Annotated in this window: 51 protein-coding genes (1 of these 51 running past the window's edge); 23 read left to right on the top strand and 28 right to left on the bottom strand. The window is 64.6% G+C overall.

The window, feature by feature from the left end; all coding sequences use genetic code 11:
* The 7 genes from U1R88_RS32025 to U1R88_RS31995 all read right to left on the bottom strand — a co-directional run.
* Nucleotides 1-1708 carry the 5' portion of a CocE/NonD family hydrolase gene (locus U1R88_RS32025; RefSeq protein WP_322434952.1) on the bottom strand. It extends 293 nt beyond the left edge of the window, so 1708 of the gene's 2001 nt are visible here — the first part of the coding sequence; it begins with the start codon at nucleotides 1706-1708; its stop codon lies off the left edge, out of view.
* 70 nt (nucleotides 1709-1778) lie between these two features.
* Nucleotides 1779-3404, bottom strand: coding sequence for an ABC transporter ATP-binding protein (locus U1R88_RS32020; RefSeq protein ID WP_322434951.1), 1626 nt, complete (start codon nucleotides 3402-3404; stop codon nucleotides 1779-1781).
* 10 nt (nucleotides 3405-3414) lie between these two features.
* The gene (locus tag U1R88_RS32015) at nucleotides 3415-4248 is read right to left on the bottom strand and encodes an ABC transporter permease (RefSeq protein WP_322434950.1); all 834 of its coding nucleotides are present in this window, start codon (nucleotides 4246-4248) and stop codon (nucleotides 3415-3417) included.
* A 10-nt stretch (nucleotides 4249-4258) separates the two neighbouring features.
* Nucleotides 4259-5209: an ABC transporter permease gene (locus U1R88_RS32010; protein ID WP_311937427.1), complete on the bottom strand. Its 951-nt coding sequence runs from the start codon at nucleotides 5207-5209 to the stop codon at nucleotides 4259-4261.
* Between the two features lie 227 nt (nucleotides 5210-5436).
* Entirely contained in the window at nucleotides 5437-7008 is a 1572-nt protein-coding gene (locus U1R88_RS32005) for an ABC transporter substrate-binding protein (protein WP_322434949.1), read from the bottom strand.
* Nucleotides 7009-7357: 349 nt separating this feature from the next.
* A complete protein-coding gene (locus tag U1R88_RS32000) occupies nucleotides 7358-8671 on the bottom strand; it encodes an ammonium transporter (protein WP_322434948.1) in 1314 nt (437 codons plus the stop codon).
* 47 nt (nucleotides 8672-8718) lie between these two features.
* Nucleotides 8719-9057, bottom strand: coding sequence for a P-II family nitrogen regulator (locus U1R88_RS31995; protein WP_068293571.1), 339 nt, complete (start codon nucleotides 9055-9057; stop codon nucleotides 8719-8721).
* Between the two features lie 255 nt (nucleotides 9058-9312).
* Between U1R88_RS31995 and U1R88_RS31990 the strand changes: the two genes are divergently transcribed.
* Complete coding sequence (locus U1R88_RS31990; RefSeq protein ID WP_322434947.1) at nucleotides 9313-9957, top strand: thermonuclease family protein; 645 nt, start codon at nucleotides 9313-9315, stop codon at nucleotides 9955-9957.
* Between the two features lie 22 nt (nucleotides 9958-9979).
* Nucleotides 9980-11434, top strand: coding sequence for a M48 family metalloprotease (locus U1R88_RS31985; protein WP_322434946.1), 1455 nt, complete (start codon nucleotides 9980-9982; stop codon nucleotides 11432-11434).
* Between the two features lie 197 nt (nucleotides 11435-11631).
* Here U1R88_RS31985 and U1R88_RS31980 read toward each other — a convergent pair whose 3' ends face one another.
* Both U1R88_RS31980 and U1R88_RS31975 read right to left on the bottom strand, forming a co-directional pair.
* Nucleotides 11632-12486: an amidohydrolase family protein gene (locus tag U1R88_RS31980; protein ID WP_322434945.1), complete on the bottom strand. Its 855-nt coding sequence runs from the start codon at nucleotides 12484-12486 to the stop codon at nucleotides 11632-11634.
* Between the two features lie 87 nt (nucleotides 12487-12573).
* Nucleotides 12574-14067, bottom strand: a complete 1494-nt coding sequence (locus U1R88_RS31975) for an HAL/PAL/TAL family ammonia-lyase (protein ID WP_322434944.1) — start codon at nucleotides 14065-14067, stop codon at nucleotides 12574-12576.
* Nucleotides 14068-14181: 114 nt separating this feature from the next.
* Between U1R88_RS31975 and gloB the strand changes: the two genes are divergently transcribed.
* The 9 genes from gloB (at nucleotide 14182) to U1R88_RS31930 (ending at nucleotide 24452) form a co-directional block, all read left to right on the top strand.
* Nucleotides 14182-14949, top strand: coding sequence for a hydroxyacylglutathione hydrolase (gene gloB, locus U1R88_RS31970; protein ID WP_322434943.1), 768 nt, complete (start codon nucleotides 14182-14184; stop codon nucleotides 14947-14949).
* A 74-nt stretch (nucleotides 14950-15023) separates the two neighbouring features.
* Nucleotides 15024-15449 (top strand): cupin domain-containing protein, encoded by a 426-nt coding sequence (locus U1R88_RS31965; RefSeq protein ID WP_322434942.1) that lies wholly within the window; start codon nucleotides 15024-15026, stop codon nucleotides 15447-15449.
* The gene (locus U1R88_RS31960; RefSeq protein WP_322434941.1) at nucleotides 15446-15880 is read left to right on the top strand and encodes a hypothetical protein; all 435 of its coding nucleotides are present in this window, start codon (nucleotides 15446-15448) and stop codon (nucleotides 15878-15880) included. The genes U1R88_RS31965 and U1R88_RS31960 overlap by 4 nt, the downstream gene beginning before the upstream one ends.
* Before the next feature lie 201 nt (nucleotides 15881-16081).
* Nucleotides 16082-16180, top strand: a complete 99-nt coding sequence (gene kdpF / locus U1R88_RS31955) for a K(+)-transporting ATPase subunit F (protein ID WP_202908516.1) — start codon at nucleotides 16082-16084, stop codon at nucleotides 16178-16180.
* A 196-nt stretch (nucleotides 16181-16376) separates the two neighbouring features.
* Nucleotides 16377-18086 carry a potassium-transporting ATPase subunit KdpA gene (gene kdpA / locus U1R88_RS31950; protein ID WP_322434939.1) on the top strand — a complete coding sequence of 570 codons (1710 nt, stop codon included), beginning with the start codon at nucleotides 16377-16379 and terminating at the stop codon, nucleotides 18084-18086.
* Between the two features lie 12 nt (nucleotides 18087-18098).
* Nucleotides 18099-20150, top strand: coding sequence for a potassium-transporting ATPase subunit KdpB (gene kdpB / locus U1R88_RS31945; RefSeq protein WP_322434938.1), 2052 nt, complete (start codon nucleotides 18099-18101; stop codon nucleotides 20148-20150).
* Nucleotides 20151-20305: 155 nt separating this feature from the next.
* Nucleotides 20306-20908 (top strand): potassium-transporting ATPase subunit KdpC, encoded by a 603-nt coding sequence (gene kdpC / locus U1R88_RS31940; RefSeq protein ID WP_322434937.1) that lies wholly within the window; start codon nucleotides 20306-20308, stop codon nucleotides 20906-20908.
* 79 nt (nucleotides 20909-20987) lie between these two features.
* Nucleotides 20988-23654, top strand: coding sequence for a sensor histidine kinase KdpD (locus tag U1R88_RS31935; protein ID WP_322434936.1), 2667 nt, complete (start codon nucleotides 20988-20990; stop codon nucleotides 23652-23654).
* A 117-nt stretch (nucleotides 23655-23771) separates the two neighbouring features.
* Entirely contained in the window at nucleotides 23772-24452 is a 681-nt protein-coding gene (locus tag U1R88_RS31930; protein ID WP_068293612.1) for a response regulator, read from the top strand.
* 34 nt (nucleotides 24453-24486) lie between these two features.
* Here the strand turns inward: U1R88_RS31930 and U1R88_RS31925 are convergent, their stop codons facing one another.
* Nucleotides 24487-25086 carry a LysE/ArgO family amino acid transporter gene (locus U1R88_RS31925; RefSeq protein ID WP_322434935.1) on the bottom strand — a complete coding sequence of 200 codons (600 nt, stop codon included), beginning with the start codon at nucleotides 25084-25086 and terminating at the stop codon, nucleotides 24487-24489.
* A gap of 118 nt (nucleotides 25087-25204) precedes the next feature.
* On the opposite strand from U1R88_RS31925, the gene U1R88_RS31920 reads away from it, so the two are divergent.
* The 3 genes from U1R88_RS31920 (at nucleotide 25205) to U1R88_RS31910 (ending at nucleotide 28048) form a co-directional block, all read left to right on the top strand.
* A complete protein-coding gene (locus U1R88_RS31920) occupies nucleotides 25205-26089 on the top strand; it encodes a LysR family transcriptional regulator ArgP (protein ID WP_322434934.1) in 885 nt (294 codons plus the stop codon).
* A gap of 92 nt (nucleotides 26090-26181) precedes the next feature.
* Nucleotides 26182-27219: an aldo/keto reductase gene (locus tag U1R88_RS31915; protein ID WP_322434933.1), complete on the top strand. Its 1038-nt coding sequence runs from the start codon at nucleotides 26182-26184 to the stop codon at nucleotides 27217-27219.
* Between the two features lie 220 nt (nucleotides 27220-27439).
* A complete protein-coding gene (locus U1R88_RS31910; protein ID WP_322434931.1) occupies nucleotides 27440-28048 on the top strand; it encodes a SagB/ThcOx family dehydrogenase in 609 nt (202 codons plus the stop codon).
* 83 nt (nucleotides 28049-28131) lie between these two features.
* On the opposite strand, the gene U1R88_RS31905 is transcribed toward U1R88_RS31910, so the two are convergent.
* The 3 genes from U1R88_RS31905 to U1R88_RS31895 all read right to left on the bottom strand — a co-directional run bounded on the left by U1R88_RS31905 (nucleotide 28132) and on the right by U1R88_RS31895 (nucleotide 29964).
* Nucleotides 28132-28857: a haloacid dehalogenase type II gene (locus tag U1R88_RS31905; RefSeq protein ID WP_322434930.1), complete on the bottom strand. Its 726-nt coding sequence runs from the start codon at nucleotides 28855-28857 to the stop codon at nucleotides 28132-28134.
* Nucleotides 28858-28960: 103 nt separating this feature from the next.
* Nucleotides 28961-29497 (bottom strand): HNH endonuclease, encoded by a 537-nt coding sequence (locus U1R88_RS31900; protein ID WP_068293627.1) that lies wholly within the window; start codon nucleotides 29495-29497, stop codon nucleotides 28961-28963.
* Nucleotides 29498-29784: 287 nt separating this feature from the next.
* Nucleotides 29785-29964, bottom strand: coding sequence for a hypothetical protein (locus U1R88_RS31895; protein WP_322434929.1), 180 nt, complete (start codon nucleotides 29962-29964; stop codon nucleotides 29785-29787).
* 406 nt (nucleotides 29965-30370) lie between these two features.
* Here U1R88_RS31895 and U1R88_RS31890 point away from each other — a divergent pair, with 406 nt between their 5' ends.
* Nucleotides 30371-31828, top strand: a complete 1458-nt coding sequence (locus U1R88_RS31890; protein WP_322434928.1) for a DHA2 family efflux MFS transporter permease subunit — start codon at nucleotides 30371-30373, stop codon at nucleotides 31826-31828.
* A gap of 22 nt (nucleotides 31829-31850) precedes the next feature.
* Here the strand turns inward: U1R88_RS31890 and U1R88_RS31885 are convergent, their stop codons facing one another.
* On the bottom strand, nucleotides 31851-32759 hold the full coding sequence (locus U1R88_RS31885) for a hypothetical protein (RefSeq protein ID WP_322434927.1): 909 nt from the start codon (nucleotides 32757-32759) through the stop codon (nucleotides 31851-31853).
* A gap of 230 nt (nucleotides 32760-32989) precedes the next feature.
* Nucleotides 32990-33409 (bottom strand): DUF983 domain-containing protein, encoded by a 420-nt coding sequence (locus tag U1R88_RS31880; RefSeq protein WP_322434926.1) that lies wholly within the window; start codon nucleotides 33407-33409, stop codon nucleotides 32990-32992.
* 156 nt (nucleotides 33410-33565) lie between these two features.
* Between U1R88_RS31880 and U1R88_RS31875 the strand changes: the two genes are divergently transcribed.
* The 3 genes from U1R88_RS31875 (at nucleotide 33566) to U1R88_RS31865 (ending at nucleotide 38568) form a co-directional block, all read left to right on the top strand.
* On the top strand, nucleotides 33566-34987 hold the full coding sequence (locus U1R88_RS31875; RefSeq protein WP_322434925.1) for an aminotransferase-like domain-containing protein: 1422 nt from the start codon (nucleotides 33566-33568) through the stop codon (nucleotides 34985-34987).
* Nucleotides 34988-35329: 342 nt separating this feature from the next.
* Nucleotides 35330-36487 carry a DUF2778 domain-containing protein gene (locus U1R88_RS31870; protein ID WP_322434924.1) on the top strand — a complete coding sequence of 386 codons (1158 nt, stop codon included), beginning with the start codon at nucleotides 35330-35332 and terminating at the stop codon, nucleotides 36485-36487.
* A 593-nt stretch (nucleotides 36488-37080) separates the two neighbouring features.
* Complete coding sequence (locus tag U1R88_RS31865; RefSeq protein ID WP_322434923.1) at nucleotides 37081-38568, top strand: nucleobase:cation symporter-2 family protein; 1488 nt, start codon at nucleotides 37081-37083, stop codon at nucleotides 38566-38568.
* A 56-nt stretch (nucleotides 38569-38624) separates the two neighbouring features.
* On the opposite strand, the gene U1R88_RS31860 is transcribed toward U1R88_RS31865, so the two are convergent.
* From U1R88_RS31860 to U1R88_RS31830, 7 genes are all read right to left on the bottom strand, one after another.
* Nucleotides 38625-39536 carry an aminoglycoside phosphotransferase family protein gene (locus U1R88_RS31860; RefSeq protein WP_322434922.1) on the bottom strand — a complete coding sequence of 304 codons (912 nt, stop codon included), beginning with the start codon at nucleotides 39534-39536 and terminating at the stop codon, nucleotides 38625-38627.
* Nucleotides 39537-39836: 300 nt separating this feature from the next.
* Nucleotides 39837-41216, bottom strand: a complete 1380-nt coding sequence (locus tag U1R88_RS31855; RefSeq protein ID WP_322434921.1) for a porin — start codon at nucleotides 41214-41216, stop codon at nucleotides 39837-39839.
* Between the two features lie 364 nt (nucleotides 41217-41580).
* The gene (gene arsK / locus U1R88_RS31850) at nucleotides 41581-42771 is read right to left on the bottom strand and encodes an arsenite efflux MFS transporter ArsK (RefSeq protein ID WP_322434920.1); all 1191 of its coding nucleotides are present in this window, start codon (nucleotides 42769-42771) and stop codon (nucleotides 41581-41583) included.
* A gap of 17 nt (nucleotides 42772-42788) precedes the next feature.
* Nucleotides 42789-43196 (bottom strand): arsenate reductase (glutaredoxin), encoded by a 408-nt coding sequence (gene arsC, locus U1R88_RS31845; protein ID WP_322434919.1) that lies wholly within the window; start codon nucleotides 43194-43196, stop codon nucleotides 42789-42791.
* Nucleotides 43197-43281: 85 nt separating this feature from the next.
* A complete protein-coding gene (locus tag U1R88_RS31840; RefSeq protein WP_322434918.1) occupies nucleotides 43282-44319 on the bottom strand; it encodes an alpha/beta hydrolase family protein in 1038 nt (345 codons plus the stop codon).
* A 135-nt stretch (nucleotides 44320-44454) separates the two neighbouring features.
* Nucleotides 44455-44943, bottom strand: coding sequence for a heme-degrading domain-containing protein (locus U1R88_RS31835; RefSeq protein WP_322434917.1), 489 nt, complete (start codon nucleotides 44941-44943; stop codon nucleotides 44455-44457).
* A gap of 128 nt (nucleotides 44944-45071) precedes the next feature.
* Nucleotides 45072-45842, bottom strand: a complete 771-nt coding sequence (locus U1R88_RS31830; protein ID WP_322434916.1) for a DUF899 domain-containing protein — start codon at nucleotides 45840-45842, stop codon at nucleotides 45072-45074.
* A 393-nt stretch (nucleotides 45843-46235) separates the two neighbouring features.
* On the opposite strand from U1R88_RS31830, the gene U1R88_RS31825 reads away from it, so the two are divergent.
* Entirely contained in the window at nucleotides 46236-47657 is a 1422-nt protein-coding gene (locus U1R88_RS31825; protein WP_322434915.1) for a M20/M25/M40 family metallo-hydrolase, read from the top strand.
* Nucleotides 47658-47730: 73 nt separating this feature from the next.
* Here the strand turns inward: U1R88_RS31825 and U1R88_RS31820 are convergent, their stop codons facing one another.
* Both U1R88_RS31820 and U1R88_RS31815 read right to left on the bottom strand, forming a co-directional pair.
* Nucleotides 47731-48378 carry a cysteine hydrolase family protein gene (locus U1R88_RS31820; RefSeq protein ID WP_322434914.1) on the bottom strand — a complete coding sequence of 216 codons (648 nt, stop codon included), beginning with the start codon at nucleotides 48376-48378 and terminating at the stop codon, nucleotides 47731-47733.
* A 158-nt stretch (nucleotides 48379-48536) separates the two neighbouring features.
* Nucleotides 48537-50072, bottom strand: a complete 1536-nt coding sequence (locus U1R88_RS31815) for a BCCT family transporter (RefSeq protein WP_322434959.1) — start codon at nucleotides 50070-50072, stop codon at nucleotides 48537-48539.
* A gap of 447 nt (nucleotides 50073-50519) precedes the next feature.
* Between U1R88_RS31815 and U1R88_RS31810 the strand changes: the two genes are divergently transcribed.
* Nucleotides 50520-51149, top strand: a complete 630-nt coding sequence (locus tag U1R88_RS31810) for a DsbA family protein (RefSeq protein WP_322434913.1) — start codon at nucleotides 50520-50522, stop codon at nucleotides 51147-51149.
* 33 nt (nucleotides 51150-51182) lie between these two features.
* Here U1R88_RS31810 and U1R88_RS31805 read toward each other — a convergent pair whose 3' ends face one another.
* From U1R88_RS31805 to U1R88_RS31795, 3 genes are read right to left on the bottom strand one after another with little or no spacing between them, the layout of a single operon-like run.
* The gene (locus U1R88_RS31805; protein WP_322434912.1) at nucleotides 51183-51917 is read right to left on the bottom strand and encodes an SDR family oxidoreductase; all 735 of its coding nucleotides are present in this window, start codon (nucleotides 51915-51917) and stop codon (nucleotides 51183-51185) included.
* 39 nt (nucleotides 51918-51956) lie between these two features.
* Complete coding sequence (locus tag U1R88_RS31800) at nucleotides 51957-52811, bottom strand: oxidoreductase (RefSeq protein WP_322434911.1); 855 nt, start codon at nucleotides 52809-52811, stop codon at nucleotides 51957-51959.
* 51 nt (nucleotides 52812-52862) lie between these two features.
* Nucleotides 52863-53237 carry an Atu4866 domain-containing protein gene (locus U1R88_RS31795; RefSeq protein WP_322434910.1) on the bottom strand — a complete coding sequence of 125 codons (375 nt, stop codon included), beginning with the start codon at nucleotides 53235-53237 and terminating at the stop codon, nucleotides 52863-52865.
* Nucleotides 53238-53368: 131 nt separating this feature from the next.
* Between U1R88_RS31795 and U1R88_RS31790 the strand changes: the two genes are divergently transcribed.
* The 3 genes from U1R88_RS31790 (at nucleotide 53369) to U1R88_RS31780 (ending at nucleotide 56365) form a co-directional block, all read left to right on the top strand.
* On the top strand, nucleotides 53369-54277 hold the full coding sequence (locus tag U1R88_RS31790) for a LysR family transcriptional regulator (RefSeq protein WP_322434909.1): 909 nt from the start codon (nucleotides 53369-53371) through the stop codon (nucleotides 54275-54277).
* A gap of 159 nt (nucleotides 54278-54436) precedes the next feature.
* Nucleotides 54437-55321, top strand: a complete 885-nt coding sequence (locus U1R88_RS31785; protein WP_322434908.1) for a class I SAM-dependent methyltransferase — start codon at nucleotides 54437-54439, stop codon at nucleotides 55319-55321.
* 87 nt (nucleotides 55322-55408) lie between these two features.
* On the top strand, nucleotides 55409-56365 hold the full coding sequence (locus tag U1R88_RS31780) for a phytanoyl-CoA dioxygenase family protein (protein WP_322434907.1): 957 nt from the start codon (nucleotides 55409-55411) through the stop codon (nucleotides 56363-56365).
* Between the two features lie 53 nt (nucleotides 56366-56418).
* Here U1R88_RS31780 and U1R88_RS31775 read toward each other — a convergent pair whose 3' ends face one another.
* Complete coding sequence (locus U1R88_RS31775; protein WP_322434906.1) at nucleotides 56419-57408, bottom strand: DUF808 domain-containing protein; 990 nt, start codon at nucleotides 57406-57408, stop codon at nucleotides 56419-56421.
* Nucleotides 57409-57671 lie beyond the last annotated feature (263 nt).

The following is a 57671-nucleotide window of genomic DNA, read 5'->3' as shown; positions in this document are numbered from 1 at the left end:
CCTCCCCCTCCGTGACATAGGTAGCCGTATCGGTCAGCAGGTCGAGCGAGGTGGTGCGCGCCATGCGTCCCTCGGCAACCTTGGTCGTCGGGGTGCGGGCAGCGCTCAGCGCTGGCTCGAAGGCGATGACGGGCTCGTCGGCGCCGGCCTGGCGCAGCGGCAGGGTCAACCGACCCGGGCAGCGCAGGGTCAGCGTCACCGGTTCGGGCGCCGGCCAGATCAGCGGCCAGTAGGCCGTCGACAAGGCCAGCCTGAGGCGATGGCCCGGCGCGAGGGCATAGCCGCAATCGCTGAGCTTGAGGCGGATGGGATAGAAGCGGCCGGGCACCAACGCCTCGGGCTCGGCATGGCTGTCGCGGTGGGTCAGGTTGAACAGCGCATAGGCGATACGGCGCGAGGAGCCGTCCGGCGCGACGTCGCAAAGCCGGGCGCAGAGCTGGGCCAGGGGCTTGTCGGCGGCAATCTCGACCTCGATCTCCGGGGCCCCGAGCAGTTCGAGCCGTTCGGCCAGGACCTCACCGTCGAAGCAGCAGGAGAAGGCATCGTCATGGCGCTGGTCGGCCGGCTCCTCGCCGTTGACGCCGGTGCCCATCCATTCCCCGGCCGCCGCGCCCGTCCAGGCCGGCGAGGTGAAGGCGATCTCGTTGGCCGGGCCGGCTTCAGCCGCCAGGGTGCCCGGCGCCAGATGGACGGTCCTGGCGACGATCATCGGCGAAGGCCATGTCGCCTCGCCGACAAAGCGCCCGGGTACCGGATCGCGATGACCGGGTGGCGCCCACTCCTCGACGAAAGCCCGCATCATCGGCTCGGCCATGATGCCGCGATCCGTCCCCTTCAGCCAGTGATCCCACCAGCGCGTCGCTTCCTGCAGGAAGCCGATGGCCGGCCCCGGCACGCCGTCCTGCGGATAGATATGGGCCCAGGGCCCGATCAGGCCGAGCCTGGGCACGGTGAGGCCCTCGATCAGGCGGGGAATGGCATTGGTATAGGCATCGCCCCAGCCCCCGACGGCGAAGACCGGGCATTGTACCGCCGAGAAATCCTCGCAGATCGAACCGTGCCGCCAATACGCGTCGCGCCTCTGATGCGCGAGCCAGAGCGCCGGGAAGAAAGGCAGATGGTCGAGGCGGTGCTGCCATTGCGCCCGCCAGGCTTCGCCGACCAGCAACGGATCGGCCGGCCGGGCCTGGTAGGCCAGCATGATCGAGCCCCACCACAGATTGTCGTTGAGCAGGGTGCCGCCCATGAAATGGATGTCGTCGGCATAGCGATCATCGGTCGAGCAGACGGTGATGATGGCCTTGAGGGCCGGCGGGTTGAGCGCGGCGACTTGCAGGCAGTTGAATCCGCCCCAGCTCTTGCCCATCATGCCGACGGAACCCGTGCACCAGGGCTGGGCCGCCAGCCACGCGATCACTTCGCAGGCGTCGTCGAGCTCGCGCTGCAGATATTCATCCTCGAGCAGGCCGTCGGACTCGCCGCTGCCGCGCATGTCGACGCGGATGGCGGCATAGCCATGGGCCGCGAACCAGCCATGCATCGGCTCGTCCCGCCCGCGCGTGCCGTCGCGCTTGCGGTAGGGGATATATTCGAGGATCGCCGGCACAGGCCTGGCTTCGGCATCCTCCGGCAGCCACAGGCGAGCGGCAAGCCGGGTGCCATCGGCGAGGGGAATGAAGAAATGTTCGATCGTGCGGACTGGGGACATTGGAAAATACTTCAAGAAAAACAAGCGAAAGGGCCGGTCCGAAGACCGGCCCTTTCAGCGAACCATTGGATCACGCCACCTTGCGGCTGGCGAGAATATTGTCGAGCCAATGCGTATCCATCTCCGGCACGGAGCTGATCAGCTTCTCCGTGTAGGGATGGAACGGCGGGGCGAAGATATCCGCCGTCGGGCCCTGGGCGATGATCTCGCCCTTGAACATCACCGCCGTGCGATGGGCGATGCGGCGCACCGTACCGAGGTCGTGGGTGATGAAGATATAGGCGAGCCCGAGATCGTCCTGCAGCTTCTTGAGGAGCTTGAGCACGTCCTCGGCCACCAGGGGATCGAGTGCGGAGGTCGGCTCGTCGCAGATGATCACTTCCGGCTCGGCAGCGAGGGCACGGGCGATGCAGACACGCTGCTTCTGGCCGCCGGAGAGCTGGCCGGGCCGTCGATCCGCGAACTCCTCCGGCAAGCCGACCTGCCGCAGCAATTCGAGCACGCGCTTGCGCACGTCGCCGGCCGAACGGTTGAAATAGAAGCTCACCGGGCGCCCGATGATCTGCCCCAGGGTCTGGCGCGGATTGAGCGCGACATCCGGCATCTGGTGCACCATCTGCAGGCGCCGCAGGATGTCCTTGCTGCGCTGGGGCAGTGCCGGCGGCAGGGTCCTGCCGTTCAGCGAGACATCGCCCTCCCAGCGCGGCAGCAGGCCGACGATGATGCGCGCGATCGTGCTCTTGCCGGAGCCGGATTCGCCGACCACCGCCAGCGTTTCGCCTTTCGCGAGCTTGAAGGAGGCGTTCTTGACAATCGCCACCGGGCCGTAGCCAGCGGTGACGTTGGTCATGGAGAGTACGGGCTCGGCCCCCTCCGCCGGGGCGGTGAGCTGGAGATGCTCGGCCTCGCGCCGCTCGTTCACCAGCGCCCGGGCATAGTCGGTCCGCGGCGCCTCCAGCACCTGCTGGGCCTCGCCGACCTCGACAGTCTTGCCATGACGCAGCACCATGATGCGATGGGCGATCTGGGCCACCACGGCAAGGTCATGCGTGATGTAGAGGCCGGCCGTGCCGAATTCCCGGATGAGATCGCGCAAGAGCGCCAGCACCTCGATCTGGGTGGTGACGTCGAGCGCGGTGGTCGGCTCGTCCAGCACGATCACGTCAGGCCGGCAGCTCATCGCCATCGCGGCCATGGCGCGCTGGAGCTGGCCGCCCGAGACCTGGTGGGGATAGCGGTCGCCGATCGTGTCGGGATTGGGCAGCTGCAGGATGCGGAAGAGCTTGCGGGCATAGGCTTCCGCCTCCGGCCGCGTCATCACGCCATGCACGACCGGCGCCTCGCAGACCTGGTCCATTAGCGTCATGGCCGGGTTGAAGGAGGCGGCGGCGCTCTGGGCGATATAGGCGATGCTCTTGCCGCGGAAATTGCGGCGCTGCGCGGCAGTGGAGGCGCGCAGCTCGGTGCCGTCGAGCTTGATCGAGCCGCCGGTGATGCGCATGCCGGCCCGGGCATAGGCCATCGACGCCAGGCCGATGGTGGACTTGCCGGCACCGGACTCACCGATGAGGCCGAGGATTTCTCCTCGCCGCAGCGTCACGTCGACATTGTCGACCAGAACGCGGCCGGTGATGGTCTCGACCCGAAGCTTTTCCAGCTCGAGGATCATGTCGGAAGAGGTCTTGTCGTCTGCCATCTCAGCCCCCTTACATTTCCGCCTGCGCGCCGGATGGGCGGGCATCGATCGACAGGAACCAATCGACCACCAGATTGATGCCGATAGTGAGCAGGGCGATGGCGGCGGCGGGATAGAGTGCCGCGGCCCGCCCGAGCTTAAGGCTGGTGATGTTGTCGCGCACCATGCCGCCCCAGTCCGCATAGGGCAAGGGAACGCCGAGACCGATGAAGCTCAAGGCGGCGATGAACAGGAAGTTGAAGCAGAAGCGCAGGCCGAACTCCGACATCAAAGGGGCGGCGGCATTGGGCAGGATCTCGCGCCAGACCACCCACCAGATGCCCTCGCCGCGCAGCCTCGCCACCTCGACGAAATCCAGCGAGGCGAGGTTCATGCCGAGCGCGCGGGCAAGGCGATAGACGCGGCTGGAGTCGAGGAAGGCGATGGTCAGCACCAGGGAAGTCAGGGTCTGGCCGAAGATCGACAGGATGATCAGCGCCCAGATCAGCAGCGGCACCGACATGACGATGTCGACGGCGCGCGAGAGCACGGCGTCGATCCACCGCCCGGTCACGGCCGCCACCAGGCCGAGCGTGATGCCGATGGCGAAGGACATGATGGTGGTGACCAGGGCGATGCCGATGGTGAGGCGCGCGCCATAGATCAGACGGGTGAGCATGTCACGCCCGATCTGGTCGGTCCCCAGCCAGTTGGCCGCCGAGATCGTCGCCCAGGTCTTGCCGACGGTCTGCGTCTCCGAATAAGGAGCGAGCCAGGGGCCGGCGATGGCGACGACGACGTTGAGCGCGATGATGAACAAGCCGATGACGGCAGTGAGCGGCGCCTTGTGTCCGAAAATGACCATGCTGCCCTCTCTACCGGGGATGCCGCAGACGCGGATTGAGGATGATCGCCAGCACGTCGGCAATCGTATTGAGGATGATGAACACCGCTGCGAACAGGATGCCGCAGGCCAGAATCGCCGGCACATCGCGCTTGGTCACCGCGTCGATCATGTATTGGCCGACACCCGGATAGGTGAAGACCTTCTCGATGACGACCACGCCGACCACCAGATAGGCGATGTTCAGGGCCACCACCGAGATGATCGGCGAGGCCGCGTTCGGCAGCGCATGCTTGGTGACGACGCGGGCCCGCGTCAGGCCCTTGAGGAAGCCCATTTCGACATAGGGTGTCGACATGATCGACAGCACCGAATTGCGCGTCATGCGCATCATATGCGCGGTGACCAGGCAGGTCAGCGCCACCGCCGGCAGGAAAGTCACGTAGAGGCGCGTAAAGAAGCCCATGTCTGGGTTGACGGCGGCCAAAGGCGGGAACCAGCGCCAATAACCGGCGAAGAGCAGGATCAGCACGCCGCCGATGAAGAACTCCGGCAGCGAGATGGCGATCAGCGCCAGCACGTTGGCGGCCCGGTCAGCCAGACGTCCCTCGGTGATGGCGCAGGTGATGCCGGTGATGACCGCGAGCGGCACCGCGATCACGGCGGCGTAGCAGGCCAGGAACAGCGTGTTGGTGAAGCGCGGCCACAGATCGTTCACGATGACGTTCTGGTTGGTATAGGACCGGCCGAAATCAAAATGGGTGATGATGTTCCACAGCCAGCTCAGATAGCGCTGCCAGGCCGGCACATCGAGGCCAATGCTGCGTTCGAAGGCGGCCTTGGTTTCCGCCGTTGCGGCCTGGCCGAGCACGGCATCAGCCGCATTTCCCTGCAAGTTGAGGGTTAGAATAAATAGAATGAGGGAGATGGCGAAGAGCGTCGCCACCCCCTGGACGATGCGCCAACCGATAAGACGTCCCACAATGTGCCCTTTCGACCTGTTGCCGACGGAGGCCGGGCACGCTGCAGTTCCCCCCGCACGCGCCCGTCCCTCTGCAGTATGAAAGGAAAAGAGCGAGGCGCCTCACGCGCGTCGCCCCCGACACGCCCTGCGGTCTGGCTGGTACACCAGGCTTCGCAAGGACACGTCGAAACAAGGAGCAGGGGCGAAGCGGCGTTGACCGCCAAACGCCCCCGGCTCCAGAGCTCTCAGGCGAACCAGCCCTTTTCGGCGACACGCTGGTCGCACATGTCGTAGCGCGGATGCGGAGCCGTCCCCATGATCTTCTTGGAGTAGGCGTCGAGATAGTCACCGACCGCGTAGCAGACCATGCCGCCATCGTCGTGGATCATCTTCTGGCATTCGGAGTAGATTTGCGCGCGCTTGGCGTCGTCGGCCTCGACGCGGGCGGAGATCAGGAGCTTGTCGAATTCCGGCCGCTTCCAATGGGTGTCGTTCCAATTGGCGGTGGACAGGAAGGTCTGCGACAGCTGCAGATCGATGTTGGGGCGCCCGCCCCAGTAGACGGCGCAGAAGGGCTCCTTGAGCCAGATATTCGACCAGTAGCCATCGCCCGAAACGCGCGTGACCGTCAGGTCGATGCCTGCCTGCTTCATGGCTTCCTGGTAGAGCAGGCCCGCGTCGGTTGCGCCATTATAGGCACCTTCCGAAACCTTGAGCTCCAGCTTGGGGCTACCGGCCTTCTTGTAGTGGAAGGCGGCTTTCTCCGGATCATAGGGCGTCTGGGGCACGTCCTTGGCATAGTATTTGTGCGACGGGCTGATGGTGGTGTCGTTGCCGACGGTGGCATAGCCCTGATAGACGGTGTCGACGATCTTCTTGCGGTCCATGCCATATTTGAGCGCCCAGCGCAGGTCCGCATTGGTATAAGGATCGGTGTCGCACAGCGCCACGAAGGCAAAGCGGTTGCCGGTGCCTTTGCTCTGCACCACGCTCACGTCGGGCGAGGAGGTCACGATGTCCATGGTCTTGGCATCGAGACGGTTTATGGCATCGACCTGGCCTGAAATCAGGGCCTGCAGACGGGAAGCCTGGTCCTGGATGTATTGCAGCTCGATGCCATCGAAATTGCCGCGTCCAGGCTTCCAGTAATTGCCGGTGTTCTTGGTGACCACGCGCACGCCTGGCTCGAACACTTCGAGCTTGTAGGCACCGGTGCCAACCAGCTTGGAGAAGTCGCTGTAACCGTTGGGCACGCACAGGACGTGATAGTCGGAGAGGTTGTAGGGCAGGTCGAGATTGCCCTCGGACAAGGTGATCTGGATCTGGTTGGCGCTGAGCTTCTTGACGTCGGTGATCGAGCTCAGCAGATCCTTGGCGGCGGACTTGGTGTCGCCGCGATGCAAATTGATCGAATAGATCGCGTCATCGGCATCGAGCGTCTTGCCGTTGTGGAAGGTGACGTCCTTGCGGATGTTGAAGATCCATTCCTTGGCACCGGGCTTGTATTCCCAGCTTTCGAACAACTCGCCCTTGGGCAGGCCGTCATCGCCGATTTCGACGAAACCGTTGCAGATCTGATAGCCGTAGGAGATCGGCACGGAATCGGCATAGGTGCGTGGATCGAGACTGTCCGAGGCCGAACCGCCCTCCATGCCGAGCTTCAAGGTGCCGCCCTTCTTGGGGGTGTCAGCCGCCAGGGCCGAGCCGCCGAGCGCGCCCAGGCCACCGAGGCTCAGGCCGAGCGCAGCGGCGCTCTTCATCAATTCGCGGCGGTCGAGGATCAGGCCCGATCCCTGCGTAAAATTCTTACCCGTCATGTCAATGTTCCCTGCGGCTCGCCTGTATGGAATTTGCACTCGTTGCCCGAGCGTTCGACCTGCCCACTATCGTGTCCTGCAAGCCGCTGTGCAAGAGACCTACAAACGACATCAAATGACAGCAGGGCGACGTTCTTTCATTTTCATGAAGCCCAAATCGGGCTCGATTTGCGAATTTGAACGTCGGGTAAAGGCCAATTTTCAATCAGCAGGCCTAATTTTCGTCAATTCTGGCCAAAAAGGATCTCGCCCGGCGTAAGCAATGACGGATGATGCCCGGATCCATCCGCCCCTAAACGGAAAACCCCGGCCATGCGGCCGGGGATTGGATCTTGCGTATGCCGTTACGTCAGCTGTGATAGGCGCGTTCACCATGTTCGACGATATCGAGGCCTTCGGCCTCCGTCTGGCGGTCGACACGCAGGCCGACGACGAGATCGACCAGCTTGAACAGAATCGCTGAGCCCACGCCCGTCATTACGATGGTGAAGGCAACCGCCTCGATCTGCACCCAGAGCTGGGCGCCCATCGTCACGCCATCGGCATAGCCGACGCCACCCAGCGACGGCGATGCCAGCACGCCGGTGCCGAGGGCACCGAGGATACCACCGATGCCATGCACGCCGAAGACGTCGAGGCTGTCGTCATAGCCGAAGGCATTCTTCACGGTCGTCACGAAGAAGAAGCAGACGATGCCGGCGATGAAGCCAAGCGCGATGGCACCGGCCGGGCCGACGAAGCCGGCTGCGGGCGTCACCGCCACCAGGCCGGCGACCGCGCCCGAGACCGCACCCAGCATCGAGGGCTTGCCATGGGTGAACCATTCGACCAGCGACCAGCCGAGGATGGCGCCTGCCGTGGCGACGAAGGTGGTCATCATGGCAAGGCCCGCGCTGGCACCGGCCGAGAGGGCCGAGCCCGCGTTGAAGCCGAACCAGCCGACCCACAGCATGCCGGCGCCGACCCAGGACAGGGTCAGCGAATGGGGCGGCATCTGCTCCTTGCCGAAGCCGGTGCGCTTGCCGATCATCAGGCAGCCCACCAGGCCGGCAACGCCCGCATTGATGTGCACGACGGTACCACCGGCGAAATCGAAGGCGCCCAGCTTGAACAGCCATCCCGTCGACTGCCACACCGAATGGGCGACCGGGATATAGATGAAGGTGACCCAGAGCAGACAGAACAGCACCACGGCCGAGAACTTCATGCGCTCGGCGAAAGCGCCGACGATGAGGGCGGGCGTGATCGCCGCGAAGGTCATCTGGAAGCAGACGAACACATATTCGGGAATGGTGCCGCTCAGCGTGTCCTTGTTGATGCCGGCGAGGAAGGCCTTGGAGAAGCCGCCGAAGAGGGGACCGCCGTCGCTGAAGGCGAGGGTGTAGCCGTAGAAGACCCAGATCACCATCACCACCGAGGCGACGATCAGCACCTGCATGAGGATGGAGAGCATGTTCTTGGCGCGCACCAAGCCGCCATAGAACAGGCCGAGGCCCGGCGCGATCATCATCAGCACCAGCGCGCAGGACACCAGCATCCAGGCCGTGTCGCCCGAATTCAGTGTGGGCGGCGGCGCTGCGGTCTGGGCGAGAGCGGGGCCCGCAAGCAGCCCGGCGCCCATGAGGGCCATGAAGGCGGATTTGAGGAAACGGAGGGAAGTCATCGGGAAAAGATCCTGTCTCATGGGAGTCGAGGGCATCGGCGGTAGACCTAGAGCGCGTCGCCGTCGCGCTCGCCGGTGCGGATGCGCACCGCGGTTTCGATCGGCATCACGAAAATCTTGCCGTCGCCGATCTGCCCGGTCTTGGCGGCCGCCGTGATCGCATCGATGACCTTGGCGACGAGTTCGCTCGGCACCGCGACCTCGATCTTCAGCTTGGGCAGGAAGCTCACGGCATATTCGGCGCCGCGGTAGATCTCGGTATGCCCTTTCTGGCGGCCATACCCCTTCACCTCGGTCACGGTCAGACCGTGCACGCCCAGACCCGTGAGGGCATCGCGCACCTCCTCGAGCTTGAACGGCTTGATGATGGCCATCACTATTTTCATGCTGCTCTATCCCCTTAAGGCGTTTTGCAATTTGGCGGTCGGGCATCCTCTTTCAAGCCGCGTGCCAACTGCCAAATGCCATGCTAAGATCATGAAAAGTCACGATAAAAATTACCTCTGCCCAATGTAAGGACCACTCGCTTGCCAAGGGCTGCGCAAATATTAGGCACAATGGCCGTCGTTGCGATATTTTCGAGCAACATGCACAAGGCGTTCGCTGATCCGTGCGCCGTCCCTGCGGAAGCAGGCGAGAACGTGACGATTGCCGGCAAGGACGAGGAGGGCCATCTCCTGCTCGCGGACGGCCGCAGGATAAGGCTTGCGGGCGTGGATCTTTCCTCGTTGCGCCTGCCCGATCTCGCCGACACCACTGCGACCTTGGTGGGCCCGGCCACGCCCGACAGGCACGGCGCATTGCGCGGAGCGCTCTATCTCGAAGGCCGCGATCTTGCGGCCGATCTTGCCGCCCGCGGCTTGGCGCGCATTCGGCCTTCCGTTGGGGAAGATCTGTGTTACACAGAATTAATGACTGCGGAAGACAATGCCCGCCGGGCTCGGCTTGGCCTCTGGGCCGAACCGGGCTATGCAGTCGCCGATGCGGCGACTCCTCAGGCCGTTGCCCGCCATGCCGATGGCTTCATCATCGTGGCGGGACGCGTGCTGCATGTTGGAGTGACGAAGACGACCGTGTGGATCGATTTCGGCAAAATCTGGCGAGAAGACGTGACTTTGGCGATACCCGCCAAACAATGGCCACGTTTCGAGGCAACCGGTCTCACCGCTGCTGCTCTCGAGGGCAGCTATATCAGGGCTCGTGGTGTCGTCACGATGCGCGACGGGCCCCGCATCGACATTACCGAACCGGCGGCGATCGAACAGGTCGCACCGGTGTCGCCGTGAGAGGAGTGGGAAGCTGAGCGAGATGCTGGGGGGCGCGGCAAGACAACCGAACTGGCTGCGGGTTTGCGTCCTGGCGGTTGCGCTCGGCCTGACTTCTTGCGCCACCGTGGGCGACAACGACCAGGCGGGCGACCTTCCGCGCGCCACGCCAGCCGCCCTGCCCGCCGAAGCTCCGCGCGTGATTGCGCCCCCCAATGCCGAGGACCGCGAAAGCGCTCGCGTTCTGGCTTCCTATGGTGGCGCCTATCGCAACGCCACCCTGGAGCGCTATCTCGACGATCTCGTCCAGCGTCTTGCCGCCCAATCCGATCGGCCCGACATTCCCTACAAGCTGACGGTGCTGAACGCCTCGTCGATCAACGCCTTCGCCCTGCCCTCCGGCCGGCTCTACGTGACGCGCGGTCTGCTCGCGCTTGCCAATGACGATGCCGAAATCGCCGCCGTGATCGCCCATGAGATGGCGCATGTGTCCGCGCGCCACGCCGCCGCGCGCGCCGACCGCGAACGCCAATCCCTGGTCGTCTCCAAGGTGGCGAGCGTCGTGCACAATCCCGGCCTGGTGTCCTCGAGCCAGAACAGCCTGGCCAGCTTCTCGCGCCAGCAGGAGCTGAATGCCGACGAGATCGGCATCCGCACCATCGCCAAGGCCGGCTTCGACCCCTATGGCGCCGCGCGCTTCCTGACTTCGATGCGCCGGCAGGTGGAGGCGCGCTCGCGCCAGACCACGCCGGACTTCCTGTCGACCCATCCTTCCACACCCGAACGCATCGCCAAGGCCAACACCGAGGCTGCCCAATATGGCGCTCCCGGCTCGGGCGAGCATGACAAGTTCCGCTACCTGTCGGTGATCGACGGCATCACCTATGGCGAGGATCCGGCGCAGGGCTATGTGCAGGGCCGCATCTTCTGGCAGCCGCGCCTGGCCTTCACCTTCACCGCTCCGCCCAATTTCACCCTCGACAACACGCCGCAAGCCATTCTCGGCGTCGACGGCAACGGCCGTGCACTGCGCCTCGACACGGTCAAGACCAAGGACGGCCAGTCGTTATCCGACTATCTTGCTTCGGGCTGGATCAGCGGCGTGGACACTTCCTCCGTCTCCACTTTGCGCATCAACGGCAACGAGGCGGCAACCGCCCTCGCCCGTGGCACGGACTGGAGCTTCCGCCTCTATGCCATCCGCTTCGGCAGCGACGTCTACCGCCTGATCCTGGCAGCCCGCGACCTCAATGCCGCGACCGACACCCTGTTCCAGGAAACCGCCAACAGCTTCCGGCGCATGACGCCGGACGAGCTGCGCAATGTGCGGCCCGAGCATATCGACATCATCACCGTACGCTCGGGTGATACGCTGCAGTCCCTGGCAGCTCGCATGGCCGGCCCCCAGGACCAGCTCGAGCGCTTCCTGGTCCTGAACGGCTTTGACGAAACCAGCCCGCTCAGGCCGGGCGACCGCGTCAAGGTCGTCACGCAGTAGAGGGTGGTCCACCCCTCATCCGGCTGCCGCCACCTTCTCCCGCAAGGGGAGAAGGGGCTCTATTTGGCAAGGGGCGCGGTCTGGCCGCATGCAAGATTTTGCGGCCCATCCCAATCAAGTTCCTTCTCCCCTTGCGGGAGAAGGTCCCGGCAGGGGGAGGAGGGGTGCCGCTCGACAGAACGCCATCCTCGGCCTCCTCACCTCAGCCGATAGAACGCCGCGGCATTGTCCCTGAACAGCTTGCGCCGTTCCGACGGCGAGCAGTCATGCACGATCTCGTCGACGACATGCACCCAGTCGGGATAGGTTCCCGCCAGTTCCAGCACGTGCCAGTCCGAGCCGAACATCACGCGCTCGAAACCGAAGCTCTCCAGGGCATGCTCGACATAGGGCGTGATCTCCTGGCGGGTCCAGCTGCGGTGGTCGGCCTCCGTACACACGCCGGAGATCTTGCAATGGACGTTGGGCAACGCAGCGAGCCGTTTCAAATCGGCGCGCCAGGGCTCCATCTCGCCCGCCTTGATCGCCGGCTTGCCGATATGGTCGAGCACGAAGCGGACATCAGGGCATTGCTGCACCATGCGGATCACGTTCGGCAATTGATGGTGCAGGATACAGATATCGAAGGAGAGATCGTGGCGGGCCAGCAGCTTGAGGCCAGCCAGAAAACCGGGCTGCAGACAGAATTCCGGGTCGGCCTGGCCCTGGATCAGCCGCCTGATGCCCCTGAGGGCCTTGTGCTGGCGCAACCGTTCCAGATCGGCCTGGACGGCCATCCCCTTTTCGAGCGGCAGGCTTGCGACCATGGCGCCGAGCCGGGGCTCGGCCGCCGCAAGCTCCGCCACCCAGGCGGCTTCGTCGAGATGCTGGCCGGCATCGACATCGACCTCCACGAAGACGAAACGCTCGATCTCGACCGGCTTGGCCGCGGCGAACACGTCCGCCGGCACCGCCTTCGAGCGCAGGCCGGTGATGCCCTCGGCCCAGGCATAACCCAGGCGCGCCGGATCGAGCAGATGAACATGGCTGTCGATGATGGGGTAGTCGAGCATGATGTCCGGGCCCGGATAGCGTTGATCGTTTTGATGGGCTTCAAGCTATTGCCTGACAAATAGACGGTCAACCAGCCGGAACGCTACTCAGCCTCCCCACCCCCGTGCCCTGATCGCCTCTGCCAGGCGGGAGACGTCCGGGCCGCTCGGACGGTCCTCCTCCAGGCGCTCGACATGGGCGCGCACGAAATCGCGGATGCGCGTGGTGCCCTCGCCCAGCGCGACCGTGCCGCGCAGATCGATGCTCTGCGCCGCCACCACCAATTCGCAGGCCGCCAGCACCAGCAGCCGCTCCGCGCTCTCCCCGAGCTTGGTCACCGCAGCCGGCGCGTTGGCAGCATGGTCCTCGACGCCATCGGCGGCATGCAGCAAGGCCAGGGTCGCCGGCTGGGCCCGCGCCCGGATCTCGCCCTCCAGGGCTCCGATCGCCTTCTGCAGCGTGGCAAAGCCGGTGCGGCTCTGGCCCATCGGGGTAAGGAAACGCGGCTGGTCGGAATAGACGGGCGACATCAGCTTCAAGGCGCGCTGGGCGGAGATCGTCGCCACATGCGAAAGCGCCTGCGACAGCGCCTCGAAGCGCAGGGTGAAGCCGGTCATGTCGAAATTGCCGTTGGAAACCAGCTGCCCTTCGACGATCACCGGATTGTCGCCGGAATGGTTGAGTTCGAGCAGCACCATCGCCTCCGCCTCGGCAAAGGCAGTGCGCGCGGCGCCGTGTACCGGTGCGACACAACGGAAGGACAGCGGGTCCTGGACCCGCCGGCTCGCCTTGTTGTCGCCGAGGGGGCCACCGGCCAGCAGGGCATAGATCGCGCGGGCCGCCCCGCCCTGCCCCGGGGCCGGACGGGCCGCGTTCACCGCCTCGGACAGGGGGGTGATATTGGCGCCGAAGGCTTCCATCGACAGGGCCGCGGCGCGGTCGAGCGTATCGAGCGCCAGGCGCGCTTCGGCGAGCGCCAGGGCACCGCGGCCGGTGGAGGCGGCATTGGCCACTACCAGCGCATGCCCGTCCTTCGGTCCGATCGGCACAGGCTGCAGCCCGGCCCTCCGCAGCGCCTCGGCGCCGGCCAGGCGCTCACCGCGATAGTCGGCCTCGCCCTCGCCGAGCAGCGCCAGGGCCATATGGGCAAGCGGCGCGAGATCGGCGGCCCCGATCGAACCGATCGTCGGCACGATCGGATGAAATCCGGCATTGAGGGCAGCGGCCAGCGCTTCGACCACCGCCAGGGATACACCGGTCTGGCCGACGCTCATGCCGGCGATACGCGCCGCCATCATGGCCCTGACCTCCGCGACCGGCATTTCGTCGCCCACGCCGACGGCGCGCGCGAAGGCGACACGCCGCTGGAAGGCGGCAAGATCGTCGGCGGAAAGCCGGGTGTCGACGCCCGCGCCAAGCCCGGTGGTCAGGCCATAGACCGGCTTGTTCTCGGCAATGGCCAGTTCGATCACCGAGCGTGCCGCACCGATGCGCTCGCGGGCTGCCGGCGACAGGATCACATGGCGGCTCTCGCGGGCGATGGCGGTGAGCGCATCGATGGTCAGGGGCGCGTCGCCGATCACCACAGTTCCGCCGGACATTTTCAGGGCTTCCTCATCACTGTCGGTCCGCGCCATCGTTTGCGTGACCTCACACCGCCAATCGCATAGAAGGGGACGCATCTCCAAATAAATGTGCATGCCGCGAGGATGAGAATGAGCGCGCTGATCGAACTGTTCTTGTGCCGGAGCGACAATTTCGGCGTGCTGCTTCATGACGAGGCCACCGGACGCACCGCGGCCATCGACGCACCGGAGGCCGAAGCGATCGAAGCCGCCCTCGAACGACGTGGCTGGCGGCTGACCGACATCCTGGTCACGCATCATCATGCCGACCATGTCGAGGGCATCGAGGCGTTGAAGACCTCCTATGGCTGCCGGGTGGTCGCAGCGAAAGCCGATGCCCACCGCATCCCGGCCGTCGACGAAACCGTCGTGGAGGGTGACACCGTCAATGTCGGCTCGCTTGCGGCCGAGATCATCGACACACCCGGCCATACCGTCGGCCACATCGCCTATTGGTTCGCCGAACAGAAGCTGCTGTTTGCCGCCGATACGCTGTTTTCACTCGGCTGCGGCCGGTTGTTCGAGGGCTCGCCGGCCGATATGTGGCGATCCCTGCGGAAATTGCGGGCCCTGCCTGACGATACGCAGCTCTATTGCGGGCATGAATACACCCTCGCCAATGCCCGCTTCGCCCTCACGGTCGATCCCGCCAACCAGGCACTCGCCAGGCGAGCAGCCGAGGTCGAGGCCCAGCGCGGCGCCCACCACTTCACCCTGCCGGTGCTGCTGGGTGCCGAAAAGCAAGAAAATCCGTTCCTGCGCGCCGACGATGCCGGCATTGCCGCACAGGTCGGACTGGCAGGAGCGGATCCCGTCGCCGTGTTCACCGAACTGCGCGAGCGCAAGAACCGGTTCTGAGCGCCCTCCGGCTCCGATATTGCGAGTGTCGAGAGTCCCGGAAAACGGGACTCTTCCAAACAACAGGAATGACCATGCAGACCGCCGCCGAGATCATCGCCCTCCTCGACATGCAGCCGCATCCCGAGGGCGGGCATTATGTCCGCACCTTCGAAGATAGCGCCCTTCACGGCGACCGTTCGGCTTCGACCGCGATCTATTACCTGCTCCAGGCCGGCGAACGTTCGCATTGGCATCGGGTCGACGCCGCCGAGATCTGGCATTTCCATGCCGGCGCGCCCTTGGCCCTCGACCTCTCGGCTGACGGCGAGAGGACGGAGCGCCTGATCCTCGGCGCCGACTTCGCCGCCGGCCAGCGGCCGCAAGGTATCGTGCCGACCGGCGCCTGGCAGGCGGCCCGCAGCCTCGGCGACTGGACCCTGGTCGGCTGCACGGTAGCGCCCGGCTTCCACTTCGAAGGCTTCGAACTGGCCCCGCCCAACTGGGCGCCCGGACAGTGATCCTGCGACGCAATTTGCCGTGCACGAACCTGATCTGGAAAGGCGCGGGCCCGCGCTCGGTCGCGGTTGGGCTGACCCTCATTGCCTGCTTCGCGATCCCTAGGGCAGCAGCACAGGCAGATAGAGCGAGGATCGCCCCTGCGCAGATCATGCAAATGCAGGAGATCTTGACCCGTGCCATGCGCCCCTGTGTGGCACCCGCGATCGGGCAATCCGGTACCCAATGGGCAACCGTGCGTATTTTCTTCAATCGCGACAGCACGCTTGCGCGACGACCTGAATTGGTCGCTGCGACAAGCGCCACGGTCGGGGCCAACGTCCTTCGCGCCGCCACGCGGTGTCTCGCGCGCAAGGATGCTCTTCGCTTTGACGAGCGATCCTACGACGCTTGGAAGATCATCGATCTGAAATGGACTCCGGGGACACTCTGACGTCGTCGGCGCCGACCCCAATCCTTACACTTTCCTTATACCCCGGCTCGACAATCGGAATCGAACCCTGACGCGCTTTGGTGGCAAACCACAGCCATGCCCAATCGGGTTGGAGTTTGTCATGCTAGATCTTGCCTATATGGCGCTGGGGCTCGGCGGCCTGCTGCTGATGGTCGTCTATGCCCGCGTCCTCGACAGGCTGTGAGGCGCATCATGTTCGATCCCCTCATCGGCCTTCTCGTGGCCGTCCTGCTCGGCGCCTATCTCGTTTTCACACTGGTGCGCCCCGAACGTTTCTGAGCTGCGCGGCTTCACCGCCCTCCCACGCCGGCTGCCCCCGCACCGGTGCGACGGCGCGTGACGGGGCGCGGGACCGGTTCATCGGGAAACGGTCCCGCTCCCTGCTCATTCTCGCTTTTCCGGGCTCCACGCCAATCCCCCAAGGGACGATCTCCCCTGAGCATCGGCGGGGCCCGTGTTCTTTTGGAGAATTTCCATGTCCTTGAACGGATGGCTTCAGATCATCCTTCTGTTCGCTTTGGTGCTCGCAGCGGTGAAGCCACTGGGCGCCTATATGGCCCGTGTCTTCTCCGGTGAGAGAACCTTCCTCTCGCCCGTGCTGGCCCCGGTCGAGAAGGGTTTCTACAAACTTTCCGGTATCGATCCCGCCCGGGAACAGGGTTGGCTTGCCTATACGCTGGCCATGCTGTTCTTCAGCGCGGCGGGCTTTGCCTCGCTCTACGCGATCCTGCGGCTGCAGGCTTATCTGCCGCTCAATCCGCAGGGTTTCGGCAATGTGGCGCCGGATCTGGCTTTCAATACGGCGATAAGCTTCGTCACCAACACCAACTGGCAGAACTATGCCGGCGAAAGCACCATGAGCCATTTCAGCCAGATGGCCGGTCTTACCGTGCATAATTTCGTCTCGGCCGCCACCGGCATTGCCCTCGCCCTCGCCCTGACCCGCGCCTTCATGCGCTCGGGCGGGACGACTCTCGGCAATTTCTGGGTCGATCTCACCCGTTCTTCGCTCTATGTGCTGCTGCCGATCGCCATCGTCGTGGCGCTGGCCTTCGTCGCCATGGGCATCCCGCAGACGCTGCAGGCCGGTGTCGACGCCACCACGCTGGAAGGCGCCAAGCAGACCATCGCCATGGGGCCGATGGCGAGCCAGGAGGCGATCAAGCAGCTCGGCACCAATGGTGGCGGCTTCTTCAACGTCAATTCGGCCCATCCTTTCGAAAACCCCACCGCACTGGCCAACTTCCTGTCGATCTTCTCGATGCTGTCGATATCGGCGGCCTTGGTCTACGCCTTCGGGCAGATGGTCGGCTCCCGCCGCCAGGGCTGGGCCCTGCTGTCGGCCATGGGCGTCCTTCTGATCGCCGGTGTGGCCGTAATCTATTGGGCGGAGACGGCGGGCAATCCCATCTTGACCCACCTCGGCCTCGATCCGGCCCTCGGCAACATGGAAGGCAAGGAAATCCGCTTCGGCCAGGCAATGACCGCTGTCTTCGCTGCCGTCACTACGGGCCTATCCTGCGGTGCCGTCAACGCCATGCATTCCTCGCTCACGCCGCTCGGCGGCCTGATCCCGATGTTCCTGATGCAGCTCGGCGAGGTCCTGCCCGGCGGCGTCGGCTCCGGCCTCTACGGCATGATCGTCTTCGCCATCCTTAGCGTGTTCATCGCCGGCCTGATGGTCGGCCGCACGCCGGAACTCCTCGGCAAGAAGATCGAATCGCGCGAGATGAAGTTCGCCGTGCTGGCGATCCTGATCCTGCCCACCGCGATCCTCGGCTTCACCGCGATCTCGGCCATGGCGCCCTTCGCCCTGTCGCAGCTCGGCAATGCCGGCCCGCACGGTCTCTCGGAACTGCTCTACGCCTACACCTCGACGACAGCCAATAATGGTTCGGCTTTCGGCAGCCTGTCGGGCAACACGCCCTGGTTCAATGCCACGCTCGGCATCGCCATGCTGCTGGGACGCTTTGCCTATGTCGTACCGGTGATGGCGATTGCCGGCTCCCTGGCCGCCAAGACCAGGGTGCCTGCCTCGGCCGGCACGTTCCCCACCCACACGCCGCTGTTCGTCGGCCTTCTGGTCGGCGTCATCCTGATCGTCGGCGGCCTGCAATTCTTCCCGGCGCTCGCGCTGGGGCCGATCGTCGAGCACTTCGTCATGCTCGCCGGCAAGACTTTTTGAGGAATGGCTATCATGTCATCCAAACCGACTTCCCCCTCCATGTTCGATGCGGCCATCCTGCTGCCCGCCATCAAGGATGCCTTCGTTAAGCTCAACCCCAGGCTGCTCATCCGCAATCCGGTGATCTTCGTCACCGAGGTGGTGGCGGCCCTGGTCACCGTGCTCAGCCTGCGTGACGCCTTTACCGGCGCCGGTGTCGGTTTCAGCGCGCAGATCGCCGCCTGGCTGTGGTTCACCGTGCTGTTCGCCACCTTCGCCGAAGCCGTGGCCGAAGGGCGCGGCAAGGCCCAGGCCGAGAGCCTCAAGCGCACCAAGTCCGACCTCAAGGCCAAGCGCATGCCTTCGGCGGCGGCCGACCTGGGAAACTTCCAGGTCGTCGACGCCACCCGGCTGGCGATCGGCGACATCGTCATCGTCGAGGCGGGTGACCTCATCCCCGGCGACGGCGAGGTGATCGAGGGCGTCGCCTCGGTGAACGAGAGCGCCATCACCGGCGAATCCGCCCCGGTGATCCGCGAATCCGGCGGCGACCGCTCGGCGGTCACCGGCGGCACGCAGGTGCTGTCGGACTGGATCAAGGTGCGCATCACCACCCAGCCCGGCTCCTCCTTCATCGATCGCATGATCGCGCTGGTGGAAGGCGCCGAGCGCCAGAAGACCCCCAACGAGATCGCCTTGTCGATCCTGCTGTCGGGCATGACGCTGATCTTCCTGATCGCCGTGGTCACGCTGTGGGGCCTTGCCGGCTATTCCGGCACGCTGCTCTCCATCACCGTGCTGGTGGCGCTCCTGGTCACCCTCATCCCCACCACCATCGGCGGCCTGCTCTCGGCCATCGGCATTGCCGGCATGGATCGCCTGATCCGCTTCAACGTGGTGGCAACCTCCGGCCGCGCGGTCGAGGCCGCCGGCGACGTCGACACCCTGCTGCTCGACAAGACCGGCACCATAACCTTCGGCAACCGCATGGCGACGGAGTTCCTGGCCGTTCCCGGCGTCAGCGAACAGGACCTGGCCGAGGCCGTACTGCTGGCAAGCCTCGCCGACGAGACGCCCGAGGGCCGTTCGATCATCGCGCTGGCCCAGGGCGAATATGGCCTGACACAGCCGGACCTGACCTGCAAGGCTGTAACCACCATCGCCTTCGCCGCCCAGACCCGCCTGTCGGGCATCGACATCGACGGACGTTCCATCCGCAAGGGTGCCGTCGATGCGATCGTGAAATTCGCCGGCACCACGCTGGAGGCCGCTCCCGCCGCCTTCCGGCAGGCGGTGGAGAAAGTCGCCCGCACGGGCGGCACCCCGCTCGGCGTCACCGATGGCAGCCGCATCCTCGGCGTCGTGCACCTCAAAGACGTGGTGAAGCCCGGCATCAAAGAGCGCTTTGCCGAACTGCGCTCGATGGGGATCCGCACCGTGATGGTGACGGGCGACAATCCGATCACCGCCGCCGCGATCGCCTCGGAGGCCGGCGTCGACGACTTCCTGGCTGAGGCCACGCCCGAGCAGAAGCTTGCCTATATCCGCAAGGAACAGACGGGCGGGCGCCTGATCGCGATGTGCGGCGACGGCACCAATGACGCGCCGGCGCTGGCCCAGGCCGATGTCGGCGTCGCCATGCAGACCGGCACCCAGGCGGCGCGCGAGGCAGGCAACATGGTGGACCTGGACTCCAGCCCCACCAAGCTGATCGAGATCGTCGGCATCGGCAAGCAATTGCTGATGACGCGCGGCTCGCTCACCACCTTCTCGATCGCCAATGACGTCGCCAAATATTTCGCCATCATCCCGGCTTTGTTCATCGCGACCTATCCCGAACTCGGGGCGCTGAACGTCATGAACCTGGCATCGCCCCAGTCGGCCATCCTCTCGGCGGTGATCTTCAACGCCTTGATCATCGTCGCCCTGATCCCGCTGGCCCTCAAGGGCGTCGCCTATCGGCCGGTCGGCGCGGCGGCACTGCTCAGGCGCAACCTCCTGGTCTACGGCCTCGGCGGACTCCTGGTGCCCTTCGTCGGCATCAAGCTGATCGACCTCGTGGTCGCAGCCCTGCATCTGGCGTGACGGCAATGCGCACAAGGAACGGATGGAGCGTGGCCCGCTGGCTCGCTCTGTCCGACCGGCGCCAATCCGAGGCACACCTGCTGCTGCCTCTCCCTGCAGGACGGGCTTCCGCCTCGCATGGCAACCCTGTTTCAGCGCTCCAAAGGAGCAAACCCATGTTGATCCATCTTCGCCCGGCCATCGTGATGATGGCCCTGTTCACCCTGTTGCTGGGTATTCTGTATCCACTCGCCATCACCGGCATCGCGCAGGTCGCCCTCCCCGGCCAGGCCAATGGCAGCCTGATCACCAGCAATGGCACGGTGATCGGTTCGTCCCTGATCGGCCAGAACTTCGCCTCCGAGCGCTATTTCCAGGGCCGGCCCTCGGCAACCTCGGGCACCGACCCCAATGATGCCAGCAAGACCGTGGCGCAGCCCTACAACGCCAGCAACTCAAGCGGCTCCAATCTCGGCCCGACTTCGAAGGCACTGGCCGACAGGGTCGCCGCCTCGGTCGAGGACCTGCGCAAGCAGGGCGTGACCGGCGCCGTTCCCGCCGATGCGGTGACGACTTCGGGCTCGGGCCTCGACCCCGACATCTCGCCGGCCGATGCCGCCCTGCAGATCCAGCGCGTCGCCAAGGCCCGCAACCTGCCGGAAGCCGACGTGAAGGCCCTGCTCGACAGCCAGACATCGGGCCGGCTCCTCGGCCTGATCGGCGAGCCGCGCGTCAATGTTCTCGCGCTGAACCTCGCCCTTGATGCTATGAAGAAGTGAGCCTTTTGGTGTGCCGGTCTTCAGACCGGCACCTTCTCCAACCATGCCGGTCTGAAGACCGGCACACCAAATCAACCCCATGCCCCTCCCCTCCGACAGACGTCCCGATCCCAATGCCCTGCTGAGCCTGGCGGGACGGGAGGGGCGCGGCCGCCTCACCGTGTTTCTCGGCGCCGCACCGGGGGTCGGCAAGACCTACGCCATGCTGTCGCGGGCGCGGCGGGAGAAGGAAGCCGGCATCGATGTGATCGTCGGCATCGTCGAAACCCATGGCCGCAGCGAAACCGCCGCCCTGACGGATGGGCTCGAGCTGCTGGCGCGGCGCAGGGTCGATTATCGCGGCCGCCAGCTCGAGGAGTTCGATATCGACGCTGCGCTCGCCCGCCGGCCGCGCCTGATCATCGTCGACGAACTCGCCCACACCAATGCCCCGGACAGCCGCCATCCGAAGCGCTACCAGGATGTCGAGGAGCTGATCGGCGCCGGCATCGACGTGTGGACGGCGCTCAACATCCAGCATCTGGAAAGTCTTACCGATGTCGTCTCGCGCATCACCGGCGTGACGGTGCGCGAAAGCGTGCCCGACAGCGTGATCAAGAAGGCGGACGAGGTCATCGTCGTCGACATCACCCCGGCCGAGCTGATCCAGCGGCTGGAAGAAGGCAAGGTCTATCTGCCCGACAATGCCAGGCGCGCCGCCGACGGCTTCTTCAAGCCCGGCAATCTCACCGCCCTGCGCGAACTCGCCCTGCGCCGCACGACCGAGCGCGTCGACGACCAGATGCTCGCCTATCTGCGCCAGAACGCCATCGAAGGCCCCTGGGAAACGGCTGACAGGCTGATCGTCTGCGTCGGGCCCGACACGTTTTCACAGCAGGTGGTCAGGGCAGCCGGGCGGCTTGCCACTGGGCTCAATGCCGATTGGCTGGCCGTGACGGTCGAGCGCCCGGGGCAGGAAGTCGGCGGCGAGGCGCTTGCCGGGCTCGAGGCCAATCTGCGCCTCGCCGAGCGCCTGGGCGCGGAGGTCCGGCGGCTCAATGGCCATGACTATGTCGGCGAGATCCTCAGGCTCGCCAGTGCCGAAAACGTCACCCAGATCGTGCTCGGCAGCGGCAAGGCGAGCTGGTGGCAACGCGTCACCGGGCGTTCTCTCGCTGACGACCTGCTGCACCGCTCCGGCGAGATCAACGTCACCGTCATCACCAACACCGGGAACGAGGCCCCGCCCGCACGGCGCTGGTGGCGCCGGCTTGCCCTGCAGCCCTCGCTCGCCGGCCTCGCCATGGCGGCAGGCTGCGTTGCGGCGGCCGTCGGCATCGGTGTCGGCCTCAGGCACTTCGTCTATCTGCCCAACGCCTCCATGCTCTTCCTCATGGCGGTGCTCGCCAGCGCCCTCACGGTCGGGCGCTGGAGCGCCATCGCGGCGGCGGTGCTCTCCTTCTTCGCCTATAATTTCTTCTTCATCCCACCGCTCTACAACTTCACCATCGCCGAGCCTCACGAGGTTTTCGCCCTGGCGGTATTCCTGATCGTCGCCGTGGTGGCGGGCGATCTCGCCGGCCGGGTGCGCGAGCGGGCGGAGGGCGAAGGGCGGCGGGCCGCCAACATCATGTCGCTCTACGAGTTCTCCCGGAAGCTCTCCGGCATCACCAGCCTCGACGACGTGCTCTGGGCCGCCGTCGCCCATGCACAGGCGACACTGCATGGGCGGGTGGTCATCGCCGTGCCGCACGATGACGAACTCACTGTCACCGCCGCCTGGCCTCCGGACATCAACCTCGATTCCACCGACATGACGGCATTGCGCTGGGCCTTCGAGAAGAAGGAGATCGCCGGCCGGGGCACCGGCACCCTGCCCAACATCGCTTTCGAATTCAGGCCGATCCTGACCCCGAATGGCGCCGTCGGCGTGCTTGGCCTGGCCCAACCTGAAGGAGCCGAGCCACTTTCCCCGGCCGAGGAGCGTATTCTCGTCGCCATACTCGACCAGACCGCCATCGCCATAGACAGGGCCAAGCTCGCCAAGGAGAATGTACGCACCGCTGCGCTCGAGGAGAGCGAAAAGCTGCGCAGCGCCCTGCTCTCCTCGCTCTCGCACGATCTGCGCACACCACTGGCTTCCATCACCGGGGCCGTCACCACGTTGCGCCAGCTCGGCACCAAGATGGCTGAGGAGAGCCGGGACGACCTGCTCGCTTCCATCGAAGAGGAAGCAGCCAGGCTGAGCCGTTTCGTCGCCAATCTCCTCGACATGAGCCGCCTGGAAGCTGGCGCCCTCAATGCACGACGCGACCTTCTCGACGTCGCCGACGTCGTCCGCGGTGCGGTGGAGCGCGCGCGAAAAGCCTTCCCTACCCGCCTGGTCGAGACCAGCCTGGCAACCGACCTGCCGCTGGTGCGCGGCGACCAGGCCCTGCTTGGCCAGGTGCTGTTCAACCTGCTCGACAATGCCCACAAATATGGCGGGGAAGATTCCTCGACCGCTGTGTTCGCCAGGCGCGAGGACAACGAAGTGGTCGTTACCATAACCGACCAGGGCAAGGGCATTCCGCCGGCCGATCTGGAGAAGATCTTCGACAAGTTCTATCGGCGGGGCAAGGTCGACGGCCGGGCACCGGGCACCGGCCTCGGCCTCTCGATCAGCCGCGGCTTCATCGAGGCCATGGGCGGCACCATCACCGCCGAGAGCCCGGCCGTGCGCAAGCGCGGCACCCGCATTGTCATCCGCCTGCCAGCCGGGGCATGATGGTGTGTACCTTTCCGGTATGCCGGTCTTCAGACCGGCATTCTGCGCAGCCATGCCGGTCCCGCTCCATTACTCGATGGAGCTGCAAAGACCGGCACACCAAGAGTCTCCTCCCCTATGCACATCCTGGTTGTCGACGACGAGCCGCAGATCCAGCGCTTCCTGAAACCGGCCCTCATTGCCGCCGGCTATGAGGTGACGCCGGCCGTCAACGGCACCGACGCCATGCGCCTGATCGCCACCGCCGCGCCGGATCTCGTCATTCTCGATCTCGGCCTGCCCGACATGGACGGCAAGGACATCATCACCAAGGTGCGGGAATGGTCGAAAGTACCGATCATCGTGCTGTCTGCCCGCGATCGCGAAACCGAGAAGATCGCTGCCCTCGACCTCGGCGCCGACGACTATGTCGAAAAACCCTTCGGCATCGGCGAATTGATCGCCCGCATCCGCACCGCTTTGCGCCACAAGGCCCATGAGGAGGGCAACGCCACCCGCTTCGAGAGCGACGGCCTGGTGATCGATACGTTGAAGCGGCTGGTGAGCCGGGACGGCGAGGCCATCCGCGTCACACCCAAGGAATATGACCTGCTCGCCATGCTGGCGCGTCATGCCGGCCGTGTCGTCACCCATCGTCAATTGCTGACCTCGGTGTGGGGCACGGCACATGCCGAGGACCTGCACTACCTGCGCGTCTTCATCGGCCAGCTCAGGGCCAAGATCGAGCGCGATCCCGCTAATCCGAGCATCATCCAGACCGAACCCGGCATCGGCTATCGCCTGAAGGACGAGGAGTGAGCATGGGGCGGTTTGAGAACCGGCCTCAATCCGTTCACATCACCAGCTTCAACGCCAGCCCGCACATGGTCATGCCGATCAGCCCGTCCAGCACCCGCCAGGCACCCGGCCGGGCGAAGAGCGGGCGCAGCAGGCGCGCGCCATAGCCGAGCGAGAAGAAGAACAGGAAGGAGGCGCTGACCGCACCGGCACCGAAGGCGAGCTTGGCACCCTGATATTGCGTGGAGATCGAGCCGAGCAGCACCACCGTATCGAGATAGACATGCGGGTTGAGCCAGGTGAAGGCGAGGCAGGTGGCGAGTGCCCGGCCAAGTCCAAGCCCCGCAGCATCGGCCGGATCGAGCCCGCCATGATCGGCAAGCGCCGAGCGGAAGCTGCGCAGGCCGTACAGGATGAGGAAGGCGGCGCCGCCATAACGCATCACCGGCTCGATCCAGGGCACGGCCACGCCCACCGCCTGGAAGCCGGCGACACCGATGCTGATCAGCACGGCATCCGACAAAGCGCAGACGAGGCAAACCCAGAACACATGTTCGCGCCTGAGGCCCTGCCGCAGCACGAAGGCGTTCTGCGCCCCGATCGCGACGATCAGGCTGAGGCCGAGCAGGAATCCGGATATGAGCGCGTTGGTCACTGTCTCCCCCTTCACGGGCTTCCCGATCCATACCGATCGCCGGGACGGCGTTTGACTACACGCGCCAGGAGAATTAGAAAATTTAAATAATCTATCTCTGGATTAGGAAAATTAATCCATGCTGGACTATGCGCTGCTGGAAGCGCTGGCCGCCGTGGTGCGCACCGGTTCCTTCGACAAGGCGGCGCAGGAGATCGGGGTGACGCCCTCGGCGATCTCGCAACGGGTCAAGCTCCTGGAAGAACGCCTCGGTACCGGCCTGGTCGTCAGGGGTCAGCCCTGCACGGCGACAACGGCCGGCAAGCGGCTTTGCCGCCATGCCGAGGAAGTTGGCCTGATGGAGCATGCACTGCGCGGCGAACTCGGGGGCCTGGTGCCGCCGGGGCCCGCCCCTACCGTGCGCATCGCCGTCAATGCCGACAGCTTGGCGACCTGGTTCCTTCCCGCCCTGTCCGGCCTGGAGGGACGCCTGTTCGACCTGGTGCTCGACGATGAGAGCAACACCGCCGAGTGGCTGCGCCGCGGCGAGGTCAGCGCGGCGGTCGCTACCGCACCCGGTCCGTTCCAGGGCTGCGGCAGCCGCGCATTGGGCGTGCAGACCTATGTCGCCACCGCCAGCCCCGCCTTCGTCAGGCGGTGGTTTTCCGAGGGTCTCAGCGAGGAGGCTCTGCGGCAGGCCCCCTGCCTCACCTTCGATATCAAGGACGCCTTGCAGGACCGCTGGCTGGTCGAGACCTTCGGCCGGCCCATAAACCGGCCGAGCCACTGGATCCCCTCCTCCCGCGGCTTCGTCGACGGCGCCCTGGCTGGGCTCGGCTGGGGCATGAACCCGCTGTCGCTGGTGAGACCCTATCTCGAGGAGGGGTCCCTCGTCGCGATTCATCCCGGCTCGCGGCTGCTGGTGCCGCTCTACTGGCATTGGAGCCGGGCCGTGGAGAAGGGCCTCCAGGACATCACCGCCTCCATCCTGCGCACGGCGCGGGCGAGGTTGGAACAGGCGTAATAGTGCCGCAGCCTCTGGACAGGGCGGCGTTTGCCACTACCATTGTCGGACAAATCAGAATCCAACCTTCAAGACTTCAGGGACGGAAACCCATGCAGCTCCCCACCATGCCCGGCAATGCCGCGCCACGCCGGCTCGGCAAGACCCCTGTCATGCTCACGCCCGTCGGCCTCGGCGGCGGCCCGATGGGGGACATGTTCGAGAACCTCGACGAGGACAAGGTCCGCGCCACCTTCAGGGGCGCGTGGGATGCCGGCATCCGCTATTTCGACACCTCGCCCTGGTATGGCCGCGGCCTCAGCGAACTGCGTTTCGGCGAGGCGCTGCGGCAGAGGCCGCGCTCGGATTTCATCCTCTCCACCAAGATCGGCCGGACCTTCCATCGGCCCAAGGACGTCGACACTTTCAAGGGACCGTTCTGGTATGGCGGCCTCTCCTTCCAGGAGCGCTTCGACTACACCTATGACGGCGTGATGCGCGCCTATGAGCAGAGCCAGATGCGGCTCGGCATCAACCGTATCGACCTCCTGCTCATCCATGACCTCGACGTGCCGCATGTCGGCTCCGCCGACCTCGTCGCCCAGCATTTCCTCGACCTGGAGCGCTCGGGCTGGCGCGCGCTCGAAATGCTCAAGCATTACGGCGAGATCCAGGGCATCGGCGCCGGCGTCAACGTGCTCGGCACCATTCCCGAAATGCTCAAGCGCTTCGACCTCGATTTCTTCCTGGTCGCCATGCCCTACACGCTGATCGACCAGGGCCCGCTCGACCTCGAATTTCCGCTCTGCCAGGAGCGCGGGGTGGGCGTGGTGATCGGCTCGCCCTTCGCCTCCGGCATCCTTGCCACCGGCGCAGGCGTGCCCACGCCCTATTATCGCTATACGCCGGCCGCCCCGGAGATCATCGAGAAGGTGCGGCGGATCGAGGTCGTCTGCGCCGCTCACAACGTGCCGCTGAAGGCGGCCGCCTTCCAGTTCGTGCTGCGCCATCCGATCGTGGCGAGCGTGATTTCGGGCGCGGTCACGCCCGAACAGGCGGCCGAGAATGTCAGCCTGCTCGGCGTCGCCATTCCCGACGCCTTCTGGAGCGATTTGCGCCAGCAGGGACTGATTGATGCGAGGGCTCCGTAAGCTCAAAACACAAGAGCATCCGGCGCGAGGCTCGGAAAGAAACGGCATGCCTCGGAGTGACTTGCATCATCAGAGGCGATGGATGTGGAGGCACCGCTGGAGCACAGTCAGCACATTGCCGGATCGGCAAGGTCCCGGGGCTGAAGGTTGCAGAAGTCGGACAGGGCGGTGCATCGTTGTCCCGGACATCCGCGACATCCGGATTGCAAGGTGAGTGCCGATGATTGTCCTGACAGACCCGACCAGCGGATTGCCTGCCATAAGGCTGGAAGCACGCCGCTCGATCCGTGACTTCGCGGATCGGCCCATTTCCATCGACGACCTTGGTACCTTGCTCTTCGCCATGCAGGGACGTCGACGGGCTGACGACAAGAGGCTCACGCCGTCCGCGGGTGCGCGCTATCCATTGACACTGACGGTTGCTGTTCGCCGTGTGGCGACCTTGTCGGCTGGTCTCTACCGCTATGATGTCGAACGCCATGCTCTCGATGCGATAGACAACGATGCCATGGCCTTGTCGAAGGCAGCCGCGGCGACCTTCGAGGCGCCCTGGGTCGCGGAGGCGGCTCTGGCGCTTCACATTTCGGCGGCATTCGAGAAGACGACGATCCCCTACGCGGATCAACCGCCGGCAGGGCGAGCCGAACGCTATGTGTGGCTCGAAGCCGGACATGTTGCGCAGAATGCAGCCTTGACAGCCGCCGCGCTGGATCTGGCCACGGTTTTGGTTGCCGGCTTCGACGATGCAGCCATGGGCCGGGCTTTTTGCATCCCCCCGACGGAAAAGCCGGTTGGGCTGATGCCCGTTGGCTATCCGAAAGCCGGATAGGTCGGGAACTCCTACCAAGGGGGTCATGGCGCCCATCCCCCGCCCAGCGGGCCCTTACCGGTTTCACTGCTGCAACGACCGCCTCAACCCGCATGCGCCTGGCGATGCGCCTCGGCCAATGCGTCGAGGCTGTGGAAGTGAAAATCCGGTTCCGGCACGCCTTCCACCACCAAGGTGGCACCGCCCTGTTTGCCGGCGCGGCGGTCGATCCAGGCCCGTGCCAGGCCGATCCGTGACGCCGGCACGTGATCGTGGTGCAGGCTCTGGGCGGTGTGCAGCACATCGGCCGGCTCGAGGCCGAACTGCAGCGACAAATGCTCGATGAGATAGCTGAAATTGCGCGGATCCGGCTTGTAGGAACCGACATCCTCGGCGGTGTAGACCGCGTCGAAAAGGCCGCCGAGCTTGGTGTTGCTGCCGGCGAAGCTACGGCGGTCGACATTGGAGAGCACGACCAGCCGGTAGTGGCGCTTCAGATAAGCCAGCGCCTGCGCCGAATCCGGAAAGGCCGGCCAGTCCGGCACGGAAGCGCCGAAGCGCTCATGCAGGTCGGCATGGGCGGCGATGCCCCAATCCTGCGCCAGCCGCGCATGGGTAACGGCAAGCAGGGTCGAATAGAGCAGCGAGGGCGTCTGGAGTTCCTGCTCGGTCTCGCGGCGGGCGAAGGCAGCGAGTGCCTCCTCGCGCCCGATCACCCGCCCGCCGGCGCTGAGCAAGGGCTGGAGCGCATTCCAGATGCCGGTTTCCCAGTCGATCAGCGTGCCGTAGCAATCGAAGGTCAAGACCTTGAAGTCCGTCAGTTCCGGCATCCCGTCTTCTCCCAGGCAATCGCGATCGGCAGGCATGCCGTCGCTCGCGGCGCATAAGCAAAAGAGGGCGGTGTCGCCACCGCCCTCTCCGGTTTGAGGATCCTCACGAAACCAGTTCGCTGTCCCAGTAGAGATAGTCGACCCAGCTTTCGTGCAGATAGTTGTGCGGATAATGCCGGCTCGCCTCCAGGAGGTCCCAGGGCGAAGGCCGCGCCGGCTTGCGCAAGGGCTTCATATCCATACGGTCGGCCTTGCGGGCGTTGCAATCGCCACAGGCCGCGACGATGTTCTCCCATGAGGTCGCCCCGCCCTTGGAGCGGGGAACCACATGCTCGAACTGCAAATCGCGGGCCTGGAAACCATCGCCGCAATATTGGCAGGTGAAGCCGTCGCGCAGGAACAGGTTGAAACGGGTGAACGGCACCATGCGCTCCACCTTCTGATAGTCGCGCAAGGCAACCACGGAAGGCAGGCGCATCGTCGTCGACGGACTGCGCACCACGGCATCATATTCCGCCACCACGCTCACGCGGTCGAGAAACACGGCCCTCAGCGCATCCTGCCACGACAGCAGCGACAGCGGAAAATACCGCAAGGGTCTGAAATCGGCATTCAATATCAAAGCGGGGTGGGACGACATGACTACCTCAACGCTCGGCTCCTGGAGTTAACACGGGCTGGAGGAATGGATGACCGGTTGCCCGGCCGGCTTCTGGTTTTCGCTGTCTGACTCCCGGCCAGCCCCGTTGGCTGGTCTAGCTGGACAGTTGTCCGGCAACGAAAAGACGGAATGATGACAGCACGATGATGTGCACGCGGCCACACGCTGGCATGCGGAGCATGCCGACCGTCCGGATTGTTTGGAGTGTGTCGCGGGCGTACATACCCTCCTGCCATCAAGGCGGAGGGGACTGCCCTGCCGCCGGTTCAGATTCTCGTGTGATCCTGCGCCAGTTTGGCGACGATCATACGGTTCGCATTCGACAGGTCGCGGCCGGCACCTTTGCATTGGCTGCGGGTAGCCACGCCCATGCCCGGCATGCAGGCCGGCAGCAGGGAGGCGTCATCCGCAAACGCAAAGATGTTGAAATGGGTCGGCAACGGCATGTCCGGCTCTTGAAGGAAGAGGCCCATCCCCTTCCCGATGACTAGGCTTATGCCGCCCGAAAACGACAAAAATCAAGCGCGAAAGCGTCATCCGCCCGCAAAAACAGCAAAAATTTCGAAAGAATTCTGCTCTTTTCCGGGACACATGATCCAATTGGATAATATCTTATATCGCTGAATAAAATCTCCGGCATATGCGGCGTCGATGCGCCGGACCTGTAAACCAGCTTGCATCTCGCCCAGCGCGATTCAGCTATGCGAAACTATATGTTGTCTCTCCCTACTTTTGCCATTTCGTCAGAACAAAAGCGTACCTATAACCAATCAAGCGTCATGACCGGCGTCGAGTCGGCCACCATTCTGGCCCGCCCCTTGGGACGGGCCTTGTCATGAATTGCCTGCTCCAATGTCCGAAGTGACCGCTGGCCTGATGCCCCGGATGGCACGGCCCAATTTCAGAACCACCGCGCTGATCATTGCCAGCGCCATGTTCATGGAACAGCTCGACGCCACCATCCTGGCGACTGCCCTGCCGACCATGGCCAAATCCTTCGACGTTTCGCCGGCGCATATGAGCATCGCGCTGACGTCCTACCTGCTCAGCCTGGCCGTACTGATTCCCGCCAGCGGCAAGATCGCCGACCGCTATGGCGCCCGCAGCGTGTTCTCGATCGCCATCGCCGTGTTCATGCTGGGCTCGATCCTGTGTGCCTGGGCGCCGACCTTGCCCGTCCTGGTCGCGGCGCGCCTGCTGCAGGGCGCGGGCGGGGCGATGATGGTGCCGGTCGGGCGCCTGGTCCTGCTGCGTACCGTCGACAAATCGGACCTCGTCTCCGCCATGGGCTGGCTGCTGGTGCCGGCGCTGATCGGCCCGATCCTCGGCCCGCCGGTCGGCGGCTTCATCGTCACCTTCCTCGACTGGCGCTGGATCTTCTACATCAACATCCCGATCGGCCTGCTCGGCCTGGTGCTCACCCAGATCTTCATTCCCAACATGAAGGAAGACAAGCGCGAGCCCTTCGACATGAAAGGTTTCGTGCTCTCCGGCATTTCGCTCGCCTGCCTGCTGTTCGGCTTCGAGATGACCAGCCGTGGCAGCGCCGAGGAAGCGCCGCTCGCCATCGCCCTGCTGGTGATCGGCCTCGTCAGCGGCGCGGTCTATGTCGTCCATGCCCGCAAGCCCCGCGACTTCGCCCCGATCCTCGACCTCAGCCTGATGCGGGTGCGCACCTTCCGCATCTCGCTGGTCGCCGGCTCGCTCTCGCGCATCACCCAGGGCGCCCAGCCTTTTCTGCTGCCCCTGATGATGCAGATCGGCTTCGGCATGTCGGCGGCGGAGAGCGGCCTGCTCACCCTCGCCACCGCCTGCGGTTCCATGCTGATGAAGGCGGCGGCCAAGCCGATCCTCAAGCGCTTCGGCTTCCGCACCACGCTGATCTGGAACAGCATCTTTTCCAGCCTGCTCTATGCGGCCTGCGCCCTGTTCCGCCCCGACTGGCCGCATTGGGCCATCTTCGCCGTGCTGCTGGTCTGCGGTTTCTCGATGTCGCTGCAGTTCACCGCCTACAACACCGTCTGCTACGACGACATTCCGCCAACCCGCACCTCCTCGGCCAACAGCTTCTACACAACCTTCCAGCAGTTGATGCTGTCCTTCGGCATCTGCGCCGGCGCCCTGGCCTTGACCGGCTCGAAGCTGGTCCTGGGACACGAGCACGCCACGCTGATGGACTTCTCGATGGCGTTTCTGTTCGTCACCGCCATTTCCCTGCTGGCTTCGCCGGTGAACGCCAAGCTGCCTTACAATGCAGGGGCATCGATGAGCGGCCACCTCAAGCGGCACGAGGCCGAACAGGCGACCTGACGAGACCGGCGAGGAACGATCGTCAGGTCACCGGGCCTTCGCGCCTGTAAGGCTCGAGGGTGTTGAGGCCCAGGAGTTCCGTCAGCCTGGCACCGTCGCTGACGCGCCGGAACCAGCCGGGCGCCATCCAGGGCGCGTCGCCGTCGATATTGGGGGCACCGCGCCCAGTTGCGATATCCTCGATCCAGAGCGTTCGCGTCTCCAGCGAGATGCGCGTGAAATCGGTGCTGTTGGGCACGCCGGCATGCGCATGCGCACTGGAAAAGGCGATCACCTCCCCCGGCTCGACCACCACTGGCTCGACTCTCCCCACATCCACGGCGCCGCTCAGATGCGGGATGGCATCGTCGGCATCGACGGCATGGCGACCTGCGACCTTGGCACGGGCCAGCACGGCCTCCAGATCGAAGGAAGCGCTGGTATTGGGCACCGCCCTGGTCCACAGATCCGGATAGATCGCGAAAGTGCGCCCGGCCGTGATCGGATAGATCGGCGCCCACCAATTGGTCTGCGCATAGAGGTTGGAGCCCCAGGTGTCGCGGTGAAAGGCGATAGTGGCGGTGCTGCGCGCCCGTGGCAGGTTCGCTGCAGGCGGCTGGTGGGGCTGGAAGCGAAGATGCAGCCGGTCACGCGCGAGTTTTTCCGGATCGAGGCCGAGCGCTGCGAAAATTTCGCTCCACAGGCGCTTGACCTCGGCGGATTGGACAAATGCCTTCTGCAGCCTGGAAAATTCCTCGACCTGCCGGTCATGGTCGAGATGGCGATGAATCTCGGGCGGCTGGTGGGGATGGAAAGCGTCTTCCAGCAGGCCTCGGGTGAAGGCTACCAATGCCTGCATCGGCGAAAGTCCGCTAAAGCAGGCAATCTCGCCGGCATAGATCCGATCATGGAAACCGCGCGGCGACACCGGAACGGCGAAGGACGAATACATGAGACAGGCCCCGCTGTTTCAGGTGTCGAACCCAAGGCTAAAGTGTTTTCCAGAAAAGTTGATAGACTTTTCAATTAAGAAAACGCGTCAAAACAAAGAGTTGGAGAGGAAGTGCGATTCGCGAGAAATCGCACTTTGCTCCAGCGCAAACAAGGCTGGGTCACGAATGCGTTTGCACCGGAAGAAGCGCCATTCCGGCCCATTGCAGCCGGCTGAGGCAATCGCGCCCGTCAGCTCTGTCGCGCCAGGCGCGGCTGCTCATGGGAGGGTTCGTCCTGCGGCACCAGGCGCCCCTCCTCCGCCTTGTTGATGTATTGGCTCGCCACCAGCACGCCCTTGATCGGACGCAGAATGGGAATGCAGGACAACAGCAGGAAGGGCAACGTGGTAACGAAATGCACCCAGAGCGGCGGCTCGAAACTCAGTTCCATCCACATGCCGAAGCCGGTGGCCGGAAAGGCCATGGTCATCATCACGAAGAAGGCCGGGCCATCCGCCGGATCGGCAAAGGAATAATCGAGCCCGCAGGCATTGCATTTGGGAGCGAGCGTCAGGAAGCCGTTGAAGAGCTTGCCCTGTCCGCAGCGCGGGCAGCGGCCGCGCATACCGCAACGCCAGATCGACTGTGAGGCTGCCGATTGTTCTTCCATCGAAGGGCTCCTTCGTTCCGGCAGAATGTATGGATTGAATTTCCATACAAATATGACTATCCTGCCGTCAAGAATCAAGGAATCGACCTGAAATCAAAGAATTTTACGATTTTCCGGATCGATCAACGCACGCTTTCTATTATTGTAGGCATACAAATGCAAGACAATTCGCCTGCGGCATTCTGGCTCCCCGCCGAACTGGCCCGCGATGCGCCCAAATATCTCGCCATCGCCCAGGCGCTGTCGGCCGACATCCGCTCGGGACGCTTGGCAGCGGGCGTGCAATTGCCGCCGCAGCGCCAACTCGCCAAGGCGCTCGGCGTCGACCTCACCACGGTGACGCGGGCGTTCAACGAGGTCCGGCGCGCCGGCCTGGTGGAGGGCAACACCAAGCGGGGCACCATCGTCAGCGCCTCCCGGACCGTGCCTGCCCGCATCGTCGTCGACGAGCCCCGCCCGACCGAGGCCACGGCCCTGATCGATCTGAGCATGAACATGCCGCCCCAGCCGGCCGAGGCCGGGCTGCGCGAGGCCATCGCCGAGGGCATCGCCACCGTCCTCGCCTCGCCCCACGTGCTGGCGCGGCTGCATTATCAGGAAAATGCCGGCATTCCCGGCGACCGTGCGGCCGGTGCGCGCTTCCTGGCGCCCCGCCTCGGCGCCATCTCGCCCGAACGGCTGGTGGTGACCTCGGGCTCGCAGGCAGCCCTGTTCGCGGTAGTGTCGGCCCTGCTCGAACCGGGATCGGTGCTGGCGGCGCCCGAGGTCACCTATCCCGGCCTGCGTTCGGTGGCCGCCCGCTGCGGCGTGAGGCTGGCGGCGGTGCCCACCGATGGGGATGGTCTCCTGCCCGACTATTTCGAGGCACTCTGCCGGACGAACCGGCCGAGAGCGCTCTATTGCGTGCCGACACTCGACAACCCGACCACCGCGACCTTGCCCGCCGAGCGGCGGCAGGCCCTGGTCTCCATCGCCCGCAAGCACGGCGTCGCCTTCATCGAGGACGATGCCTATGGCGCGCTGCCCGAACACGCGCCACCCCCGCTCGCAGCCCTCGCCCCCGAACGAAGCTGGCACATCGCCACGCTGTCCAAATGCGCGACGCCCGCTCTGAGGCTGGCCTATGTCGTCACGCCGGGTCAGGCGGAGGCGCTCGAAATCACGGCCCAGACCCGGATCATCAACCTGATGGCACCCCCGTTGATGTCCGGCCTGGCGACCATCTGGATCAAGGACGGCACCATGGCCCGCCTGACGGCCGCCATCCGGAGCGAGAACCATGTACGCCAGGCCATCGCCGCGACGGCGCTGAACGGCTTCACCTATCGCGCGGCCGCGGACGCACACCATCTGTGGCTGAGCCTGCCGCCGGCCTGGGTCGGCGCCGATCTCAGCGCCGTCGCCCGCAAGGCCGGGCTCGCCCTAGTCGGCAGCGCTGCCTTCGCCGTCGGCGCCCCGCCGCCGGCGCTGCGCATCTCGCTCGGCGCTGCGCCGAGCTACGACGCCCTGCGCCAGGGACTCAACACGCTGGCGGCCCTGCTTTCGGTCCCGCCGGAGGGTGTGCCGGGAATCGTCTAATTCAACGTTCGCGTTTGAACGAAGAGGCACATCCATGCGGAGTGTCAGCTCCGGCTGACCTCTCGGAAACGAAGCATTTGCCGGCCGCCAGGATGTCAGCCCTGCTCAATCATCTGATGGAGCTGTGAGGTTGGCACTCCCAAGCACCCACATCCGCACAAACACGCGAACGGCACGGTCCTGACCCGCGCGTAAAGGGTTTGGTTACCAAGATTGGGCAAAGTTTGCGGGTCGATCGGCGGATCGATGGCGCGAGACGTTCCCCTCGCAACCACCCGCAAACAGTACCCAACCGAAGGTCCTCGCGCCGCAAGGCCGCCTGGCCAGCCGGAAGCGAGTAACATGACCCACGCCCGTCCTACCGGCAGCTATGTCCGAGGCCGCAGGCCTCGCCGGAACACCGCCGGCTGGATGGCGCTTGCCGGGCTGTGCTTCGGGACCGTCGCCGCAGCCTGGACGGCGGTCGCGCTGGTGGCACCCTCGATGGTCTCCGCTTCCAAGCCCTCCCATCTTCACCTGCGTGCCGAAGATCCCTTCGCCCCCAAGGCCCTGGTGCAGGCGGGCGTGCTCCGGCCGGCGCCGCGGCCGCCGGAACACGAAGTTGCTGCTGCCGCGCCCCCACCGGCAACCGCCAATACCGGTCCCGAAATCGCGGAAGGCGTACGCCTGCCGGCTTCGGGCGGGGCCGTCCGCCCGGCTGCCCCCGTGCTCGCCAGCCTGATGGCCTTCGCCCCGAGTGACGATGGCATGCATGAGGCCCTTCCCGTCATCCGTTCCGTGCAGACGGTCGCGGCCTTGCCCTCGCCGCCGGCGGAAGCGGCGGCCCCGGATGTCGTCGCCACCGGCAGCCTGCCCGACGCCCCTGCCGAAACCCTGCCCCTGCCACCGATCCGCCCGACCGATGGCAGTGTAGCCGAAGCCGATCCGGCCGATCTGGTCCCGCTGCCGCCCACCCGTCCGGCCATCCCCCTGACGGCCCTCGCCTCCATCGACCCGGATGAGGCACGCCCCCTCGACCGGCCCGCCATCGAGCCGCCGCTGTCCCGTCCCTTGGCCGGCAATCGCACCGCCATCTACGATATCTCCGCCCGCACGGTCTTTCTGCCCAATGGCGAGCGCCTCGAAGCCCATTCCGGCCTCGGCCCCTATCTCGACGATCCCGGCTCGGTGCATGTGAAGAACCGGGGCGCCACACCGCCCCAGACCTATGACCTCAAGCCGCGCGAAGCCCTGTTCCATGGCGTTGCCGCCCTGCGCATGATCCCTGCCAACGGATCCGGCACCGTGCTCGGACGCGACGGCCTGCTGGCGCACACCTATATGCTCGGACCGCGTGGCGATTCGAATGGCTGTGTCTCCTTCAAGGACTATGCCCGCTTCCTTCGCGCCTATCGCAATGGAGAGGTCAACAGGCTGGTGGTCGTCACCGGTAACGGCAAGGCGAGCAGCCAGATCGCCTCGCGCAACAAGAGCCGCTGGTGGTTTGCCTCCGGGCGCTGATCCTCCCGAAGTCTCTTGCGGCGAGAGGCAAGCAGCAATCGTCAAGAGGCTTCGAACCAAAGCACCGGAACAAAGAAGCGTTTACGCTCCAGCGACTTTTGCTTAGCATCGCAGCTTGTCATTCAATCTGACAGATCCTGGTCGCGCCTTGGCTGCGCCGACCGAGTAGCCGCTTGGTATTGACGCCGACGCCGCAATATTCGCGGCCGTCTGCCTGCCGCGCTACACAGGCATTATCACATCCAGCGCGGAAGTCCTTCCGATCGGGGCTCACTTCCAAGAGCCTCTATCCTGATGGATCATGGCTGCAATCAATAGAGCTAAATCAATTCTTCGAGTGCATGCTGGCCAAGGGAGACCGGAACGCTGCACTCTCTCGCCGCAGGCCCTTGAACGCGCCGCGGTACGCTACTCGTTCTGTCATGCCTGCACGCCATTGCCTGCGCCTCCGCGCAGACGATGAGCAGCAGGCCAAGTACCCGTTGTCATGCGGGCTATCCCCCGCATGGGCTGACCGGCCATCGTGGCGTCGCCCCGCGCTCGTCTGGTCCGGGAATTGCATTCGATAAGAACGCATGAAGGAGGAAACCGGCTTGAGTTCAACATCCATCGGCACCGCTGCCCCTGCCTTGCAGCGCCCGGAAGACGAGAATCTGGGCATCGGCGCCAACCTGGCCTATGGCCTGCAGCACGTCCTGACCATGTATGGCGGCATCGTTGCCGTGCCCCTGATCGTCGGCCAGGCGGCCGGCCTGGCACCCGAGGAAGTCGGCATGCTGATCACCGCCTCACTGTTCGCGGGGGGCCTGGCCACCATCCTGCAGACCTTGGGCCTGCCCCTGTTCGGCTGCCGCCTGCCTTTGGTGCAGGGCGTCTCCTTTGCCGGTGTCGCCACCATGGTGGCCATCGTCGTCAGCCCCACCGGCGGCGGTCTGCCGGCCGTGCTCGGCGCGGTGATGGCTGCCTCCCTGCTCGGGCTTCTCATCACCCCGGTCTTCTCCAAGATTACGCAGTTCTTCCCGCCCCTGGTCACCGGCATCGTGATCACCACCATCGGCCTCACTTTGATGCCGGTGGCGGCGCGCTGGGCCATGGGCGGCAATCCCAAGGCCCCCGATTTCGGCAGCATGCCCAATATTGCGCTCGCCGGCGCCACGCTCGGCATCGTGCTGCTCCTGAGCAAGCTCGGCAACGCGGCGATCTCGCGCCTGTCGATCCTGCTCGCCATGGTGATCGGCACCGCCATCGCCATGGCCTTCGGCATGACCGATTTCTCCAAGGTCGCCAGCGGCCCCACCGCGGCCCTGCCCACCCTGTTCCATTTCGGCTGGCCGACCTTCCAGGTCGCCGCGATCGTCTCGATGTTCATCGTCATCATCGTGACCCTGGTCGAGACCTCGGCCGACATCCTGGCGGTCGGCGAGATCATCGGCACCAAGGTCGACTCGCGCCGCCTCGGTGATGGCCTGCGCGCCGACATGCTCTCCTCCACCCTGGCGCCGATCTTCGGCTCCTTCACCCAGAGCGCCTTTGCCCAGAATGTCGGCCTGATCGCCGTCACCGGCATCAAGAGCCGCTTCGTGGTGGCCACCGCCGGCCTCATCCTGGTGACGCTCGGCCTGCTGCCGGTGATGGGACGGGTGATCGCGGCCGTGCCGCCCGCGGTGCTGGGCGGCGCCGGCATCGTGCTGTTCGGAACCGTCGCGGCCAGCGGCATCCGCTCCCTGTCCAAGGTCGACTACACCAACAACATGAACCTCATCATCGTGGCGACCTCGATCGGCTTCGGCATGATCCCGATCGCCGCACCGCAATTCTACGAGCACTTCCCGTCCTGGTTCGTCACCATCTTCCATTCGGGCATCAGCTCGGCCGCGCTGATGGCGATCACGCTCAACCTGGTGTTCAACCATCTCAGGGCCGGCAATTCCGATCAGCAGTCGGTGTTCGTGGCCGGCATGGAGCGCACCTTGCGCTACCAGGACATCTCCATGCTGCATGAGGGCGACTATTTCCTCAACGGCAAGCTCTACGACGCCAAGGGCAGCGAGGTGAAGGTCGAGGGACCGAGCCACCACTGATCCTCGCCGATATGCCGCTTCTCGCCCGCGCGAATGCAGGGCGAGGGGCGGCGCCTTCAAGTCGCTTCAGAAGCGCTGCCGGCATGCTCGTCCAGCACGGTGGCGATCACCTCCCGCGCCGGCCGTTCGGTCGGCGGGGTGCTGCCATGGCCGCAGCAGACGAGCAGCGCCTTCCACAGGGCCCAGCCGCGGGCGCGGGCCCAGATGCTCTGGTCAAATCCCGCCTGCGCCGCCAGCTTCGCCTTGAAAGCCGCGCGGCTTTCGCCCCGCAGGAAGGTCCAGGCGATCACCAGGTCGCAGGCTGGATCGCCGACGGCACTGCTGCCGAAATCGATCACCGCACTCAGCCGCCCTTCACGCAGCAGCAGATTGCCGACGGCGATATCGCCATGCACCCAAACGGGTGGCCGCTGCCACTGCGTTGCCAGTGCCGCCTCCCAGACCCGGCCCGCCGCAGCGGCATCGATCTCGCTCGCGAGTTGATCGAGGCAACGCCGCGTCTCGGCGTCATAGACGGAGAGTGCGCCGCCCCGATGAAAATTATCCACCCCGGCAGCCGGGCCTTCTACGGGCGCACGTTGTAGTGCCAGCAGGAACTGCGCGAGATCGGCCGCGAACCCGCAGGGGTCGGCCAGTTGCGCGAACAAGACGGGCTCGCCCTCGATCCAGCGATAGACCGACCAGGGATAGGGGTAGCCCTCCGCCGGGCAGCCGAGGGCAAGCGGGGCTGGGATCGGCAAGGACAGAAGCGGGGCCAGCCGAGGCAGATAGCGCCACTCCTTCTCGACCTGCGGCACATAGGAGGCAGCAGTCGGCAGGCGCACCTTCTTGTCATCACCCAGGCGGAAGGTGGAATTGTCCCAGCCATTGCGCTCGACCGGCCGGACCGGCTGATCGGCCCAATCCGGAAACTGGTGATCGACCAGGCCGCGCACCAACGTGGTTTCGATCGTCAAGCGGCCAGCCATGCTCCCTCCTTCCGAATCGCCCCGACCTCGGCATTGAACCGATCATGCCGCCCGCCCGCAAATGCTTGGTGGCGAAGCTCCCGTATGGACGACGAGAGCAAAGTGCGATTTCTCTGAATCGCGAATTCTCTCTAACTTATTGTTTTTACTCGCTTTTCTTAATCAAAAAGTCTATCAAATTTTCTGGAAAACGCTTTAGATCATATGAATGAAAAATGGCCCGGACGAAGTCCGGGCCACCCAGTTCGTGGTCTTGGAGTTAAACAACGCCTGTCTGGTCGACCAAGACCGATCAGTTCGTCAGAAGGTGCGCTTCAGGCGCACACCGGTCTGCCAGGCACTGGCGCTGGCACCAAGGCTCTGGTTGGCGTTGGAAAGCTCGACCTTGGAATGGGTGTAGGCGACTTCGCCGGCCACGGTCAGGCCCTTGACGATCGTGTAGGTCAGATTGCCGGCGATCGTGTATTCCTTGGCGCTATAATCCAACTGGGCGAGCAGATTGTCGCCCTTCATGTCGATATAGCTGCCGACCAGATTGGCGTTCAGGACGGGGGTGATGTTGCCACCGAGTTCCGCCACGATAGACCAACCCTTGGACGTGCCGTTGCTGGTCACCACCTGGCCCGTACCGACGGTCGGGAACAGATCGCCAGGCCCCGTGCCGAAGAAGGCGTTGTTGGCGCCAAGATAATCCAGGGCGCCCTTGGCATATTGGCCTTCGACGACGAAATGCCCGCCATCGATGAAGGGCAATTTGATCAGCGCGCTGCCGCCGACCGCATAGCCCCACTTGTCATCGTGGCCAATGGTGAGCGTCTGGGTGGTTCCACCGGCCGTCAGGGTCGTCTCCGTCGCGGTGCGCAGTTGATGCAGGGCGCCCTGCACCGCCAGCGATCCCCAGCTCTGGTCGAAGCGCAGCTGGGCCACGACGTCGGGAACCTGCTGCCCCCCCTGATAGCGCCCGATGCTCACCGCGCCGGCACCCGGTTGGGACGCGACGGCCTGGAGCAGGGCCGTTCCGATCCAGTTGTCGACGCGATGGTCGCGGCCGTCCTCGATCGATAGCGTGGCTTTGAAGCCTCCACCAAACTCCGCGGTATAGGCGAGCAGGTTGACGGTGTTGCTCTCGGCGTAGTAGGGCGCCCAGATGGTGTCGCCAAAATCATTATCGTAGAAGCCGAAGAAGGAGTGGGCATAACCCGCCGTCAGGCCACCAAACTGGATGAAGGCCTTGTCGATCGAGAAGCGGTTGCCGTTATAGGTGCCGCCACGCCCCTGGCTGCTGATCGGATGCGAGTCGGCATTGATCTGGAAATAGGAGCGCAGCAGGCCCCATTCGGTCTCGGTGCGAGCGTCGAACCAGATGCGCCCCTGAGTGTTGAAGGCCGAACGGTCGTCATTTCTGCCAAATTTGGCCGAACGCAAGCGCTGGGTGTTGTTGCTGCCTACCAGGCGATAACCCGAATCCCCGCCGAAGACGCGATAGTCGGCGCGGATTTCACCACCGATTTTGAGGCAGGTGTCGGTGCCGGGGATATAGAAGAAACCCGGGCCGAAGGCCGAGCAGACCTTCACATATTCAACGGCCTCGCCCTTGGTCATGGGCAGATCGGCGGCCTGGGCAGCGCCGATTGCGGCGATGCCGGCAACTGCGCCGAGCAGGAGAGGTTTAAGAGACATCGAAACGACCTTCCAAGATTATCTTATTGGTTTCGAGCACATAGCTCCGCATTGCCGTCGACCCGGGATGGGCGGACGGTTGCACAAGCTGCATGTCGGCATGGACCGCGTTGGGCGAACCCAACCATAGGTTGCATATACTTCACTAGTTCGCGCAATGAGATTCCCATTGCCCCGGACGGAAAGCGCAAGAATTAGGGTATTATGTTGCCAATCCGTCACATCAATCGGACATGCAAGACGCCTCGGAATTGGGCGGCACTGAATTGCCGGCGCGCAACAAGGCGATTTGAATGGAGGTATTAAGAAACCATAATGATGGTTGAGGTCCTGCAACGGTTTCTCTGCAGGCCCGCCATGTCTGTCAGCCGGGGCGTGCTACCAGGAAGCGGATCGCCAGGAAGGACAGCCCGCCGAGGCCTCCGACCAAGGCCGTCACCGCCAGGGACAGGCCGGCTCCGATGGAGGTCAGCGCGAAGGCAAAGGCAAAGGGCGCCATCGCGGCTACGATCAGGCGAGCGGCCATCACCTTGCCCTGTAGCGTGCCATAGCCCTCGCTGCCGAACAAAGCCAGCGGCAAGGTACCGATCACGATGCTGAACAGCCCGTTGCCGAGGCCGAACACCACTGCAAACACCATCGCGCCCGTGGTGGAGGGCGCCGTGAGGGCGAGCAGGGCCACGGAGGCCGGCATCAACGTCGCCGCAATCAGCGCCAAGCCTATCGGCGGAAGGTTGCGCCCGAACACCATATTGACCAGGCGGCTGAGCACCTGGGACGGGCCGAACAACGTGCCGATCACCGCAGCCGATGCCCCGAGCCCAAGGCCCGACAACAGCGGGATCATGTGGACCAGGATGGCCGCGACCACCAGCGACAACGCGGCAAATCCCACGAGCATCAACCGGAAACCCGTCCTACGCTGCGCGGGCGCGAGCTGGCCCGCCACCGCTGCCTGCTGGCCGATGGCCGCACCATCCTGCTTTGACAACCCAAGCGAGAGCCAGACATACAGAGGAAAACAGATCGCCAGATTGAGCCCGGCGAAGACGAGATAGACGTCCTGCCAGCTCATCCGCTCATGCAAAGCGGTGGTAACAGGCCAAAACACGGTGGAGGCAAAACCCGCGATCAGGGTGAGATAGGTGATGCTGCGCTGGGCAGCCCGCGGGCGGATTTGCACCAGCAGGGCGAAGGCAGCACCGTAGAGCACCAGGTTAGAGGCTGTCTCCATCGCGATCAGCGCCGCCACGAAGGCCGCGCTGCCCGGCGCCAGCGCGCAAGCAGCCAACGATGTCGAAGCAGCCAGGGAACCGACCGCCATCACCCGGCCTGCTCCGATCATGTCGATCAGCCGGCCAACCCAGGGCGCCGTGGCACCGCCAATCAGCAGCGCGGCCGAGAGCGCGCCGAAAACCCATTCGGTGGTCCAGCCCAGGCCCTTCGCCATGTCGGCGGCCAGGATGCTGAAACTGTAATAGAGCGTGCCATAGCCGATGATCTGGGTGACGCCCAGGGCGATGATGGCCGCGACGGGCGAGCGTTCCGTATGCATGTCTGGATCAGTCGCAATCAGGGCCGGCGATGAGTCACGATCTCGCCATTCTCCTTGGCGAAGCGCTCGACCGGCTGGTCGAGCAGGTCGAGCACCGCCTCGGAAGGACGGCACAGGCGCGTGCCGCGTGCCGTCTCGACGATGGGCCGATTGATCAGGATCGGATGCGCCAGCATGAAGTCGATGATCTCGCCGTCGCTCCATTTCGGGTCGCCCAGGCCGAGCTCGGCATAAGGCGTGCCTTTCTCGCGCAGCAAGTCACGCGGTTTCATCGCCATGGCGGCCAGCAATGCGACGAGCTTGTCCCGTGACAGCGGTGTGCCGAGATACTCGATCACCACCGGCTCCTCGCCCGACTGGCGGATCATGGCGAGGGTGTTGCGCGAGGTGCCGCAGGCCGGGTTGTGATAGATGGTGACAAGCATCGGCAGAGGGCTTTCGATCGAGGAGGCGCATCTGATGGTTGCGCTGCTCCGACAAAACACCCATCGCATGGGCGCGACCTGTGGCTCAAGGCCCTTGCCCTGCGCCAAGGTGCCGCCGGAAGAAGCCCAGGACCTCGGCGTTGAAGAGCCTGTGGAAAGCAATTCGGTCGAAACCCGCCCCATCCGTGCAGATCTCCGCCTCGCCGAAATCGGCAGCCGCCTTGGCGAGTTCGGGGCTACAGGGCGCCAGGAAAGCGAAATGCCCTGCCTTGGCGGCGACATGCATCTCCGGCGGGGCGGCGAGATTGCGTGCCACCGTCTCGGCATCCCCAGGCGCCACGCCGTCACCACCGAACTCGGAGGCCCATATCTGCACGGGAATCCGGACCGGCCGCAGGCCGGCTGCGGTGAATTGCACTCCCAGAGCCGGATCTACGATCACTGCTGCCTTGATGCGCGCATCATGCGCCAGCGCCCGGCCATCGGTCGCGCTGGCCGCGATCTGCTCGCACCACCGATTGCCGGGATAGGTCGGGCAGCGCCCGAGGATGAGGCGGAAATCCGGTGTGCCGCCGATGAGGGCAAGGCCGGTATAGCCGCCCCTGGAAAAGCCGAACACACCGATCCGCTCCGGTGCGATCCGGGCGGCGCCGGGCCAGGCCGCCAGCATGAAATCGACCAGCCGCCTGATGTCCTCAGGGCGTTCCAGCATGGAGACGATGTCGCCTGGCCGCCTCGTCGCCGAGCGGCCGCTATCCAGGGGATGGTCGATCGCCGCCACGATGAAACCGGCCTCGGCCAGCGCCTGCGCGGTGTCACGATGGCTGACGAAGGAGCCGCCGACGCCATGCGAGATCACCACCAGCGGCAATTGCGTGCCGGCAAGCGGACAGTCGCGCGCCGCTTCCACCACGATGGGGCCGAAGCGGTTTTCGGCGAGGGCGCCGCCGGCGCAGGGGTACCAGACGCCGCCGGCGAGCACCGGCTGGTCGCGATCGGCCGGAATCTCGATCAGGCTCAGGCCCGCCGCCAAGCCGGTGGTGGCCAGTTGCAGGACGAGCAGGACTACGGACAGGGAGGCAACCAGCAAGGCGCGCAAAGATCGCAGGGACGGCAAGGGCATCAGGCCTCTCCAGATCGGACATCGGGAGGCTTGTGTGCCCGGCCAAGGGCGTCGGGTCGTGCCGGATCGCGATCGAGGCCGTCCGCCGGCGTGATCCGGGTCCGGTCGACACCGGGCCTGCGGGCGGGAGGAGCGCTACAGTGCCTTCTTGCCGAAGCGCTGCTCGAGGAAGCGGGCGATGATCTCTACCACCAGCTCATGGTCGGCCTGCTGGGGCAGGCCGGATATGGTAATGGCGCCGACCAGGCCGGTACCCTCCACGATGATGGGAAAACTGCCGCCATGAGCGGCGTATTCCTTGGGATCGACCATGAAGCGATCATGGAAGGAGGGCCCGTCCGGCAGCGTCGATCGGCCCATATAGAAGGAGGAATGCCCGAACCGGTAGACCACCGCCGATTTGCGCGCGATCCAGTGGTCATTGTCCAGCGAGGTTCCGGCCAGCGCCGCATGGAAGAGCTGCTGGCTGTTGCGACTGACATCGATCGCCACCGGCAAGGCGCGCTCGCGGGCGATACCGAGCGCCAGCGTGCCCAGATCGATGGCGATGTCGTTGTCGAAGGCCGGGAAGGTGAGCACCGTCTCCTGGCGCAGCAGCTCGCTCAGCGTGATCTCGTCGGGCATGTCGGCCTCCTTGCCCGACGATCATGCGGGGGCCCGTCCCTCCTGGCAAGACGGCGGGCGAACTCCCGCACAGGCAAGGCATGCATCCGCTCCGTCACCAGGTGGAGAGGAAGACACCGCAGGCTTTCCTATTTGCGGAAGCTCGCCTCACCCGCATCCGAGACCTCGACCCAGCGCTTGTCGGGTGCCGCGCCGGCGACATAGGCGTCGTTCCAGTTCCACCATTTATAGGGCGGCGTCTGCGGGTAGCCTTCGGGCGAATCCTCCCAGATCTCCTGGCGGCCGAGCGGGGTAATGTCGAGATAGTTCCAGGTACCGCCCATCTGCTCGTCGCCGCGGCTGTTGACGAAATAGGTGCGGAAGATCCGCTCGCCGTCACGGTAGAACACGTTGGTGCCGTGCCACTCGCCAACGCCGAAGTCCCAGTCGAAGTCGTCGAGCACAGTGTACCACGGCATGGTCCAGCCCATGCGCTGCTTCAGCCTGGCGATATCGCCTTGCGACGCCCGCGAGAGGAAGACGAGCGTGGTGTCGCGGGCATTGAGATGGGAAAGATGGGCGACCTGGTCGGCCACCATCGAGCAGCCCCGGCAGGCATGGTCAGGCCAGCCGAATACGCCCGGTTCGAAGAAGGCGCGATAGGCAATGAGCTGGCTGCGGCCCTCGAAGAGCTCGGCAAGGCTGGCTCGCCCCTGCGGCCCCTCGAAGACATAGGCCTTCTCCACCGCCATCCAGGGCATGCGCCGGCGCTGGGCCGCCAGGGCATCGCGGGCGCGGGTATGCGCCTTCTCCATCGCCAGCAGCCGCTCATGCGCCGCCTGCCACGCCGCAGGCGAAACCACCGGCGGGGCGTGCATGCCCGAGGCATCGTTCCGTTCGTTTTCGGCTGATGTCGTCATCGCAAATCTCCTCATCCGAGCTTGTGGCGCCTCGCGCACCGAGCGCATCGGCGCACCGCCCCTGGCTCTTTTTCGGTGAGGAGAGAGTGCCACCGGGACACGGAGGGGTGGGAGTAACAAGTGTGGCGGCATTCGGCAGGCGGATGATCCACGCAAGCGGAAGCAAGATGCCCCTGGTCACCCCGTGCATGCCCGAATGCCGGGCAGCGACTCGCCCCGTTCCGGAACGGCCAGAGACAGATATGTTGATCGCCCCGCCGCAGCTTGTTGCTGGAGGTTTTTTGATTAGGGTGAGCAGGAGAGAGAACCTGTAAAGAAGAAAAAGAGCCGTAAAAAATTAGAATACCAAGAGGAAAAGTTATGAAATTGGGTCAATCTATTCTTTCAAATTGCGTGGCAATTTTTGGTATTGCCGCTCTTATCGGTTCAACATCCCCGCTTGCAGCACAGGAATCCGACAAGACCGTCGATCTTCTTCAGCAGCTCCTGCGCTTCGACACATCGAACCCGCCGGGAAGGACGCTGGAGGAAGTCACCTACCTCAAGAAGGTCTTCGACGATGCCGGCATCGAAAACGAGATCATCAAGACCCCCAAGGACGGGGTGGCTCACTTCATCGCCCGCCTGAAGGGCAATGGCAGCAAGAAGCCGGTGCTTCTGGCTGCCCACTCCGATGTGGTGCCGGTCGAACGGCACACCTGGAGCGTCGATCCTTTCGCCGGCGAGATCAAGGACGGCTACGTCCTCGGCCGCGGTGCCATGGATTTCAAGGGCGGACAGGCGGTATTCGTCCAGGCCCTCCTCCAGCTCAAGAAGAGCGGCATCGCGCTGTCGAGGGATGTGATCTTCCTGGCCGAGGCCGATGAAGAAGCCGGCGACTACGGCACCGACTGGCTGGCGAAGAATCACTGGGACAAGATCGACGCCGAATTCGTCTTGAACGAAGGCGGCTGGATCTTCCAGGACAAGCAAGGCGTCACCCGGCAGGTCAACATCACGACGCGTGACAAGATCTATGCAGGCCTCAGGCTGAAGGTGACGGGGACGCCGACCCATTCCTCGCGGCCGCAACCGGACAGCGCCGTCGGCAAATTGACCCGAGCCCTGGCGAAATTGTCGGTGTGGGACACCGAGCCTACCCTCACCGGCCAGACCAGGGCCTATTTTCAGGCGCTCGCCTCGAGCGCAAGCGGGCAGATGAAGCGCGACCTCCAGACATTGGCCTCGAGCAGCGACCCTTCGGCGCTGAAGAAGGCCGGGAAACGCGTGTCCGCCACCGGCGACTATCCGCTGCTCTGGCATGCCCTGATGCGCAACACGGTGGCGACGACGATCATCAAGGCCGGGGTGAAGGAAAACGTCATTCCCGGCACGGCCGAGGCCTATGTCAATGTGCGCCTCGTTCCGGGCTCGACACCCTGGGATGTGCGAAGCCAGGTCGAGAAGGCCATCGCCGATCCGGATATCAAGATCAGCGTCGATTCCACCCTGCCGGAAGCCGACGCCAAGGCCTACTACAAGAAGCGCACGGAAGCCGAGGCATCGCCGACCGACACGCCCCTGTTCAAGGCTCTCGAAACGGCCGGCAAGAAGACCTGGCCCGAGGCCACGGTGGTTTCGGCCCTGTTCGAGGCCGGCACCGACGCTTCCGCCTGGCGCGACCGCGGCATACCGACCTATGGCATCTATCCCTACCCGCTGGACAATGAAACGCTGGAGCGCATGCATGGCAATGATGAGCGCATTGCCGTCAAATCCTTGAAGGAGGGCACGGCTTTCATCTACGACACGCTGGTCGGCGTGGCCGCGAAGTAACCGCAGGCCGTTCTTCCCGCAGGTGGAAAGGGCGCTTGGAACGCGGCGCCGGGATTGCCTGGTGCCGCGAGCCTCATTCCGTTGCCCGAGCCATCATCCCGGTCAGGGTCCCGCTCTGCGTCAGGATGGCATCGCCCATATAGGCGAGCGAGGTGAAACTGCGCTCGGCCGCTTCCTTGTTGCCGGTGCCGCAGGCATCCTGGACGATGACGGGCACGAAACCGAGATCGGCACCGTGGCGGGCCGTCGGCTCGATGCCGATCTCGATGGCGACACCCATGATGGCGAAGGCGGTCAGGCCGCAATCGCGCAGGATGGTGGCAAGCGGCGTGTCGGCGAAGGCTGAGAAGGTGATCTTGTCGAGGATGGCTTCGTCCTCGCGCGGCGCCAGTTCCGGCGTGATCTCGAAGCCCGGCGAGGAGCGCAGGAACCAGGGCTTCACCGCGCCGGGATCCTCGGTGCGCTGCCAGGCCATAGCCTGGCGATACTGGAAACGCCCCATCAGTCTGGGCGGCATCGACATATGCCTGAGGAAGATGACGCGGTAACCGCCGGCGCGCGCCGCCGCGAGCACGGCGGCATTGCGCGCGATGATGGCGGCACCATCGGCGATCTGGCTGAGGATGCCCGCCTGCATGTCATAGACGACGACAGCCATGCGGTCGGGCCGGCAGAGCTCCGCGAGGGAGCCGTGAAGTTCGAGACCGAAGGGGTTCTTCATGGCGTTCGGCTCCTTGCGGCAATGGCAGCCGGCCAGCGACGACCGGCGCCGTGACTGCCCCGCACCTTAAGGCGAGCGCGTCCGCAAATCATCCCTCCCGCCCCTATGAAAACGGGCGGGTTCTGCCCGCCCGTCCGCATCGTTGAGAATCGGCGGGCCTATTCGGCCGATTGCACTGCCTTTGCATCCTGCAGGGCGGCATGGGTTTCCAATTCGTCCAGGAGCCCCTTCCAGAGCGAGACGCACAGGCCGATCATCACCAGGAGGAAGGGAGCGGCGGCAATGATCGAGGCCGTCTGCAGGCCGGCGAGGCCGCCCATCACCAGGAGCACGCAGGCCGAGGCACCGGCGAGCAGGCCCCAGAGCACCACGATGCCCGCCCGCGGATGCGGAGCGCCCCGGCTGGAGAGCATGCCCATCACCACCGAGGCGGCGTCCGCGCCGGAGACGAAGAAGATCGCCACCAGGAACATGGCGATGGTCGAGGTCACCGTCGCCATCGGATATTGTGCCAGCAGGGCGAACAGCGATACCGGCGCGCCTTGGTTCTTGACCGCTTCGACCAGGCCGCCGGCACCCATCATCTCCGAATGGAGGGCGGTGCCGCCCATGATGGTGAACCAGATGAAGGTCACGGCACTGGGGATCAGCAGCACGCCAACCACGAATTCGCGGATGGTACGGCCGCGCGAGATGCGGGCGATGAACACGCCGACGAAGGGCGCCCAGGAGATCCACCAAGCCCAGTAGAAGATGGTCCAGTTGGCCAGCCATTTGCCATCGCTGAAGGCGGCGGTGCGGAACGACATCGAGACGAGGTCACTGAGATAATAGCCGAGCGATTCGATCAGCGTGTCGAAGATGAACACGGTTGGGCCGAAGGCCGCCAGGAAGAACAGCAGCAGGACCGCGATCACCATGTTCATGTTGCTGAGGAACTGGATGCCCTTGCCGACGCCGGAGACCGCCGAGAGGATGAAGAGCACCGAGAGCACGGCGATGATGGTGAGGGAGATGGCAGTGGATTCGCCGGTGCCCCACAGATAGTTCATGCCGGAATTGATCTGCTGCGCGCCGAGGCCGAGCGAGGTCGCGGTGCCGAATAAGGTGGCGATGATCGCCAGCACGTCGATGGTGCGGCCGATCGGACCGTGCACCCTGTCGCCGATCAAGGGCTGGAAGGCGCTGGACATCAGGGTAGGCAGATCGCGGCGATAGCTGAAATAGGCGAGCGCCAGGCCGACGACGGCATAGATCGCCCAGGGATGCAGGGCCCAATGGAAATAAGCATATTGCATCGCCACGATCGCCGCTTCCTTCGATTGCGGCTGGGCGAGGCCATGCGGCGGCGTGCCGAAATGCGACACCGGTTCTGCCACGCCCCAGAACATCAGGCCGATGCCCATGCCGACGCTGAACATCATGCAAACCCAGGAGACCGTGGAGAATTCCGGCTTCTCGTCGTCATGGCCGAGCTTGATCCGGCCGAAGCGGCTGAAGGCCAGGAAGCCCGCGAAGACGAGAAAGAACGCCGTCGAGACGACGAAGCTCCACCCGAAGGTATGGATGATGCCGTTGAGCGTCGCCGTTGCGACACTTGTGAGGCTGGCGGGAAAGAGCGTTCCCCATAATACGAAGCCCACGACAATAGTAAGCGCTGGCCAGAAAACACCAGAATCCGATCCACGAAGCATTGCGCGTGACAAGACGATCGTTCCTCCCCCGTTAAAGCGGGCGCTTCATCGTCTGCGAGCCGGGATTTCGACATCCGCGAGTCCCAATAGCCACGCCCCTACGTCATAGTGCCGCGATATACCTTTGCAATCCGCCCCAGTACCGACCTTCGGGGTTCCGAATCCGACCCCGGCTTCGGAAAGCCGGCAGCCGCCGCCGCTGGGACCAGCCGGCCTCGTTCGAACGGAATGCGTCTCGGGCCCCCCCGCAGGCCCTCGCACGCCATGATCCGCGCCGCAAAACGGGCATTCGTTCACGCGAATGCAATTCCCACTGGCGCATCTGTGATTTGCGTGCGAGGCCGGTGGCATGGAGACTGCCGCCAACCCGTCGAATCGGGCTGCGGGCCTGAGGCCCGCCATGGCAAGGCGCGTGTGAGCACGCGATTGCGATCGCAAGGACCCATCATGGCATCTCGGCGTGTCTCGCCCCCGCTTCTCGCGGCTTTCCTGTTCTTCGTCGTCGGCCTTCTTAGCCTCGTGCCCTTGCAGAGTGGCGCCCGTGCGGCCTCTGCCGACATCGACGTGAACGACATCATCACCGATCCCTCCTCCCCCGTGCTCGGCAATCCCAAGGGCAAGGTCACCATCATCGAGTTCACCGATTACCGCTGCCCCTATTGCCGGGTGATGCAATCGCGCCTCGACGCCCTCCTGCGCGAAAACAAGGAAATCAGGCTGGTGATCAAGGAATGGCCGATCTTCGGCGAAGCCTCGGTCCATGCCGCCAAGGTGGCACTCGCGGCCAATTGGCAGGGCAAGTATGGCGCGGTGCATGCCGCCCTCTTCGCCCTGCCGCGCACCATGGACAAGGATGCCGTGCGCGAAGCGGCCGGCAAGGCCGGCGTGGACCTCGTCAGGCTCGACAAGGACCTTGCCGCGCGAGGCCCGGAGATCGCCGCCATGCTGGCCAGGAACGACGTCGCGGCCCGCCTGTTCCAGCTCCAGGGCACGCCCGGATTCGTGATCGGCCATGACGTCTATTTCGGCGCGCTCAGCCTGGAACAGCTTCGGCGCTATGTGAAGACTGCGAAGTAACCAGGCTCAATAGCCGGCAAATGAAGCCTTTCCTCAATGCGGGCTCGCCGTCGGCCGCACCACGATCTCGCTGACATCGACATCATCGGGCTGGCCGATAGCATAGAGAAGCGAAGCGGCCACGGCCTCCGGACTGATGGTGACGGCCCGGAACGCCTTCATCGCTTCGCGCGCGATGGGATCGCCGATCGAGTCGGCAAGTTCGGACGTGGTGGTGCCGGGCGAGATCACCGTTACGCGAATGCGGTCCGTCTCCTGGCGCAGGCCATCCGAAATGGCCCGCACGGCAAATTTGGTGGCGCAATAGACCGCGGCGGTGGGCGAAACGTGATGGCCGCCGATCGAGGAGACATTGACGATCTGGCCCGCCCCCTGCTCCTCCATGATCGGCAGCGCCGCGGCGATACCGTAGAGCACGCCCTTGATGTTGACGTCGACCATCCGGTCCCATTCCGCCACGCGCAGCGCCCCCAGCGGGGAGAGCGGCATCACACCGGCATTGTTGACCATCACGTCGAGCCGGCCAAAGGCCTGTCGCGCAAAGCCCGCAAAGGCACCGACCTCGGCCTGCGAGGTCACGTCGAGGGAGCGTACCTTCACCTCGCCGCCATCGGCCGCAATCGCCGCGGCAAGCTTCTCCAGCCTGTCGGTGCGACGCGCGCCGATCACCACCTTGGCACCGGCGGCCGCCAGCATCCTCGCACTGGCTTCGCCGATGCCGCTGCTGGCGCCGGCGATGGCCACGACTTTTCCTGCAATTGCACTCATCTCATGATCCTTGGTTGCATCGTCGCTCTCGAAGGGACGTCAGGCCTTGGCCGGGTCGGGGAAGTCGGCGCTCAGCGTCGTCTCGGCCCAGCTCTCGAAATTGAACCGTAGCGCCTCCAGCCGCTCGCGGGCGATGCGCAGGGCCGGCGCGCCGAGTAGCAGGCGCAGCGGCGGCTCCGGCGCCTCGATCGCCTTGATGATGGCAAGCGCTGCGCGGGCGGGGTCGCCGGGCTGCCGGCCGGTAACGGCCCGTGTCTGTTCGCGGCGTTTGCCGGCTGTCTGCGCATAATCGGCGACGACGGTGGACGCCTCCACCATGGAACGGCCGGCCCAGTCGGTGCGGAAGGCGCCCGGCTCGACGATCGTCACCTTGATGCCAAGCGGCGCGACTTCCTGGGCCAGCGATTCCGACAGCGCCTCCACGGCAAATTTGGTGGCGTGGTAATAGCCGGTCGCCGCAAAGGCGACGAGGCCGCCCAGGGACGAGATGTTGACGATGTGCCCGCTCCGCCGCGCCCGCATGCCGGGCAATATCCGCTTGGTGACGTTGATCAGCCCGAAGACATTGGTTTCGAACTGGGCCCGGATCGCCGCATCCTCGCCCTCCTCGATCGCCGCCAGATAGCCATAGCCGGCATTGTTGACGGCAACGTCGATGCGCCCGAACCGTGCCTCGGCCGCCGCCACGGCGTTCTCGATCGCGCCGGCATCGGTTACGTCGAGTTGGACGGCGAGCGCGCGCTCGCCATGCTCGGCGGCGAGATCGGCCAGCATTTCCGGCCTCCGTGCCGCCAGGACCGCCCGCCATCCCCTGGCGAGAACGGCTTCGGCCAAGGCCCGGCCGAGGCCGGAGGAGGCCCCCGTGATGAACCAGACCGGTATTTTGATCGTCATGTCCGTATCCTTCGTTCTCGGCCGGAGCGCGGGCTCCGGCCCGGCGCCCGCTCAGCGGCGCCGAAACACCATGCCGCCGTGATGCAGCGTGTCGCGGTCGACGAATTCGCCATCCGCGGTGAAGCCGGTGTCGTCCCAATAGTCGATATGGCTGCCGCGGACCTCGTAGCGGCCGCGATAGGCGCTCCTGCGGCTGCCGCGTGCTTCGTCGTAGCGCCCGTTCGGCAGCAATTCCTGCCGGATATGGTCGTCATCGGTGACCCACATCCCGACATAAGGATGCTCCGTCATCTTCGTCTCGCTTTCGGTGATCGGCCCACGGGCGGGAGAGGGCGTGTCCGTGGCCAGCGCCGGCTTGGTTGCCGTCAGCAGGATCGGGATCACCATGGAGGCTGCGATCTGCCTGGCAATGCTGCGACGGGCCATGCCATCCTCCCCGCATCAGGGTCCTGTTTCATGCGCAACCGACAGCCGGCCTCGCTGGAAAACATCCTAGATCGGTCGATTGGTACGATCGAGTTGCCAATCAGAAATGACCTGGTTAGATTATCTAACCAATGACAGATACGTTCGAAGGCATTTCCACGTTTGTTGCGGTAGCGGAGGCCGGCAGTTTCCGCCTCGCGGCTGAGCGGCTGGGCGTCACCCGTTCGGCTGTCAGCCAGGGCTTGCAGCGCCTGGAGGATCGCCTCGGCACCGCGCTCGTGCAGCGCACCACGCGCAGCGTGCGCCTGACCGAGGCAGGCGAGCAGCTCTACCAGACTGTCAGTCCGCCCTTGTCGGAGGTGAAGACGGCGCTGCGGGCCGTTCAGGACGAACGCGGCCGCCCAACCGGCACGCTCAGGATCAGCGTCTCATCGATTGCGGAGACCTTCCTGTCCGGCGCGGCCCTGACGGGATTCCTGCAGGCCTATCCCGGCATCCGGCTCGACCTCACGGTGACGGACGAGGAAGACGACATCGTGCAGGCCGGCTTCGATGCAGGGGTGCGGCTGGGCGAGGTGATCGAGCAGGACATGGTCGCCATTCCCGTTTCGGGCGAGCAGCGCCAATTGGCGGTGGCCTCGCCCGACTATCTCGCCCGCTGCGGCGCCCCGCAGCACCCACGCGATCTCCTCGCCCATGACTGCATCGGCTGGCGCGCCCGGCCGGACCTTGCTCCCTATCGCTGGGAGTTCACCGAAAACGGCCGCGACTTCGAGATCGCCGTCGAGCCCAAGGTGACGACCAACGACATGGGCACCATGATCCGGCTGGCCTGCGCTGGTGCCGGCATCACCTTCGGCGTCTACGACACTTTCCGCAGTTATCTCGATCGCGGTGACCTGGTGCCGCTGCTCGAAACCTTCGGTCCCCCCTTTGCCGGCTTCTATCTCTATTATCCACGCCGCCAGCGCCAGCCAGCGAAGCTGCGGGCGCTGGTCGATCATCTGCACAAATGGACGCGCCATGGCGGCACGTCGTGAAATACGATGGGCAGATCGCTTTCTCGGCCATGCAAGTTGACTAAGCCGCATAACTCACTGAACCGACTGGACAAGCGACGTAAAATTTACGCGGATATGATTGACAGCCACACCTAAACGGACAACTTGGGAAGGAATGCTTCTATAGCGCAGGAAGAAATGACCAATCCACTTCAGCAGATTTTTCGCCGGGTACGAGCGGCAAAATCGAAAGAAGATATCGAAGAATTCCATTTGACCGATGGATATGTTTTCTCCGAGCCTTCGTCGCAGAATGCAGTCGATTTGATCCCAGGATGGAATCACGCCTTCCCGCCGGAATTGGGCATCCAGGCGGGGCCTGCCCATATGCACGAGGACGGCAGGATCCATTGGGCCGTCGAACAATTCGGGCCCATCACAGGCCGGCGCATTCTCGAATTGGGTCCCCTGGAAGGGTCTCATTCGATGATGCTGGACAGGCTCGAGCCCGCGGTCCTCGACGCGGTGGAAGCCAACAAGAAGGCGTTCCTGCGCTGCCTGATCGCCAAGGAGATCTTCGGACTGCAGCGCGCCCGTTTTCACCTCGGCGACTTCGTCAAATGGCTGGAGCGAAAGGACCCGCCCTACGACCTCATCGTCGCCTGCGGCGTTCTCTACCATATGGAAGAGCCGCTACGATTGCTCGAACTGCTGGCGGCAAGGACCGACGCGATATATTTCTGGACGCATTATTTCGACGAAACTGCCATGCCGCCCGAAGATCTCCGGCGCGTCCCGTTCAAGTCGCAAAAGCCACCATACAAAGAACTTTGCCACGACATCGCGTTTCACGGCCGGAATGTCAAATTGCACGAGCGCAGTTATTATGGCGCCTGGAAGAAATCGGCATATTGCGGTGGCCCGGTCAATCGACATTACTGGATGGAGAAAGAAGACCTTCTTGCTGTTCTGGGTGTTCTGGGGTTCGACGACCTGCGCATCGCCCATGACGATCCCCAGCACGTTAACGGTCCGTCATTTTCCGTCTTCGCCCGGCGAACGATTCAGCAGGCTGAAAGGTGAGGCAACGTGTTGGGGCTAGCGAATTTCATCCGTCGGGGCATCAAGACCAAGTCGAATAAAAACGAGCGCCAAAAGGAAAGCCCCTTGGTGCTCGAGCGGAAATTCCGGGAAACCTACGTCGCGGAGAGGCCGGTCGATCTCGAAGCCGTCGAGGAGTTTCGCGGCGATGCCTTTCCCATCAGCGGTCCGGCCTGCTGGCTCGACCGGCCCAACGCATTGCTGGAAGTCGAACGTCGCCATGCCGCCGGCGAACTCAGCGACGACGAAGCCGCGATGTGCAAGCAATGGATATTCGAGGGTTACTACATTGCGCCCGGCCTGATCGAAGCTGAACTCCTCGATCGCATCTGGACGGCCTATGAAAAAGCGATCGCCGAGGGGACGATAACCGCCCCCTCCGAAACCCGTGGCCCCGACGACATCCATCCCGGCCGTACGCTCGATCCTCACATCCCGGTGCCGATCCTCCGCGAGCTGCAGCAACACCCCAGCATATTGAGAATTTCCGATCTGCTATTCGGACGAAAAACTCTGCCGTTCCAGACCATCATGGGACATAAGGGCAGCTGGCAGGGCCCGCATTCCGATACGATCCACATGACGACCTATCCCCTGGGCTACATGCTGGCCAGTTGGGTCGCCTTTGAGGATGTCGGCGCTGATTGCGGGCCTTTGGAATATTATCCACGCAGCCACAAACTTGTACCTCCCCTGCTGAGCGGAGAACTCGGTATTCCGCCCCGGGCCTTCAAGGAAAATATGGGCGTCTACAGTTCACGCTATGAGCCGACCATCCGGCACTACATCGACATGCTGGGCCTCGAGCCGAAATACTTCCTCGCCAAGGCCGGGGACGTCCTGTTCTGGCATGCCGACCTGCTGCATGGCGGCTCGCCCCGCAAGGATCTCAAGCTTTCCCGCAAGGCAATGGTCTGCCACTATTTCGCGCAAGGCGCCTTCACCTATCACGACCTTTCCGGCAATGCCACGCGCCTGCACAAGAACGGACTCTATGCCCCTCCGGCGATCGACGAGCGCCTCTGATGTCCTCCGGCGGGGTATCATCCGGGCATGCGAATAGGAACCTGCTCTCGATATCAGGCGGTGCGAGGCTTTGGCCTGAAGCGGCGCCAGATCGGCGCGACGACATAGCTGATCACCGGAATGGTCACCAATCCCACCACAATGCCTGCCAGCCCGGAGCCCGCCGCCTGCACCAGCCATGACACCACTCCGCCGGCCGCCGGCAGGCTATGTGCCGCGGCTTCGGCGGCCTCGTGGAGCAGATGGCTGAGCCGCCCCAGGCCGTAGGTCTCGAAGCCATGCAGGATGATGCCGCCGCCGACCCAGATCATCGCCGCGATGCCGACCAAGCCGAGTACCTTCAGGAAATAAGGCATGCCCACGACCAGGCCACGGCCCATTCCGCGCGACAGGCGGCCCATTAGCGAAGGAGAAGTAGCCTTCGCCATCGCCACGCCGAGGTCGTCGGCCTTCACGATGAGGGCGACCACGCCATAAACCGCTGCCGTGATGCCGATACCGACCACGGCCAGGATGACGGCCTGCGCCACGAAGCCACTGTCGGGAACGGAGCCGAGCGTGATGGCCATGATCTCGGCCGACAGGATGAAATCCGTCTTGATCGCGCTCGCGACTTTCTGGTCCTCGAAGGACTGCGCATTGGGGTCGATCGAAGCGAGTTCCGCTTCATGCTGATGAGCCGCGTGCGGCACGACAAGTTCGTAGATCTTCTCCACGCCCTCATAGCAGAGGTAGACACCGCCGATCATCAGCAGGGGCGTGATCGCCTGCGGCGCAAACAGGCTGAGCGCGAGCGAGGCGGGCAACAGGATCAGAAGCTTGTTCTTGAGCGAGCCGGCGGCGATCTTGGCGATGATCGGCAGTTCGCGCTTGGCCGCAAAGCCGGTGACGTAGCGCGGCGTGACAGCCGCATCGTCGATGACGACGCCGGCGGCCTTGGCACCTGCCTTGGCAGCCTGGCCGGCAATGTCGTCGAGTGATGCAGCAGCAACCTTTGCCAAGGCAGCGACATCGTCGAGAAGGGCTATCAGGCCAACGCTCATTGCACCCCCACTTCAGCTCCAGAGCAGTCAATACTGGAGAGGCGTGCTTCGTTTCAAGTCCAGGAGCGCCATTATGTGCCCGCGCTCGGCGGCAATCACCGTCGTGTTTAATCTTTCTGGGTGGTGTATGCGCCCAAACAAAAACCCCGCGGAGCGTGAGCTCACACGGGGTTTTTGTGTTTGGACTTGGTTGCGGGGGCAGGATTTGAACCTGCGGCCTTCAGGTTATGAGCCTGACGAGCTACCGGGCTGCTCCACCCCGC

It is taken from the genome of Labrys sedimenti (genome assembly GCF_034424805.1).
GTDB lineage: Bacteria > Pseudomonadota > Alphaproteobacteria > Rhizobiales > Labraceae > Labrys > Labrys sedimenti.
This window is presented reverse-complemented; position numbering and strand designations above follow the sequence as displayed.

Coding starts and splice junctions, on each gene's coding strand:
- U1R88_RS32020 (WP_322434951.1), bottom strand. CDS start 3,404: ATGGCAGACGACAAGACCTCTTCCGACATGATCCTCGAGCTGGAAAAG.
- U1R88_RS32015 (WP_322434950.1), bottom strand. CDS start 4,248: ATGGTCATTTTCGGACACAAGGCGCCGCTCACTGCCGTCATCGGCTTG.
- U1R88_RS32005 (WP_322434949.1), bottom strand. CDS start 7,008: ATGACGGGTAAGAATTTTACGCAGGGATCGGGCCTGATCCTCGACCGC.
- U1R88_RS32000 (WP_322434948.1), bottom strand. CDS start 8,671: ATGACTTCCCTCCGTTTCCTCAAATCCGCCTTCATGGCCCTCATGGGC.
- U1R88_RS31995 (WP_068293571.1), bottom strand. CDS start 9,057: ATGAAAATAGTGATGGCCATCATCAAGCCGTTCAAGCTCGAGGAGGTG.
- U1R88_RS31985 (WP_322434946.1), top strand. CDS start 9,980: ATGCTGGGGGGCGCGGCAAGACAACCGAACTGGCTGCGGGTTTGCGTC.
- U1R88_RS31980 (WP_322434945.1), bottom strand. CDS start 12,486: ATGCTCGACTACCCCATCATCGACAGCCATGTTCATCTGCTCGATCCG.
- U1R88_RS31975 (WP_322434944.1), bottom strand. CDS start 14,067: ATGTCCGGCGGAACTGTGGTGATCGGCGACGCGCCCCTGACCATCGAT.
- gloB (WP_322434943.1), top strand. CDS start 14,182: ATGAGCGCGCTGATCGAACTGTTCTTGTGCCGGAGCGACAATTTCGGC.
- U1R88_RS31965 (WP_322434942.1), top strand. CDS start 15,024: ATGCAGACCGCCGCCGAGATCATCGCCCTCCTCGACATGCAGCCGCAT.
- kdpA (WP_322434939.1), top strand. CDS start 16,377: ATGTCCTTGAACGGATGGCTTCAGATCATCCTTCTGTTCGCTTTGGTG.
- kdpB (WP_322434938.1), top strand. CDS start 18,099: ATGTCATCCAAACCGACTTCCCCCTCCATGTTCGATGCGGCCATCCTG.
- kdpC (WP_322434937.1), top strand. CDS start 20,306: ATGTTGATCCATCTTCGCCCGGCCATCGTGATGATGGCCCTGTTCACC.
- U1R88_RS31935 (WP_322434936.1), top strand. CDS start 20,988: ATGCCCCTCCCCTCCGACAGACGTCCCGATCCCAATGCCCTGCTGAGC.
- U1R88_RS31930 (WP_068293612.1), top strand. CDS start 23,772: ATGCACATCCTGGTTGTCGACGACGAGCCGCAGATCCAGCGCTTCCTG.
- U1R88_RS31920 (WP_322434934.1), top strand. CDS start 25,205: ATGCTGGACTATGCGCTGCTGGAAGCGCTGGCCGCCGTGGTGCGCACC.
- U1R88_RS31915 (WP_322434933.1), top strand. CDS start 26,182: ATGCAGCTCCCCACCATGCCCGGCAATGCCGCGCCACGCCGGCTCGGC.
- U1R88_RS31910 (WP_322434931.1), top strand. CDS start 27,440: ATGATTGTCCTGACAGACCCGACCAGCGGATTGCCTGCCATAAGGCTG.
- U1R88_RS31905 (WP_322434930.1), bottom strand. CDS start 28,857: ATGCCGGAACTGACGGACTTCAAGGTCTTGACCTTCGATTGCTACGGC.
- U1R88_RS31900 (WP_068293627.1), bottom strand. CDS start 29,497: ATGTCGTCCCACCCCGCTTTGATATTGAATGCCGATTTCAGACCCTTG.
- U1R88_RS31895 (WP_322434929.1), bottom strand. CDS start 29,964: ATGCCGTTGCCGACCCATTTCAACATCTTTGCGTTTGCGGATGACGCC.
- U1R88_RS31890 (WP_322434928.1), top strand. CDS start 30,371: ATGTCCGAAGTGACCGCTGGCCTGATGCCCCGGATGGCACGGCCCAAT.
- U1R88_RS31885 (WP_322434927.1), bottom strand. CDS start 32,759: ATGTATTCGTCCTTCGCCGTTCCGGTGTCGCCGCGCGGTTTCCATGAT.
- U1R88_RS31880 (WP_322434926.1), bottom strand. CDS start 33,409: ATGGAAGAACAATCGGCAGCCTCACAGTCGATCTGGCGTTGCGGTATG.
- U1R88_RS31875 (WP_322434925.1), top strand. CDS start 33,566: ATGCAAGACAATTCGCCTGCGGCATTCTGGCTCCCCGCCGAACTGGCC.
- U1R88_RS31870 (WP_322434924.1), top strand. CDS start 35,330: ATGACCCACGCCCGTCCTACCGGCAGCTATGTCCGAGGCCGCAGGCCT.
- U1R88_RS31860 (WP_322434922.1), bottom strand. CDS start 39,536: ATGGCTGGCCGCTTGACGATCGAAACCACGTTGGTGCGCGGCCTGGTC.
- U1R88_RS31855 (WP_322434921.1), bottom strand. CDS start 41,216: ATGTCTCTTAAACCTCTCCTGCTCGGCGCAGTTGCCGGCATCGCCGCA.
- arsK (WP_322434920.1), bottom strand. CDS start 42,771: ATGCATACGGAACGCTCGCCCGTCGCGGCCATCATCGCCCTGGGCGTC.
- arsC (WP_322434919.1), bottom strand. CDS start 43,196: ATGCTTGTCACCATCTATCACAACCCGGCCTGCGGCACCTCGCGCAAC.
- U1R88_RS31840 (WP_322434918.1), bottom strand. CDS start 44,319: ATGCCCTTGCCGTCCCTGCGATCTTTGCGCGCCTTGCTGGTTGCCTCC.
- U1R88_RS31835 (WP_322434917.1), bottom strand. CDS start 44,943: ATGCCCGACGAGATCACGCTGAGCGAGCTGCTGCGCCAGGAGACGGTG.
- U1R88_RS31830 (WP_322434916.1), bottom strand. CDS start 45,842: ATGACGACATCAGCCGAAAACGAACGGAACGATGCCTCGGGCATGCAC.
- U1R88_RS31820 (WP_322434914.1), bottom strand. CDS start 48,378: ATGAAGAACCCCTTCGGTCTCGAACTTCACGGCTCCCTCGCGGAGCTC.
- U1R88_RS31815 (WP_322434959.1), bottom strand. CDS start 50,072: ATGCTTCGTGGATCGGATTCTGGTGTTTTCTGGCCAGCGCTTACTATT.
- U1R88_RS31810 (WP_322434913.1), top strand. CDS start 50,520: ATGGCATCTCGGCGTGTCTCGCCCCCGCTTCTCGCGGCTTTCCTGTTC.
- U1R88_RS31805 (WP_322434912.1), bottom strand. CDS start 51,917: ATGAGTGCAATTGCAGGAAAAGTCGTGGCCATCGCCGGCGCCAGCAGC.
- U1R88_RS31800 (WP_322434911.1), bottom strand. CDS start 52,811: ATGACGATCAAAATACCGGTCTGGTTCATCACGGGGGCCTCCTCCGGC.
- U1R88_RS31795 (WP_322434910.1), bottom strand. CDS start 53,237: ATGGCCCGTCGCAGCATTGCCAGGCAGATCGCAGCCTCCATGGTGATC.
- U1R88_RS31790 (WP_322434909.1), top strand. CDS start 53,369: ATGACAGATACGTTCGAAGGCATTTCCACGTTTGTTGCGGTAGCGGAG.
- U1R88_RS31785 (WP_322434908.1), top strand. CDS start 54,437: ATGACCAATCCACTTCAGCAGATTTTTCGCCGGGTACGAGCGGCAAAA.
- U1R88_RS31775 (WP_322434906.1), bottom strand. CDS start 57,408: ATGAGCGTTGGCCTGATAGCCCTTCTCGACGATGTCGCTGCCTTGGCA.